The organism is Micromonospora sp. NPDC023814, assembly GCF_040639595.1.
Classification (GTDB): Bacteria; Actinomycetota; Actinomycetes; order Mycobacteriales; family Micromonosporaceae; genus Micromonospora.
On the sequence record NZ_JBFAAF010000014.1, the window covers coordinates 54956 to 112099 of the forward strand.

The 57144-nt window shown below is 70.6% G+C and carries 50 protein-coding genes and 1 pseudogene (2 of these 51 only partly in view); 19 read left to right on the plus strand and 32 right to left on the minus strand.

The annotated features are described in order from the left end of the window. A protein-coding gene (locus tag AB0G14_RS10460; protein WP_357695841.1) for an RNA-guided endonuclease TnpB family protein crosses the window boundary here: on the minus strand, positions 1-966 show its 5' portion. Its footprint begins 144 nt before the window's first position; the window shows 966 of its 1110 coding nt (coding positions 1-966); it begins with the start codon at positions 964-966; its stop codon lies beyond the left edge, outside the window. 101 nt (positions 967-1067) lie between these two features. Here AB0G14_RS10460 and AB0G14_RS10465 point away from each other — a divergent pair, with 101 nt between their 5' ends. Then, on the plus strand, positions 1068-1961 hold the full coding sequence (locus AB0G14_RS10465) for a cytochrome c-type biogenesis protein CcmH (protein ID WP_357695843.1): 894 nt from the start codon (positions 1068-1070) through the stop codon (positions 1959-1961). Between the two features lie 173 nt (positions 1962-2134). On the opposite strand, the gene AB0G14_RS10470 is transcribed toward AB0G14_RS10465, so the two are convergent. Both AB0G14_RS10470 and AB0G14_RS10475 read right to left on the minus strand, forming a co-directional pair. Beyond that, positions 2135-3358 carry a sigma-70 family RNA polymerase sigma factor gene (locus AB0G14_RS10470; protein WP_357695845.1) on the minus strand — a complete coding sequence of 408 codons (1224 nt, stop codon included), beginning with the start codon at positions 3356-3358 and terminating at the stop codon, positions 2135-2137. Beyond that, positions 3355-3714 carry a YciI family protein gene (locus AB0G14_RS10475; RefSeq protein WP_357695952.1) on the minus strand — a complete coding sequence of 120 codons (360 nt, stop codon included), beginning with the start codon at positions 3712-3714 and terminating at the stop codon, positions 3355-3357. Before AB0G14_RS10475 ends, AB0G14_RS10470 begins: the two co-directional genes overlap by 4 nt. A gap of 215 nt (positions 3715-3929) precedes the next feature. Between AB0G14_RS10475 and AB0G14_RS10480 the strand changes: the two genes are divergently transcribed. Both AB0G14_RS10480 and AB0G14_RS10485 read left to right on the plus strand, forming a co-directional pair. Further along, the gene (locus tag AB0G14_RS10480; protein WP_357695847.1) at positions 3930-4340 is read left to right on the plus strand and encodes a DoxX family protein; all 411 of its coding nucleotides are present in this window, start codon (positions 3930-3932) and stop codon (positions 4338-4340) included. A gap of 46 nt (positions 4341-4386) precedes the next feature. Continuing rightward, positions 4387-4836, plus strand: coding sequence for a hypothetical protein (locus tag AB0G14_RS10485; protein ID WP_357695849.1), 450 nt, complete (start codon positions 4387-4389; stop codon positions 4834-4836). Positions 4837-5087: 251 nt separating this feature from the next. Here the strand turns inward: AB0G14_RS10485 and AB0G14_RS10490 are convergent, their stop codons facing one another. From AB0G14_RS10490 to AB0G14_RS10505, 4 genes are all read right to left on the minus strand, one after another. Further along, positions 5088-6608, minus strand: a complete 1521-nt coding sequence (locus AB0G14_RS10490) for an ABC transporter substrate-binding protein (RefSeq protein WP_357695851.1) — start codon at positions 6606-6608, stop codon at positions 5088-5090. Between the two features lie 57 nt (positions 6609-6665). Next, positions 6666-7157, minus strand: coding sequence for a hypothetical protein (locus AB0G14_RS10495; protein WP_357695852.1), 492 nt, complete (start codon positions 7155-7157; stop codon positions 6666-6668). 10 nt (positions 7158-7167) lie between these two features. Beyond that, positions 7168-8961, minus strand: a complete 1794-nt coding sequence (locus AB0G14_RS10500; RefSeq protein ID WP_357695854.1) for a RyR domain-containing protein — start codon at positions 8959-8961, stop codon at positions 7168-7170. A 283-nt stretch (positions 8962-9244) separates the two neighbouring features. Then, entirely contained in the window at positions 9245-13459 is a 4215-nt protein-coding gene (locus AB0G14_RS10505) for a HEAT repeat domain-containing protein (RefSeq protein ID WP_357695856.1), read from the minus strand. A 301-nt stretch (positions 13460-13760) separates the two neighbouring features. Here AB0G14_RS10505 and AB0G14_RS10510 point away from each other — a divergent pair, with 301 nt between their 5' ends. After that, entirely contained in the window at positions 13761-14717 is a 957-nt protein-coding gene (locus AB0G14_RS10510) for an SCO2521 family protein (RefSeq protein WP_357695858.1), read from the plus strand. A 6-nt stretch (positions 14718-14723) separates the two neighbouring features. On the opposite strand, the gene AB0G14_RS10515 is transcribed toward AB0G14_RS10510, so the two are convergent. From AB0G14_RS10515 to AB0G14_RS10535, 5 genes and pseudogenes are all read right to left on the minus strand, one after another. Then, positions 14724-15701, minus strand: a complete 978-nt coding sequence (locus AB0G14_RS10515; RefSeq protein ID WP_357695860.1) for an SCO2522 family protein — start codon at positions 15699-15701, stop codon at positions 14724-14726. Then, a complete protein-coding gene (locus AB0G14_RS10520; RefSeq protein WP_357695862.1) occupies positions 15686-16615 on the minus strand; it encodes an SCO2523 family variant P-loop protein in 930 nt (309 codons plus the stop codon). The genes AB0G14_RS10515 and AB0G14_RS10520 overlap by 16 nt, the downstream gene beginning before the upstream one ends. After that, a complete protein-coding gene (locus AB0G14_RS10525; RefSeq protein ID WP_357695864.1) occupies positions 16616-18457 on the minus strand; it encodes an SCO2524 family protein in 1842 nt (613 codons plus the stop codon). It abuts the gene before it with no gap. A 228-nt stretch (positions 18458-18685) separates the two neighbouring features. Then, positions 18686-19489 (minus strand): SCO2525 family SAM-dependent methyltransferase, encoded by an 804-nt coding sequence (locus tag AB0G14_RS10530; RefSeq protein WP_357695866.1) that lies wholly within the window; start codon positions 19487-19489, stop codon positions 18686-18688. Positions 19490-20031: 542 nt separating this feature from the next. After that, positions 20032-20187 (minus strand): annotated as a pseudogene (locus tag AB0G14_RS10535) (IS701 family transposase); the annotation flags it as partial. A 242-nt stretch (positions 20188-20429) separates the two neighbouring features. On the opposite strand from AB0G14_RS10535, the gene AB0G14_RS10540 reads away from it, so the two are divergent. From AB0G14_RS10540 to AB0G14_RS10550, 3 genes are all read left to right on the plus strand, one after another. Next, positions 20430-21368 carry an aminoglycoside phosphotransferase family protein gene (locus AB0G14_RS10540; RefSeq protein WP_357695868.1) on the plus strand — a complete coding sequence of 313 codons (939 nt, stop codon included), beginning with the start codon at positions 20430-20432 and terminating at the stop codon, positions 21366-21368. Positions 21369-21543: 175 nt separating this feature from the next. Next, entirely contained in the window at positions 21544-22017 is a 474-nt protein-coding gene (locus AB0G14_RS10545) for a hypothetical protein (RefSeq protein WP_357695870.1), read from the plus strand. Between the two features lie 3 nt (positions 22018-22020). Further along, positions 22021-24924, plus strand: a complete 2904-nt coding sequence (locus tag AB0G14_RS10550) for a M48 family metalloprotease (protein WP_357695872.1) — start codon at positions 22021-22023, stop codon at positions 24922-24924. A 301-nt stretch (positions 24925-25225) separates the two neighbouring features. On the opposite strand, the gene AB0G14_RS10555 is transcribed toward AB0G14_RS10550, so the two are convergent. The 14 genes from AB0G14_RS10555 to AB0G14_RS10620 all read right to left on the minus strand — a co-directional run bounded on the left by AB0G14_RS10555 (position 25226) and on the right by AB0G14_RS10620 (position 39572). Next, positions 25226-26182 (minus strand): amidohydrolase family protein, encoded by a 957-nt coding sequence (locus AB0G14_RS10555; RefSeq protein WP_357695874.1) that lies wholly within the window; start codon positions 26180-26182, stop codon positions 25226-25228. A 177-nt stretch (positions 26183-26359) separates the two neighbouring features. Beyond that, positions 26360-27130 (minus strand): GntR family transcriptional regulator, encoded by a 771-nt coding sequence (locus tag AB0G14_RS10560; protein WP_357695876.1) that lies wholly within the window; start codon positions 27128-27130, stop codon positions 26360-26362. A gap of 188 nt (positions 27131-27318) precedes the next feature. Beyond that, a complete protein-coding gene (locus AB0G14_RS10565; RefSeq protein ID WP_357695878.1) occupies positions 27319-28200 on the minus strand; it encodes a fumarylacetoacetate hydrolase family protein in 882 nt (293 codons plus the stop codon). Next, positions 28200-28616: a RidA family protein gene (locus AB0G14_RS10570; RefSeq protein WP_357454537.1), complete on the minus strand. Its 417-nt coding sequence runs from the start codon at positions 28614-28616 to the stop codon at positions 28200-28202. The genes AB0G14_RS10565 and AB0G14_RS10570 overlap by 1 nt, the downstream gene beginning before the upstream one ends. Before the next feature lie 21 nt (positions 28617-28637). Beyond that, positions 28638-29171, minus strand: a complete 534-nt coding sequence (locus tag AB0G14_RS10575) for a hypothetical protein (protein WP_357695880.1) — start codon at positions 29169-29171, stop codon at positions 28638-28640. Beyond that, complete coding sequence (locus tag AB0G14_RS10580) at positions 29168-29539, minus strand: cupin (RefSeq protein WP_357695882.1); 372 nt, start codon at positions 29537-29539, stop codon at positions 29168-29170. Before AB0G14_RS10580 ends, AB0G14_RS10575 begins: the two co-directional genes overlap by 4 nt. Then, the gene (locus AB0G14_RS10585) at positions 29532-31172 is read right to left on the minus strand and encodes an FAD-dependent monooxygenase (protein ID WP_357695884.1); all 1641 of its coding nucleotides are present in this window, start codon (positions 31170-31172) and stop codon (positions 29532-29534) included. Before AB0G14_RS10585 ends, AB0G14_RS10580 begins: the two co-directional genes overlap by 8 nt. After that, entirely contained in the window at positions 31169-31903 is a 735-nt protein-coding gene (locus AB0G14_RS10590; RefSeq protein WP_357695886.1) for an SDR family oxidoreductase, read from the minus strand. Before AB0G14_RS10590 ends, AB0G14_RS10585 begins: the two co-directional genes overlap by 4 nt. A gap of 28 nt (positions 31904-31931) precedes the next feature. After that, the gene (locus AB0G14_RS10595) at positions 31932-33011 is read right to left on the minus strand and encodes an Ldh family oxidoreductase (RefSeq protein ID WP_357695888.1); all 1080 of its coding nucleotides are present in this window, start codon (positions 33009-33011) and stop codon (positions 31932-31934) included. Beyond that, the gene (locus AB0G14_RS10600; RefSeq protein ID WP_357695890.1) at positions 33008-33808 is read right to left on the minus strand and encodes an ABC transporter permease; all 801 of its coding nucleotides are present in this window, start codon (positions 33806-33808) and stop codon (positions 33008-33010) included. The genes AB0G14_RS10595 and AB0G14_RS10600 overlap by 4 nt, the downstream gene beginning before the upstream one ends. Next, a complete protein-coding gene (locus tag AB0G14_RS10605; protein ID WP_357695892.1) occupies positions 33805-34572 on the minus strand; it encodes an ABC transporter ATP-binding protein in 768 nt (255 codons plus the stop codon). Before AB0G14_RS10605 ends, AB0G14_RS10600 begins: the two co-directional genes overlap by 4 nt. Positions 34573-34631: 59 nt before the next feature. Then, positions 34632-35630 carry an ABC transporter substrate-binding protein gene (locus tag AB0G14_RS10610; RefSeq protein ID WP_357695894.1) on the minus strand — a complete coding sequence of 333 codons (999 nt, stop codon included), beginning with the start codon at positions 35628-35630 and terminating at the stop codon, positions 34632-34634. A gap of 611 nt (positions 35631-36241) precedes the next feature. Beyond that, complete coding sequence (locus tag AB0G14_RS10615; RefSeq protein WP_357695896.1) at positions 36242-37843, minus strand: FAD-dependent monooxygenase; 1602 nt, start codon at positions 37841-37843, stop codon at positions 36242-36244. 436 nt (positions 37844-38279) lie between these two features. Next, the gene (locus AB0G14_RS10620; protein WP_357695898.1) at positions 38280-39572 is read right to left on the minus strand and encodes a phosphodiester glycosidase family protein; all 1293 of its coding nucleotides are present in this window, start codon (positions 39570-39572) and stop codon (positions 38280-38282) included. A 317-nt stretch (positions 39573-39889) separates the two neighbouring features. Between AB0G14_RS10620 and AB0G14_RS10625 the strand changes: the two genes are divergently transcribed. Both AB0G14_RS10625 and AB0G14_RS10630 read left to right on the plus strand, forming a co-directional pair. After that, entirely contained in the window at positions 39890-40405 is a 516-nt protein-coding gene (locus AB0G14_RS10625; protein ID WP_357695900.1) for a M23 family metallopeptidase, read from the plus strand. Positions 40406-40559: 154 nt separating this feature from the next. Further along, complete coding sequence (locus AB0G14_RS10630) at positions 40560-41468, plus strand: aldose 1-epimerase family protein (protein ID WP_357695902.1); 909 nt, start codon at positions 40560-40562, stop codon at positions 41466-41468. A gap of 165 nt (positions 41469-41633) precedes the next feature. Here AB0G14_RS10630 and AB0G14_RS10635 read toward each other — a convergent pair whose 3' ends face one another. Both AB0G14_RS10635 and AB0G14_RS10640 read right to left on the minus strand, forming a co-directional pair. Continuing rightward, positions 41634-43022 (minus strand): alkaline phosphatase PhoX, encoded by a 1389-nt coding sequence (locus tag AB0G14_RS10635; RefSeq protein WP_357695904.1) that lies wholly within the window; start codon positions 43020-43022, stop codon positions 41634-41636. 198 nt (positions 43023-43220) lie between these two features. Next, positions 43221-43415, minus strand: a complete 195-nt coding sequence (locus AB0G14_RS10640; protein ID WP_357695906.1) for a hypothetical protein — start codon at positions 43413-43415, stop codon at positions 43221-43223. A 73-nt stretch (positions 43416-43488) separates the two neighbouring features. Here AB0G14_RS10640 and AB0G14_RS10645 point away from each other — a divergent pair, with 73 nt between their 5' ends. From AB0G14_RS10645 to AB0G14_RS10670, 6 genes are all read left to right on the plus strand, one after another. Next, positions 43489-43839, plus strand: coding sequence for a YciI family protein (locus tag AB0G14_RS10645; protein WP_357695908.1), 351 nt, complete (start codon positions 43489-43491; stop codon positions 43837-43839). Positions 43840-43910: 71 nt separating this feature from the next. Then, positions 43911-45158: a DUF6596 domain-containing protein gene (locus tag AB0G14_RS10650; RefSeq protein ID WP_357695910.1), complete on the plus strand. Its 1248-nt coding sequence runs from the start codon at positions 43911-43913 to the stop codon at positions 45156-45158. Positions 45159-45420: 262 nt separating this feature from the next. Further along, complete coding sequence (locus AB0G14_RS10655) at positions 45421-46245, plus strand: ATP-grasp domain-containing protein (protein WP_357695912.1); 825 nt, start codon at positions 45421-45423, stop codon at positions 46243-46245. Positions 46246-46476: 231 nt separating this feature from the next. After that, positions 46477-46719, plus strand: coding sequence for a hypothetical protein (locus tag AB0G14_RS10660; protein ID WP_357695914.1), 243 nt, complete (start codon positions 46477-46479; stop codon positions 46717-46719). Between the two features lie 424 nt (positions 46720-47143). Continuing rightward, the gene (rox, locus tag AB0G14_RS10665) at positions 47144-48568 is read left to right on the plus strand and encodes a rifampin monooxygenase (RefSeq protein ID WP_357695954.1); all 1425 of its coding nucleotides are present in this window, start codon (positions 47144-47146) and stop codon (positions 48566-48568) included. 1229 nt (positions 48569-49797) lie between these two features. After that, positions 49798-51258, plus strand: coding sequence for an SDR family NAD(P)-dependent oxidoreductase (locus tag AB0G14_RS10670; RefSeq protein WP_357695916.1), 1461 nt, complete (start codon positions 49798-49800; stop codon positions 51256-51258). A gap of 33 nt (positions 51259-51291) precedes the next feature. On the opposite strand, the gene AB0G14_RS10675 is transcribed toward AB0G14_RS10670, so the two are convergent. Beyond that, the gene (locus AB0G14_RS10675) at positions 51292-51498 is read right to left on the minus strand and encodes a hypothetical protein (RefSeq protein ID WP_357695918.1); all 207 of its coding nucleotides are present in this window, start codon (positions 51496-51498) and stop codon (positions 51292-51294) included. Positions 51499-52226: 728 nt separating this feature from the next. Continuing rightward, positions 52227-53147, minus strand: coding sequence for a cyclase family protein (locus AB0G14_RS10680; protein ID WP_357695920.1), 921 nt, complete (start codon positions 53145-53147; stop codon positions 52227-52229). Between the two features lie 1219 nt (positions 53148-54366). Between AB0G14_RS10680 and AB0G14_RS10685 the strand changes: the two genes are divergently transcribed. After that, positions 54367-55320, plus strand: a complete 954-nt coding sequence (locus tag AB0G14_RS10685; RefSeq protein ID WP_357695922.1) for a hypothetical protein — start codon at positions 54367-54369, stop codon at positions 55318-55320. A gap of 228 nt (positions 55321-55548) precedes the next feature. Here the strand turns inward: AB0G14_RS10685 and AB0G14_RS10690 are convergent, their stop codons facing one another. Next, positions 55549-55728 carry a hypothetical protein gene (locus tag AB0G14_RS10690; RefSeq protein WP_357695956.1) on the minus strand — a complete coding sequence of 60 codons (180 nt, stop codon included), beginning with the start codon at positions 55726-55728 and terminating at the stop codon, positions 55549-55551. On the opposite strand from AB0G14_RS10690, the gene AB0G14_RS10695 reads away from it, so the two are divergent. The 3 genes from AB0G14_RS10695 to AB0G14_RS10705 all read left to right on the plus strand — a co-directional run bounded on the left by AB0G14_RS10695 (position 55670) and on the right by AB0G14_RS10705 (position 56901). Then, on the plus strand, positions 55670-55999 hold the full coding sequence (locus AB0G14_RS10695; RefSeq protein WP_357695924.1) for an integrase core domain-containing protein: 330 nt from the start codon (positions 55670-55672) through the stop codon (positions 55997-55999). The genes AB0G14_RS10690 and AB0G14_RS10695 overlap by 59 nt on opposite strands. A 382-nt stretch (positions 56000-56381) precedes the next feature. Beyond that, complete coding sequence (locus AB0G14_RS10700) at positions 56382-56672, plus strand: DeoR family transcriptional regulator (RefSeq protein ID WP_357695926.1); 291 nt, start codon at positions 56382-56384, stop codon at positions 56670-56672. Then, a complete protein-coding gene (locus AB0G14_RS10705; RefSeq protein WP_357695958.1) occupies positions 56638-56901 on the plus strand; it encodes a hypothetical protein in 264 nt (87 codons plus the stop codon). Before AB0G14_RS10700 ends, AB0G14_RS10705 begins: the two co-directional genes overlap by 35 nt. A 224-nt stretch (positions 56902-57125) precedes the next feature. Here the strand turns inward: AB0G14_RS10705 and AB0G14_RS10710 are convergent, their stop codons facing one another. Then, positions 57126-57144, minus strand: partial view of a flavoprotein gene (locus AB0G14_RS10710; RefSeq protein ID WP_357695928.1) — the 3' portion only. Its footprint extends 572 nt past the window's final position; 19 of the gene's 591 nt are visible here — the last part of the coding sequence; the start codon falls outside the window, past its right edge; its stop codon occupies positions 57126-57128.

A 57144-nucleotide genomic window follows, 5' to 3' on the forward strand; every position in this document is an offset into this window, starting at 1 on the left:
CGACGGGAACCAGCGCTCCACCGTCACCAGGGTCCGCCCGTACCAGGCGGCCTTGTACTCCAACATTGCCCGCAGATCCCACCAGGCCGCGTCGGAGATCGCGCGGGCCAGTCGGTGGTTGCGCAGCATGTTGCGAACAGTCAGGTCTTCGATCACGACCGTTTGAGTCTCGCGGACGAGTCGAGTCGACAGTTTGTGCAGGTGGTCCCGTCGCCGGTCGGCGATCCGGGCGTGAATCCTGGCGACCTTGAGTCGGGCTTTGGCCCGGTTGGCCGAGCCTTTCTCCTTGCGGGCCAGGTCCCGCTGGGCCCTGGCGAGCCTTTGCCGGTCGGCCCGCTCGTGACGGGGGTTGGTGACCTTCTCCCCGGTGGACAAGGTCACCAGGCTGGTCAGCCCCGCGTCGACGCCAACCGCCGTATCCACCGGTGGAAGTGGCTGGACGGTCGGGTCCTCGACGAGCAGGGACACGAACCAGCGGCCGGCCGCGTCTCGGGACACGGTGACGGTGGACGGTACGGCACCGTCGGGCAGCGGACGCGACCACACAATGTCCAGCGGGGCGTCCATCTTCGCGAGAGTCAGTTTCCCGTCCCGCCAGCGGAACGCCGACCGGGTGTACTCGGCGCTGGCCCGGGACTTCCTCTTCGACTTGAAACGGGGATATCGGGCGCGTTTGGCGAAGAACGCCGCGTAGGCGGCGTGCAGATGCCGCAACGCTTGTTGCAGCGGAACGCTGGACACCTCGTTGAGGAATGCCAGTTCGGCGCCGCGTTTCCATTCGGTCAGGGCCGCCGACGATTGCGTGTAGCTGATCGAGCGGCGTTCCGTGGCGTATGCGCGGGCCCGCATCTCGAGGGCTTTGTTGTAGACCAGACGCACGCACCCGAAGGTGCGGTGGAGTTGTTCGGCCTGCTCCGGGGTGGGATAGAAGCGGTACTTGTATGCCCGCTTCACCACCCCGCCCACATTTCACAAGCTATCAGTCCATTGTGTTACACGATCATTGAGGGGAGGGAGCGGCGTTTCCTCCTGGCCCTGAACGGCCGGGTTTCCACGCTGCAACTCTGATGAGGCGGCGTCACGCCCTCGGCGGCGCCGTGCTGGCCGTCCTGCTGGCCGCGGCGGTCCTCGGAATGGTTCGTGCGGGCCAGCCCGCACCACGGCAGGATCCGGTCCGGTCGGTCGCCGTCGGGTTGCGCTGTCCGTCCTGCCAGGGCGAGTCGGTGGCCGACTCGCGTTCCCCGATCGCCGTCGGCATGCGGCAGGTGGTGGCCGACCAGCTCGCGCGGGGCCGCGACCCGGACGACATCCGGCGCTGGTTCGTGCAGCGCTACGGCGAGGAGGTGCTTGCCGATCCGCCGGTGCGCGGTGCCGGGCTGCTGCTGTGGGTCGTACCAGCGCTGGCGCTGGTCGGCGCCGGGTACGCCGCGGTTCGGACGCTGCGCCCCCGTGCCCGGGGGGCGCCGGCGGCGGCGCCGGCACCGACGGAACCGGCGCCGAGCGGCGCGGCGGCCCGCCGGGCCTGGCGGGCCGGCTCGCTCGGTCTGGTCGCCGTCGTCGTGGCGGTGGCGGCCGCCGGGGTCCGCCTCGACGGGTCGACCGAGGGCGGCGAGCCACCGGATCCGGCGGCGGTGGCCGTGCTGCTCGCCCGGGACATGGAGCAGCAGAGCCGCTTCGACGCGGCGGCGGAGCTGTACCGGCAGGCGTTGCGAACCCGTCCCGACGACGGGGTGCGGCTGCGGTTGGGCTTCGCGTTGGTCCGCGCCGGTGACACGACCGGTGCGGAACGGGAGGCCCGGCAGGTGTTGGCGCGCGTTCCCGATTCACCGGACGCGCTGCTGGTGCTCGGGCTGGCCCAGCGGCAGTCCGACCGGGCCCAGGCCGAGGTGACCCTGCGTCGCTTCCTGACCGCCGCCCCGGACCATCCCGCCGCCGCCGAGATCCGCCGGCTGCTCCCCTGACACTCACCCGTGCCGACCCACGCGGCGGCCCCGTTCGCCGGCGGCACCGGCGCCGCCTCGCTCCCCCACCGAACCTCCCGAAAATGGAGAAATGTCCGACTTGAGGTTGCGGAGCCGATGGCTTGTGAGCCGGACCGGGTGCCCCTTGGGCCGCCGCCGGTCCCCACCGTGGGTCACCGGGCAGCGAGTCGGGCCTGTCGGAGCAGGTACTCGCGTTCCGGGATGCTCGCCGTCTGCCGTGCTGCGGCGCGGTAATGGGCGACGGCAGCCTCGTGATCACCGGCTTGGTGGAGCAGGTGGGCCCGCACGGCGGCCAAGCGGTGGTTGCCCGTCATCCGGGGATCGGAGTCGAGCGCTTCCAGTAGCGTCAGGCCGGCCCGGGGCCCGTGGACCATGGCGACGGCGACGGCGCGGTTGAGCGTCACGACGGGGTTGTCGTCGAAACGCTGGAGCATGTCGTACAGGTCGAGGATGTGCGGCCAGTCGGTGTCTTCGGCACGGGCGGCCTGGCTGTGCGCCGCGGCGATCGCCGCCTGGATCTGGTAGGGGCCCGGTCGGCGGTGCGCCAGCGCCGCGGCGAGCAGCGTGACGCCTTCGTGGATGGTGCGGCGGTCCCAGCGGTCGCGGTCCTGCTCCGCCAGCGGCACCAGTTCACCGGCGGGGCCGGTGCGCGCCGCCCGGCGGGCGTCGGTGAGCAGCAGCAGCGCGAGCAGGCCGGCGACTTCGGCGTCGTCGGGGCGGGTCCGGTGGCACGTACGGGCCAGTCGGATCGCCTCGGTGGCCAGGTCCGTGCGCTGCAGGGCGACACCAGAGGTCGCCGTGTGCCCTTCGTTGAAGATGAGGTAGAGCACGTGCAGCACCGCCCGCAACCGACCGTCGTAGTCGTGCCGGGTGGGCGGTTCGAACCTGGCGCCGGCGTCCCTGATGCGCTGCTTGGCCCGGCTGATCCGCTGCGCCAGCGTCGCCTCCGGCACGAGCAGGGCATGGGCGATCTCCGCCGTGGTCAGCCCGCCCACCGCTCGGAGGGTCAGAACGATCTGCGAGGCCGCCGTGAGCGCGGGATGGCAGCACAGGAAAAGCAGCGTCAACGTGTCGTCGGATACGTCGCCGGTGTCGGCCGCCGGAGCCAGCCAGTCGGCGGGTGGCACCTGCGCCGCGAGTGCCGCCTCGCGCCGCAGACGGGACCGCTCGCTGCGCAGGTGGTCGATCAGGCGTCGGGAGGCGACCCGGATCAGCCAACCCCGCGGGTTGTCCGGTACGCCTTCGGCGGGCCATTGCGTCGTCGCGGCCAGCAGCGCCTCCTGGGTGGCGTCCTCGGCCTCGTCGAAGTGCCCGTAGCGGCGCGTCACCGCTGCCAGGACCTGTGGCGCCAGTTCGCGCAGCAGGTCATCGCTCATCCGTGCACGGGTCGTAGTTCGACGCGGGTGGACACGACGCCGGCGAACCGGGCTGCCAACTCGACCGCACGGTCGTGGGTCGCCACATCGATGATGCCGAACCCGGCGAGGAACTCCTTGGTTTCGGCGTAGGGCCCGTCGGAGACCACCGGCGTGCCACCGCGGAGGTCGACCGTCTGCGCACGTGCCGGCTCGGACAGCCCGAAGGCGCTGACCAGCTCGCCGGTGGCGGCCAGTTCCTTCTGCAACGCCTGCATCGCTTCGAAGTGGGCGGCGATCTCCTCGGGCGACATCGCGTCCGGGCCGGTGCCGGCCAGTGTCTCCCAGGCCGACGGACCGCCGTAGGTCATCACCATGTACTTCACCGTCACCCTCCGCGTTCGCTCGATCGGACATTGATACCAGATCACGACGGTCGAGTCCGGCCGGCGGCCCGCGCGCAACCATCCTCCCGACACCTCCGCCACGTGGCCGGCGAAAAGATCTTCGAAAGAATCTCGACCGGCGTGTAGAGAACGAGTGGCCGGCTCCGACGTCCCGGGTACAACGACGATCCGACGAGGAGAGCCCGATGACCGCCAACGTCGCCACCCGTTCCGCCAGCCGCCCGACCGGTCTGCGCCGTGCCGGATCCATCGCCCGGTGGGTGGTGCAGGTGTTCCTCGCCGTGCAGTTCGTCTCGGGCGGGGCGCTGAAGCTCATCGGCGACGCGCAAATGGTCGACCTGTTCACCGACATCGGTGCTGGGCAGTGGCTGCGTTACCTGGTCGGCGTGTGCGAGGTGGCCGGCGCCCTCGGTCTGCTGGTTCCGCGGCTGGCCGCGCTGGCCGCCCTCGGCCTGACCGGGCTCATGGCCGGGGCCGTGGTCACCAACGTGCTGATCGGCGCCAACCCTGCGGTGCCAGCCGCGTTCCTGCTGCTCGCGGCGGTCGTCGCCTACAGCCGCCGCGCTCAGATGCGCCGCCCTACCCCCACCCGTTGACACCCCAACCGTTCATACGCCCGACCCAGCGAGAGGAACCATCGCCATGACCGACGAGAGCCTCGGCGGCGCGCCGTCCGCCAGCACCCCCCACCCGACCCTGAAGACCCTCGACGTCCTGGTCGGCACCTGGCACGTGTCCGGGCCCGGGCACCATGGCACCGTCACCTACGAGTGGATGCCGGGCGGTCACTTCCTGGTCCAGCGCGTCCACCTTGTCCAGGGCGACCAGACCACCTCCGGTGTCGAGTACATCGGATACGACCCCGGGAGCGGCACCCTGAAGTCGCACTTCTTCGGCAGCACGGGAGAGATCCTGGAGTACGTGTACGAGGTGGCCGGCCGCGAGCTGACCATCTGGTTCGGCGAGCCAGGCTCGCCGGCGAGGTACCGCGGGACCTTCGACGCGGAGGGCACCAGCGCCACCGGCGCGTGGGCCTGGCCCGGTGGCGGCTACCAGTCCACGATGACCCGCGTCCATCCCGTCATCTGTTGACAGCCTGGTGGGGCGGTGTCTCTCAGCGGGAACGCCGCAGTGCTGAGTTGCTCGCGGACCGCGGCCAGCGCCTCGGGGGTGGCCTCCTGCTCGGCGGAACGCCCGCGCAGCACGGTGAGCGCGGGGGTCGCGCCCGGACAGCCAGGGCAGGACGCCGATCAGGGCGATCACCGCCCCGGCCGCGCCGATCCGGGACAGGGCGGTCACCCCGGGAAACGGCCGGGGCGCGGCGTTCCGGAGGGGTGCGCCGGTCACGCTGGCGCGGTTCGGGCCGTGATCAGCGTACGCTCGCGCGAGTCGCGCTCCACGCCGGTGAACGCGCCGGACTCCCCCTGGATGACCCGCTCGTGCAGCAGCGGGATCGCGGCGTCCGACTCCAGGATCAGCTTCTCCGCCTGCATGACGGCCGCCTGTCGCCGCGGTCCGGCCGTGGTGGTCGCGGCGGTGCTCAGGGCAGCGTCGATGGCCGGGTCGCAGAGCTGGGCGATGTTGAACGAGCCCTCGCAGGAGAAGTCGCTGTACATGTAGGCGACCGGATCGCCGGAGTCCAGGACGGTGGCGCGGGACAGGACGAAGGCGTCGAACCTGCCGGCCAGGGCGTCGGCCTCGATCTGGGCGTACTCGCGTACCTCTTGGCGCACCTTGAAGCCGGCGGCTTCGAGCTGCTGCTGGAGTTGCACGGCGACCTCGGGCAGCTCGGCCCGGTCGGTGAAGGTGGCCAGCACGATCGGGGTGCCGTTGACCTTCTTCGCGGCGGTGTTCTGTCGCTCGAGGCGTGCCTCGGCCGCCCAGGGCAGAGCGGGACCGAGCAGGCCCGCGGCGATGTCGGCGCGGCCCTCGTAGACGGTGTCGACGATCGGTTCGCGGTTGATCGCCTGGCGGGCGGCGGCCCGCACGGCGGGGTCGGCGAACGGGCCCTTCTTCGTGTTGAGGTACAGCGTGTTGGTGCGGGGCATCGGCACCTCGAACACCTTGTCGGCGTCGAGCAGACCGGCCTGCGACACCGGGACGGCCTCCGCCACGTCCGCCGTGCCGGTCCGCAGGGCCGCCGCCCGCGCGGTGGCGTCCGGGACGAAGCTGACGTCGATCCCGGCGGCCTTCGCAGGCCCGCCCCAGTAGCCGTCGTATCGGTCCAGCTTGGCGGTCGTGGTGTTACTGGAGACCAGCTTGAACGGGCCGGTGCCGTGCCCGACCGGGTTGACCGCGCCGTCGGCTCCGTAGGCCGCGGTGGACCGGATGGAGAGCTGCGGGCTGGACAGCCGCTGCGGCAGCAGCGGGTCGGTTTCACGGGTGGTGACCAGGACCGCCTTGTCGGCGGCCGCGGGATCCGGCCGCACGGTCAGCTCGACGCCGTCCAGGATGCGGGGCTTGGGGCTGGCCTTGGTCGCCGCGGTCAGGGCGGCCACCACCGACGCCACGGTGAGCGGGATGCCGTCGTGGAACGTGACCCCGCTCCGGATCTCGAACCGCCACGTCCTCGGGTCGTCGAGCAGGGTGAAGGCGGTGGCGAGGGCGGGCTGCGCGATGCCGTCGGCGTCGAGGGTCACCAGGGTCTCGGCCGTCGACCAGCGGGACAGCTTGAACGCGTCGTCGCTGAACGGGGTCAGCCCGCTGCGCGGCGGCAGCAGCATCGCCACCGAGATCCGGTCGTCGCCGGTGGCCTCGGCGGTGTCGCCGCCGGCGTTGAAGCAGCCGCTCAGCAGCAGCACGCCGGCGACGGCGGCGGCGGCGAGGCGTAGGCGCAAAATCGTCGCGTCATGTCCCACCGACACGCCGCGCTGAGGGTGCCGAGCTTTCGTCGCAGGCAGCCGCCCGCCGTTGCTGGCTGGTCAGTCCCCGAGGGCCATCCGGCGGGCGCCGACGGGCCAGAGGATCGTGGTCGGGATGCCGTGGTGCCGCGCCCAGTCGACGGTCCGGTCCGTCGACGCCGCGTGGCAGCCAGGTTCGCCGTCCCACACCGCCACAAGCCGCTGCACCCGTCGCACCATTTCCCGGTTGGCGGCCACGTAGGCGGCGGTGTTCGAGCGGTCGTAGCCGGTGTGGACGACCGCCGCAGCCCGGGCGAGCAGCTCATCGAAGGCCGTCCGGTTCTCCGGGCTGATCACGGCGGTCCGGTAGTCGCGGGCCGGGAGGATCACCTCGTGCGTGCCGCCCATCTCCAGAATCGTGCGCACGAAGACCTGATCCGCACCGGCCGCCAGGCAGGTGACGCCGTGCACCGGCCGGTCGCTGATCCGGCGCAACTCGACCCGAAGCGCGTCGGCGACCAGCAGCTCGGTGTCGCGGGTCAGGTTGATGTGCCCGGTCATGCCGACACGCACCGGTGCAGGATCAGCCGGCATCCCCCGGTCCTCTCCGCTGCGCGGGGACCGCGGGTGCCAGCCGGATCAGCTCGAACCCGCTGTCGGACAGCACGTCGGGCAGCGCCCGGATCTCCTCGCGGTTCTGCTCCTGGACGTCGGGGGGCAGTTCGTGCCACGGCCGCAAGGCGGGATGCCGCCGCCGGACGTCGTCGCGGGGCTCGCCGTACGTCCAGCCCTCCCCTCGCCGTTCCCGGCACCACCGTTCGTGCTCGAGGCGGGCGAGTTCCTCGATCCGGTCGTCGATGACCTGCCCGGAGGCGTCACTGGTGCCGCCGCGCCGGGGCGCCACGACGCACCCGAGATTCAACAGCTTCGCGGCGATGTCCTGGACGTGGGCCCGGTTGGCCCGCCGCAGCGACTCGGGCAGTCGCGACCAGTCCACCATCGCCGGCGCGTCGCCGGGGCGTACCCCGGCGCGCTGCTGGGCCTGGAGATACCGCTCGTGGATCAGCCGGGCCAGCCGCTCGGTGAGGTCCTCGGCGATCAACCGGGCATCGCAGGCGCGGGTCAGCACCGGATAGAGGCGGAGCTTACCGTGGACCTCGTCGAGCAGGTCGTGACGGGAGTCGCCGTGGAAGGCGGCGGCGAGCGCTGCCTGCTGGTAGACCGGCACGAAGACGGAACTCTCGGCGCTCTGCCAGAGGGCGGGCGTGTTCAGCACGAACTGCAGGCCGCTGGTCTCGTCCGGTGCGCAGACGTAGATGCGGTCGTAGCGGTCGCGGTCGAGCTCGTGGAGCCCGTCGAGGTCCAGGTTGTACGCGGTGAGCTGGCAGACGGTGGTCAGGAACGGGTAGCGGGACGCCGCGACGGCCAGTTCGGTGTCGGCGTCCGGGGCCACGAGGTCCACCCGCAGGGGTGGCACGACGTGGCCGGGAGGGGTGCCGGCCCGGCGTGCCCGCCAGTGCCGCGCGGTTTCCGCCAGGAGGGCTCGGCGGAAGGTGCCGGTGCCGGCGATGAGGACCTTGGTGGGTCGGCCGGCCGCGTGTGGCAGCGGGTGGTGCCGGTGCAGTGCGCGGGCGGCGACGTCGTCGACGTGGAAGTAGTCCAGCCGCAGCCGGCTGGATCCGGCGGCGCCGAGTCGTCGGGCCTGCAGTGACAGGCACATCTCGGAGTCGTGGACCAGTACGTAGACCCGAGGCGGTTGCCGTCGGTCCTGGACGAGCCGGCTGGCGGTGTTGGCGATCGCGTGGTTGCGGTCGTCGTCCTCGCTGCAGGCGTAGATGGTGTGGGCCCGGGGCAGGCCGGCGCCGCGCAACACCTGAGGGCTGGCCGGGTCGCCGATGACGCCAAGATACCGGCGTAAGCGGTACTCCAGCGGTCCGAACGGTTCGGAGCGCACCACGACCACGCGTTCGCCGTCGGCGAAGAGTCGGTCGGCGAGCATGTGGGCGAACTGGGAGTCGCCGCAGACCAGGACGTGACCACGGGCTCGCCGGGCCCGCAGGCGGCGGCTCTCGGCGGCCAGCAGCAGCCGGCTGGCCTCGGCCACGGCGAGGAGGGTGAACAGCGGGGCGGCGAACCGGGCGACCTGCAGCTGCCACGGGTAGGGTCCGGAGTTCTGGAAGGGTTCGGCGCCGAAGACGAAGAGTTGCAGGTCGTAGTAGAGCACGTCGTACGGGTCGTGCGCGGTGTCCGGCCGGGCCTGGAGCAGGCGCTCGAAGCCGACGTAGCCGAGTATGAAGGCGGCCAGTCCGATGACCCCGAACACGACTCGAAGCCACCATTCGGCCGGGCGGGGCGAGCCGGCGACCGGGTCTGTCATGAGCCTGATGGTATTTGACGAGGTCGATCAAGTCCGCGCTCGACGCGTACCCGCCTCCGCGCTGCCAGCTCGGGCGAACCGGCGGCGGGGAGCACATCGAACGGAGGCCGTCCCCGCAGCCGGGGCTGGTCGCCCTCGCGGGTGCGGGACCATGCGTGAGCTGCTGCCAGCGGTCGGTGCGAGCGTGTCGCTGACGGCGGACGGGGCTGCGGTTGGTGTCCCGCCCGGCTCGACCAGCTCACGGGCGATGGCACCGGACGCCCGGGCGTCCGGTCGGGCCCGGTCAAGGAAAGTCGTCGGGCTTGGTGTCGGGCAGCGCGGCCAGCAGTTGCCCGGCCAGCCGCCGTACGGTCGCGTCGTCCTCCTGGCGAGCAAGCCGCACGAGCACCACCCGGGTCCGGGTGTCCCTGCAGTAGTGACGGGTCAACCCGAGCAGCGCGGTCCGGCGGATCTCCCAGTCGTTGTCGTCAGCCAGCCGTAGCAGCAGCTCCTGTATCCCCACCCGGCCGGCCAGCGTGGCTCCCAACTGTTCCACGGCCCGGCGCCGGACCTCGAGGTCCGGGTCGTCGCGGACCAGCCCCACCAGCAGTACCCGGACCTCCGGGTCGGCTGCGAAGTGCGCGCCGAGCGCGGCGGCGATGCGGGCGCGGATCGCCGGGTCCTGGTCTGCCAGGCGGCGCAGGAGCCGCAGTGTCACCGCCATGGATGCCGAGCCCTGCTCGGTCAGGCAGCACACCGCCGCGTCGAACACGGTAGGGTCGCTGTCCGATTCGACGCACTCCAGCAGCACGTCGGTCACCACATCGGGGCTCCCGTACGCGCAGAGGGTCTGCACGGCGGCCAGCCGGATGCCGACGTAGCTGTCTCGGCGGGCCCGCCGGCACAGTGTCTCCATCAGGCCGTCGGCCTCGCCGTAGCGGGCGAGCGCCTGGGCGGCCGCACGCAGCACGTTCGGGTCGGGGTCCCGACTGACCTGCTCGGCCAGGCACTCCAGCACCTCGGGGTCGGGCGGGTCGGCGAGGCGGGTCAGGCGCAGAGTGACCCGCAACCGGACGATTGCGTCCCGCTCCTGCGAAGCGCGGCTGATGAGCAGATCACGAGTGGCGTGGCCGAGTAGCGGCCGGCCGGTGAGCAGGTCGACCGCGGCGAGCCGGACGCTCGCGGTCGGGTCGCGGTGAGCTTTCTCCAGCAGCAGTTCCCCGGTGCGGTGGTCCGGGTAAGCCTCGGCCAGCGCGCGCACCGCGGCGAGGCGCACCGTCGCGTCCTTGTCGGCACGAGCCGCGTGCGCCACCACGGTCCATCCGGTGTCGTCGGCGCGGTCCCGGTCGATCAGCGCGGTCACGGCGGCGGCACGCACGGAGGCGTCCTCGTCCTGCTCGATCTGATCGACCAGCCGGGCTCGGCAGCGCCCCTCCGGGTCGGATACGAGCGCCAGCCGCTGCACGGCGACCGCGCGGAGCCGCGCGGAGGTGTCCGAGCAGGCAAGCTTCAGCAGCAGTTCGGTGCTCTCCGGGTCGGACCGCCCGGGCAGCAGCTCGGTCACCACGCAGCGCCGCACCTCGTCCGGGGAGTCGCCGGTCACCCGCTGCAGCGCCCGGGTGCGGGCGGTCTCGGCGTGCTCCGGCAGGGCCAGCAGGCCCTCCAGCGCGCACTGCACCACGCCCGGGTCGGTGTCGGTGGCCAGCAGACGCTGCAGTGTCTCGGGGGCGTCCGGCAGGTCGGCGCAGCGCGTGGTGAGCACCCCGGCGGCGGCCCGCCGCACCGCGGTGGCGGGGTCTTCGGTGGCCCTGGCCAGCATCTGGCGGACGTCCTCGGACAGCTCGGTCCGGCCGCCGAGGGACTGCACGGCCAGCGCGCGCACCGCGAGATCGGGTGAGTCGGCAAGGTCGCGCAGCACGTCGACGTGGTCGGGGTCGGCGCCGAAGTGCGCGACCAGAGCCCGTACGGCGGCCTGCCGCACCGCGGTGGAGACCTCGGCGCGTGCCTGGGTGAGCAGGAGGTCTCGGCATCGGCGGCGGCTGCGGCTGGTGGTGTCCAGCCGGCCGGCGGTCTCGGCCAGCCCCGCGACCAGGGTGAGGTGGGCCTGCCGCTCGCGGCCCTGCCCGAGTTCCCGGACCAGCAGTTCCTCCAGCTGCTCCTCGGCCGTGGAGAGCACCGCGGCGATCCGGGTGGCGAATGCGGAGCCGGTGCGCCAGCTGGTCCGCACCCCGCGGCGGCGGTACCAGTGCAGGAAGGCTTCCCGGCCGGGCCAGCTCGGTCCGAGCGCCCGGATCGAGGACAGCAGCTCCTGCTCGGTGAGCTCCACCAGGTTGGGGTCGTCGGCGGAAATGCCGTGTTCGACCAGCCGCACGACCTGGCAGAGCACCGCGTCGCCCGCGCCGGCCAGCTCGGCGGGCTGCGGCGCCTCCGCCACGCACTGCGCGGCCAGCACCAGGTTCCACGGCGGGCCGGTCAGGTTCAGCGGCGGCCAGGGTTGGTTGGCCTCGGTGGCGAGCTGGATGACCAGGTCGTTGGCGGTCTGGGCGGGCAGGGCGCCGGCGACCAGCCGGAGCACCTCCCGCCAGGACGGGTCGGCCCAGTGCTCCCGGAACAGCGCGCGCAGTTGGTCGAGGCCCCAGGCGTCCGGATCGTGCTCGAACCTGTCCACGATCTCCTCGGCGCAGAAGAACTCCAGGAACGTGCGGTGCACGAACCCGAACAGTCGCAGTCCGTACCGTTCCAGGATGAAGCTTCGCTGGCGCAATTTTTCGATCATCGAGTAGGCCATGGCGAGCGCCCGCTCGTTCTCGAAACCGTAGAACGCGACGAGGTGGTCGCGGAAGACGCGCGCCAGTTCGTCGGATTCAATGTAGTTTCCTGCCGGGCCGGACTCCCGGAACTGCATCCAATACGCCAGGTGGCGCACCAACCGGCGCTTCGCCTGCAGGTCCAGCAGCGGCACGTCGCTGTGGCTCTCCCGCAACTGTTTGGTCACGTCCCACTCGGAGATCAGTACGTCCGTGACGTGCGCGTAGAGCCGGTGCCGGTTGCGGGGCAGCGGGTGGCCGCGGCCGACGATCGCCATGAGCATCAGCAGCAGGGGGTTGCCGGCGATCTCGTGCATCGCTCGGGACCCGCGCACCACGTCGAGAATCTGTCGCCGCTGCCGGTCCGCCTCCGCCGCCGGTGTGGGCATCACGTAGCGGTACCAGTTGCCGAGGAACCGGACGATTCGCTCGTCGTCGAAATCCTCGAGCGTGAAGTGGTCGAAGCCGGCGTTGGCGAAGGTGTGCCGCAGGTACCCGGCCGCCCGCGAGGTGACCATCGTCCGCACCCCCGGGTACTCGCTGGCGAACGTGGCGATCTGTGCGGCCACCTCCTCCCGCTGCGCGGGGTCGAACACCTCGTCCAGGCCGTCGAACAGGAACAGCGCCTGGCCGCCCTGGCGCAGGTACGCCTCCAGCACGCCCTGGTCGATTCCGGCCAGTCTCTGCTGGTGGCGGTGGCCCACGTAGTCCAGCAGGCCGTCGCACCGCCCGTCCCCGCAGTGCGCGGCGTAGGAGCGCAGCTCGATCAGGACGGGCAGGTACCGGTCCAGCGCCGCCAGCCGGGGCTCGGCGCAGACGCCGGCCAGCGCCAGCGCCAGGTACCGCGCGGCCGCCGACTTGCCGGAGCCGGGGTCGCCGAGCAGCACGATCGCTGGCCGGCCCGGATCGCACACCACGTCGAACAGGGCCAGCGCGTCCTTGGCCGCGTACTCTTCCCAGAGCCGCTCCACCTCCTCCGGGTTGACCACCCCGGGCAGCGCGCTGGCGTCACCGTCCACCGTGGAGCTGGCCCAACGCCACCAGGCCAGTGGCATCTCCGGCCGGGTGTCCTCGTGCACGCGGGGCTCCACGAACATCTTCGGTAGCCCGACCGTGAGGTATCCGATGGTGGGGCGTGGTGAGACCGCGTCCAGCGGAACGGCCTGGTACCGCAGCGCCAGCTGTTTGTAGTACTGGCTGCGCACGGCTTCCGGCAGGTGGGTGCCCGGGTCGGCGGGCTCGCGCGCCGGGGACCGGCCGCTGCGCACCTCGGCCAGTGCCATGGTCACCTTGGCGGCGAGGTCGTCCACGCCGGAGAAGAAGGCACAGAGGTGGCGCTCCTTGAGCTCCCGGCGCAGCGCGACGATCTGCTGCCAGTCGGCATCCCGGTCGATCATGTCGACCGGCCAGGGGGTGTCCTCGGCGAGCAGGAAGATCAGGCAGGGCTTTCCGGCCGCGAGTGCCTCACGGTACTCCAGTTCGGTGATGGAGGAGTCCTGGCCGGGCGGCCGAAATCCGTACCGCCAGGCGAACAGCCCCACGTAGAGATCGCATCGGCGCACGTCGGTCAGGCATCGTTCCAGCGGTGGCCGGACGTCGGCGCCGTACGCCTCCATGGCCACGTCCTCGATCTCGAGACGACGTGCCACGACGTGCACGGCAGCACGATATTCCAGCAGGTCCTTTTGGGTGGCTGAAATGTAGACCTTCATGAACGGCAAACTCCAGGGGGTAGCTGGCGACCGCACCAATGAAAATATCAGCCGCCTTCACATCCCTCTGACCCGCAAACACTCGCAACCCCCGCCGTACATGGGAATCCCGCCGACGGTGGGCCTATGATGGCCACAGGACGGATACGGATCCGGGCGGGCCGAATCCCGTGCTCACGAGGAGTTTCGGTAATCCCACACGGGCCCGTGTCGGTGCGGGTCACGGCGGCGTACGTCAATCACCATGGGACCGCATTCCGCGGGGCGACCGCGGACCGGTGCCGGCAATGCGGAGGAAGCCATGCTCACGGTGGGTGAGGTGCACACCAGCCTGCTGCAGCACAGCACGGCGCTGACCCAGGAGCAGAGCTCCGAGGTGCTCGGCCTGGTCGAGGGCGAGGTCGTGCTGACCTCCCGACGCCCTTCGCTCTACGCGGTGTCGCCAGACGTCCGCACCGGCGTGGACTGCTGGCTACCCAGCGCCAGGAAGCGCCAGCTGCGCGGGGTGGGTGCGGTGGTCACCCGGGCCATCGTCACCGGTGGCCGGATCGTGCAGGCTTCCTCGGTCATCCAGGTCGTCGCTGGAGATCGCCGCCAGCCATGGTCGCACTATCTGGCCAACCCCGGCGTCCTTGAGACGGTCGGCAGGCTGGACGCCGCGGACCTGACCGCAGGCTTCCTGCACGGCAACCACGCGGACGTGCTGAACCTGGAGGCGATCACCGGCCGGGTACTCGACGGCGTGCAGATGTCCGACCTGCTGGACCGGCACCCGCCACTGCGCGCGGCGCGCACCCGGCTGCGCTGGACCGCGCAGGTCGACCAGCAGCCGGGCCCGGCCGTCTCGGCGGTGGTCACCGTGGACTCCCCCACGCTGCGCACGGTCGAACTCGTGGTCGGGCCGCAGGACGTGCCGGCCGCCGTGGCCGGCCTCTGCGAGGATCTCGCGCTGCACGACTGGCTGCTGACCATGCTGTCCTCCCTGGTGGAGGCCGCGGTCACCCGACCGGCCTCCGGGCAGGAGCACATCGAGCGGCTGCGGCCGGTGCTGGAGCACCTGCTGCACCTGTGGCTGCCTGGCGCTCGGGTCCACCCGCGGCTGCGGCCGATCTGGGACCGCCTGGAGCAGGTGCCCGGGTTCAGCCGGCAGTGGAAGTCGTCGGTCAACTGGATCCGGGATCAGATCAGCGTGAACAACATGGCACTGCTGCGCGACCTGGCCGACCGGGTGGCGGTCAAGCAGCCGTGCGGCCGCTGATCACGCTCACTCGCCGATGAACACGTAGCTCAACCGGTCGACCAGCTCGCTCGGCAGTTGCAGGCCCTCGCCGCCGGCCCGCTTGGCGACCTGCTGCGCGACTGCCGGAGGTACCGCCACCTGGCCGAGGATGGTCCGTACGGCCAGCTCCACCGGCAGGTACTGGGTGTCCATGAGGGTCAACGTGCGGTACGCGCAGAACGGCGCGGCGACCGGGTTCAGCTGGACGATCGCCGGCAGTTCGTCCCAGTCGGTGGGCAGCTCCCCGGCAAGCCGGCACGGCTGCCTGATCGTCTCACCCCGGTGCCGTAGCACGCCCAGCCGGGTCAACTGCCAGACCGAGGCGAGCAGCGCGCAAGCCCACACCCGGGTGTTCGGCTCGTCGGACCACAGCTCGATGTCGACGAAGATGGAGTGCTGGGGGTCACCGGACTGCACCGGCGGGGACCACGGCCGTGGCAGGGTCATCGCCGGGGCGTCGACGTGCCCGGGCGACCGCTTACCGTTGGACAGCCAACCCGACTCGTTCAGCGGTGGGCGACTCCCGGTGGTGTGCCGGGGCGGTTCCACCACCAGTGTGTCGACTACCAGCTGGGCCAGCTCGACACCGTCGTGCCGCGCGAAGCTGGACTCCCGGGCCACGTAGTCCAGCATCAGGCCGTGCTCCGCCGCGGCGCTCTGCACCTGCGGGATCACCTCACGGGGAGTACCGAAGCGGTGGAAGTAGTCGTCCACCATGAAGCAGGTGCTGATCCGCGGTTGCCGGTGTGGGGGCAGGCCTCGTCGGGCCAGGGCCGGGATCGCGGCCGACCAGTCCGCGATCCGCTCGAACTTGCGCCGCAGCTCCTGACACCCGTCGCCGAAGTCCTCCGCGTAGAAGTGCCCCAACTCCACCGACAGATGCGAGTACGCCACGCTCTCTGTACGTCGCACCGCAGCTGCCTCCTGGAACCTGACATCCACGCCAATCACACGGTCTCCCATGCCGTCTCGTCGAAGAGCTTCTCGGTCAGATCCACGAAGGCGTCCACGGTCTTGACGTTCGCGATCTTGCTTTGCACGTCGTGGTCCGAGATGAGCTGCTCCCGCCACTGCAACAGAGGATCCAGCGGCACCGCGCCGAACAGCGTGGTGCGCCCGACGCCCCGCCGTCGGGCCAGCTCCGACAGCTCCGCGTCGCACTTGCGCAGGAAGGCCTGCTGCGCAAGGTCGAGGTAGCCGACCTCGGGGCCGCGTGAATCGATCACCGCCGTGCGGATGAACCGCAGCGACTCCCGCAGCCGGTCCGGCTCGTGACCGTACTCCTTGCCCATGGCCACGATCCCGCCTGCCTCGTAGGCCAGATCCGCAGCCGCGGTGACGTGCTGGGGAGTCCACCGGTGGAAGACCAACCAGCGAACGGTGACCTTGCGTAGGGTCGGGGTGGCGGTGGCTGCCAGCGCGATCTGGCTGGCGTACGACCGGCCGGCGCTGAGGTCCACCAGGGTCAGGTCGAACTCCTCCTCCAGGCGAAGGAAGAGTTCGGCGCAGCGCTTGGCGATGTCGTTGGTGAAACCGAACTCGCTGCCGTTGCGCTGCCCGGGCAGGAGCACCAGCGGACCGGACCCGATGGGCCGCTGGCGCAGGCTGGCCCGCTCCGACGTGCCCCACACGTCCAGCTGCTCCGGAGACGGGATCTCCCCGCGCAGATACCGGTGCAGGCCGCCACCGTTGGGCCCGGCGCCCTCCACCCCGTTGACGGCCTGCGGGATCTGGAACGTGATGCCGGCCGTCGGCGAGCCGAAATCGTAGTCCAGGTAGCAGGTGGGGCGGCCGGACAACGCGCTGCGGTAGGCGATGTTCGCCGCGGTCACCGAGCGCCCGGTACCGCCCTTGTGCGATGTGACGAAGACCAGCATTCAGATCCCCTCGCTGGCTTTCTGCTGCCCGGTGGCGACGTCGTTGAGCAGCAGCAGCAGGGTGTTCGCCAGGGCGGCCGCCGTGCCGGGGCGTTCGTCCACCAGCAGCTGTGCCCGGCGCAGGCTGGCCCGGATGCTGCGCATGCTGCGCTGCATCGCCTCACCGGCGAACGTGCCGCGCATCAGCTCCCGGTCGAACAGGTACTCGGCCTCGTCGATGAGATCCTGCGCGTACGCGGCGAGCCGGCCAGCCCGCGGGAACGGCCGCTCCCAGAGCAGCTGACCGGCGCTGACCAGCGCCTCCACCACCCGCTCGGTCAAATACCAGGAGGGTGCGTCCGGCTTCGGCGCCAGCCCGGGGAAAGCGCCGCCGGCGTGATCCCACAGCCCTCGGTGCTGGCCGTCAGGAATACGCCGCAGCAGCAGGTGATCCCACACCTCGTCCGCCAGCTCGAGCAGCTCGCTGCGCCGCCGGGCGTTGCTCAGCAGACCGGCGACGGTGGCCGCCCGCTGGAGCAGCACGGTGGAGTACTCGTTCACGTTCCACGTCATGATCGGCTTCGACGTGTCGTCGTTCAGGGTCACCCGCTTGCCTGGCGCGTGCAGGAGCAGCGCCGGCTCGTCGGGCGAGGCACGCCGGGTGATCCGTGCCCGCTGCGCCAGCTCCACCAGCACCGAGGCGATCCGGCCGAGCTCCTCGTCGGCGCCGCGCCCGCCGGCGATCAGGCCCTTCACCGCCAGCGATGTGGCCTGGAGGGTGTAGTAGTCGGTCCGGTCACCGTCGGTCGTCCGCCAGGGAATGTCCTCGATGGGCCAGCGCCGTCGGTTGCCGAAGGTCGCCACCGTCGCCCAGTAGGTCCGGGTCAGCTCCCAGCGCAGCTGCAGCGCCCGAGACAGCCGCTGCTGCTCCTCGTTGAGCAACCCGAGCAGGCGGGTGCGTTCGGAGTTCAGGTCTTCGATGGCGTCCATCGCGATGACCGTGAAGTAGAGGTAGGGGGCGTTCTCCGCCGAGCCCTCGCGCTGCAGGCCGATCGGCTCGGTGGTCGGGACCTCCTCGGCCCCGGCGATGATCCCCCACGACCAGCCGCACTCGAACAGCATCTCGCTGTTGTCCAGGTCCTCGGTCACCCGGCCCGAACCGATGACCACGCTGCGCAGGCTGGCCATGGTCTCCCGCAGCTGTTCGCGCAGCGCGGCCACGACTTCGCGGCGCGGCAGCTCGTCCTGGTTGATCATGTCGCACAGCCGGAGGCCGTACTCGTCGGTGGAGGTGAAGACGAAGGTACTGAAGCTGCGGAGCAGGCCGACCATGGCCGCGGTGAGCCGCGCGCTGGCCATCGCTTCCAGGGCGTCCAGTTGCGCCAGCAGGTCGCGTCGCTTGGTGGCGCCACGGTAGACCTTGACGAAGCCGATCGTCGCCAGGGTAAGCGTGACGGACACCGCGAACGAGTCGACGATGTCCAGGGAGCGTTGCTCGTCGGTGAGCTCCGAGCCGCCCTCCAGCGGGGCGAGGTAGCTTCCGCCGCTGAAGATCGGGGTGCCGGCGTCGTCGGTGTAGCGCGTGAAGTAGTCGATGATCACGCTGACCAGCCGGCGGGGAATCTCGATCGCGCCGCCGATCGGGCTGAGCGCCTCGATCACCTCTTCGTCGGCGCGATCCGGGTCGTCGAGCGACAGCACGGGGACCCTGGCCGCCGGGAGCAGCAGGGTCAGTAGTTGCTCCGCATCGCTGATCGAGTTGCTGCCACTGCGACCACCCCAGTGCCATTCACCGTTCTGCCAGCAACTACGCACCGTGGCCCGCCAGATGTCGAGGATTTCCTGGCGTGGCTGTATCCGCACGATTCACCGCCGTCTGCTGTAGTCGTCGACTCGAAACTGCTGGTGGTGCCGTTCACACGATGATCCACGGTGGTCCACAATGATGTGCAACAACATGGTAGCGGTCCAGTCGAGTGCCGCTTGAACAGCTTCGATGGCCGCGTGTCGGCAACCCGACCCGTCGGGCGCGGGTGTGAATGTCCGTACCGGTGGGCCGGGCCGATCTCACGGCGCCGGTGCTTCCGATGATCAGACACGGCACTGACCGCGGGTACGGCCGGTGGTCAGCAGCATGCTCAGGTACCCGTCACGCAGCGGCGGTGTGAGCCGCACCTCGTGGACGGCCAGGTCGTACGCACCGGCCGCGATGCTGGCCACCACCTCGGCGCGCTGCAGCGCCACGGCCGGGAACAAGCGCTGGCCGACGCGGTAGCCGCGGGAGCCGAGCATGACCGCCACGGCAAAGGGCGAGCCGGGCCGCAGCGCGTCGAGGAACCGGCCGATCGCGTGCTCGGCCTCCGCGCGGTCGGCCGATATGGAGCAGGCTACGAAGAACATCGTGCCGGCGTCCCAGGCGTGCCTCGGCGCGTCGAAGACACTGGTCCTGCGCACTCGGCCGACCCGCGCAAGACGGCCCCGCGGATCGGTGAGCGCCGAGTACGCCGGGTGCTCCGCGCACACCTGCCAGTACGGGTCCCAGAGCTCGTCGTAGCTGTCGATCTGCGTACGCAGCCAGCTCACATTCGACGTCGACCAGTCACACAGGTCGATCGTGCGCGCAAACGGCAGAAGTGACAGCGCCGGGTAGAGGTTCGCCCCCGACCCCACGTCGACACAGTGCGCGCCGGAGAGCTTCGCCTCGGCGAGAAAATCCCTGGTACGGCAGAGGATTTCACGATCGTCGGCACGCAGAACCGCGTAGTTGTGCCGGACGTACGCCTGGGGGTCGAAGCTGTCCCACTCGACGTCGGAATTAACCGGCCTCGGAGACTGGATCGGCGGGGGTGGCGCCGACTCGCCGCAACCGCCGCCAGCCGCCGGGGTCAACGTCATGGACGGGCCTCCATCGAAGTCGGCTGATCACCTTGGCCGTGGTTTCGGCACGCTCCTTCTCGCTGCCCATTGTGCATCGAAGGTGGTGTTGGTCCGCAAGCAGCGGCATTTCACCAACTCCAGGCAATGACGACCTGACGGTGTTCGCCCTGCCCTCCCCAGTTCACACGGCCGAGGTGTGGGCCTGACCCGCTTTGACGGACATCCGATATCGGGAGCCAGCGGCTCCGCGGTATCTGTCAGTCAAGTGAGACTTTCGTGATCGGGTGTCTGCATCTCGGTGGGTTGAGCTGCTGGTTCGTTGACCCACACGGTGTCGGGCAGGGCTGGGGGTCGGGGGCGACGGGTGAACCGGTCGGGGTGGGCCCGCCAGGCGGCGTCGACAGTGCGTTGCCGCTGGTCGTGTACGTCGTCGGTGCCACCGCTGCGGCCCTGCCTCCGCCTCGTCGATGCCAATCAACGACGGCACCACCAGTTGCACGACCTGTTGCGCGCGTAGGCGGTGGATCAGGTCAAGCAGCTGGGGATCGGCGACGACCGTTCAGCAGGTCCTGCATCCCGTCCGGGCCGGCATCCCCGGCATGCTCGGCAATGGTCCAGCAATTCTTCCTGGGCAGCGGCGCGAGTTACCCCCGAACGAAGTCACGCACCCGGCGGCGGGGCTCCGGCCTGCGAAAACGGCCGCCGACAGTCAACATCCGGTCGCCGAACAACACCTGCCGCCGCTGGGCGTCTACCCTGTATCCCGCAGCCACCGCCGCGTCATGGTCAGTCCACACAGCCGTCCACGATTGACGGTGGCCACCTTCGTTCTGCACCACGTCAACCCGCAGCTCAGCCAAGGTCACAATCCCGGCTGGAGCAACTACGGGGGTGCGCTCAAGCGGCGAGCTGTCGTTCAGGTCCCACACGTCAATTTGCCTTGGACAAGGATGTCTCAGTGAGCAACACACCGCATCTCGGTCCCGTGCCTCAGCGCATTGCCGTCGGCGCGGAGCAGGTGCGTCGGCTCGTCGCCGGCCAGTTCCCTCAGTGGGCCGACCTCCCGGTTCAGCCCGTGGCCAGCGGCGGCTGGGACAACTGGACCTTTCACCTCGGCGACGGAATGCTGGTGCGTTTGCCCAGCGCATCCGAGTACGCCTTGGCGGTCGACAAGGAACACCGGTGGCTTCCGACGCTCGCCCCCCGGCTCCCGCTGCCCATCCCCGTCACACTGGCGAAAGGGAAACCCGGCGCGGGCTACCCCTACTCGTGGTCGGTCTACTCATGGCTTCACGGCGAGCCCGCGAGCGCAGACCGTATCGCCGACCCCGTCCGTTTCGCCATCGACCTGGCTGAATTCCTGGCGGCCTTGCAGGGCGTCGATACCACTGACGGTCCTCGCCCCGGACAGCACAACTGGTTCCGGGGCGGCACGCTGCGCACCTACGGCCGGGAAGTCCAGCGTGCGCTCACGGCGCTTGACGGCCACGTCGACGTCGACTTGGCCCGCGAGATCTGGAAGAGCGCACTGGACGCTCCCTGGGACGGTGTGGAGAGCTGGTTCCACGGTGACGTCGCCCAGGGAAATCTTCTGCTCAACGACGGGGAGTTGGCAGCCGTCATCGACTTCGGGACATGCGGCGTCGGCGATCCGGCCTGTGACCTGGCAATCGCATGGACATTGCTGGCCGTCGACGGCCGGCAGGCGTTCCGGGAGCGACTGTCCGTCAGTGAGGCGACATGGGCGCGCGGGCGCGGCTGGGCCCTCTGGAAAACGCTCGTCACCTGTGCCCAGCCCTTGGGCACTGCCGACGAGCCGGCCCCGAACGCACTGCGCGTCCTCGGCGAGATCTTCTCTGAATACGTCGCCGACGCCGTCACCAAGCCCAAGCCATGAACAGTCACTAAGCCCGGCAAGCCCTCACCGACCCATGATCACAATCCCCGGCTGGAGTACCAGACCTGGCGCTGCGGTTGACTACCCTGGAGCGCGTTTAGTCACATCGATGACTGGCATGTGCCTGTTTCTGATGTGACAGTGGCTTCCTGCGTTTTGTCCCCGGGAGGCTGCGATGGATTCGGCGGTGCACGGCACGGTGGCGGGGGTGGTGCGCGACGTGGTCGCTGTCCACGCGCCGGAGGAACTGGTGGTGGTGGAGGGTCTGGCGGCGCTGGGCGGCCGGGCGGTCGCGCGCCGGTTGCGGGGTTCCGGAGCGCGTCGCGAGGCGCTGGGGTTCGGCCTGGCCGACGTCGCGGTGCTGGTGACCCCGGTGGTCTGGCTGGTGTTGAACGAGGTGGCGCAGCGTGCGGCCGGCGCGGCCGTCAACCGGGCAGAGCGGGGGTTCGGTGCGCTCTGGCGGCGAGTGTTCCAGCGGGGCACCGGCCAGGTCGTGGTGCCTCCGTTGTCCAAGGAGCAGCTGGGTGAGGTTCGGCGGCGGCTGTTGGAGGTCGCCGCCGAGCGGGGCCTGACCGAGGCGAAGGCGGTCGCGGTGGCCGACGCCGTGGTGACCCGGCTGGCCCTCGATCAGAGCGCTGCGGAGGGATAGGTCGTGCCTGGTGCCGGGCGGCAGCTCGCCGCCACGACGCTGCGTTTCGTGTTGTTGTTGACGCTGCTGCTGGTCGCCAGCGTGTGGATGACTCAGTTCACGCTGGCGAATCTCGGGTTGCTCCGGCGGGCCGCCGTCGCCTGCGCCGGCATGGTCCCGACAGATGACCGGCGGGTCACCTGGGACCCGACGGACTGCGTTGAGTTGCAGGCCGTCACACCGCCGTGGTGGGTGATCCCGGCGGCCTCCCTGCTGTTGCTCGGCGCCGCCGCGGTGTTGTTCGCGGTTCTGCCCCGCTGGAAGGCCCGGCGCGGGCGGGTGCTGCCGCTGGCCGCCGTCGACCGGGAAGGGCAGGTCAGCCGAATGATCGCGGAACTGGTGGTGCAGACCGGGCTGCGGCGTGTGCCGACGGTGCTGGTCGACCCCACCGCGTTGTCGGCCGGTGCGGTGGTGTTCGGCCGGACCGGACGCCCCCGACTCTGTCTGCACGGTGGGCTACTGGCCCGGATGCACGCCGACCCGCATGCCGTCCGCGCGGTGCTACTGCACGAGCTGGGGCACATCGACAACCGGGACGTGACGCTGACCTACGCGGCTGTCGCGCTGTGGCGGTCCTTCGTCGTGGTGGCGCTCGTGCCGTTCGTGGCCACGCACCTGCACTTGTTCGTCAAGTCTCCCTGTTCCCCCTGTGCGGTGCCTACGCATCGCAACCTGCTGGCGGCGGCCCTGCTGGTGGCGCTGGTCTACCTGTCGCGTTCGGACCTGCTCCGGACCAGGGAGTTCCACGCCGATCTGGCGGCGGCGCGGTGGGGCGCGGATCTGCGCGGCTGGTCGGCCGCGTCGCCGGTGCGGGCCGGCCGGGGTTGGCGGCTGCTGACTGGCTTCGGTGGGCTGTGGCGGATCCATCCCGACTGGGAGTCCCGCCGCCGAGTGCTGGCCGACCCTGGCTTGTTGTCCCGTATCCCGGCGCTGGCGATGTTCCTCACCGGCGCCGCTCTGATCCTGGCCGATGCGCAACTGTGGATGATTGACCCTGCGACAGCCGTTCTGGCGGCCAATCCGACGGTCGACATGGCGGCCGATCCGGCGGTCGCCTCGGCGGTCGCGGTGGCGCTGCTGGCCGCCGGCGTGACCTCCAGTCTGGTCTGGCAGGCGGTGGAGCCGGCCCGGCAGGCGGGTCGCGGCGTCCCCCGTGGCCTGCGGGCCGGGTTGTGGCTGGGACTGGGCATGCTGGTGGCCGAGTTCGTGTCCAGCCGGGTCGCGATCTGGCAGTGGTTGCCCCAGCAGCCCTTGCTTCTGGTCCTGCTGGTCCTCGCCGGCGTTGTGGTGACCTGGTGGATCACTCAGTGCTGCAACCTGTGGGCGTCGGCATGGCCGGGACGCTCCCTCCGCCCAGTGCGGTGGATCGCGTTCGTCACAGGCTTCGTCGCGATCGTGGGCTGGATGACGTGGTGGCGCGGCCCGGGTGTCTGGTTGGCGCACGGCATGCCCCAATCGCGGCGCGAGGTCGCGCTGCTCCTCGCACCGGGTGGTCTCGAACCCGAGCAGTTGCTGCCGTACGAGGCGGTGCTGCCGGCGCTCGTCACGATCGACTGGTTGACGTCCATAATGCTGCTGAAGGCCATGCCGCTCAGCCAGATCGCGGTCGCGGCTTCGTGGACCATTCCGCTCGCCGCCTGGCTGGTCCGGCCCCGACCGGCGCCGAGCCAGGATCTGGCTCCCGTGCCGGGGCCAGGTACGGAGGTCGTCGTCGCGTCGGCTCCCGTCATGCCGCCACAGCCGATGCCGCTGCCCCGACTCCGGCGGCTGGTGCTGCCCATCCTCGCCATGACTCTGCTTGGCTGGACTGCGGTCGCGACGACGATGGCGGTCATGCACCTCGCCCTGCCGGTGGTCGAGGCGCGGGCCCAGATGTTCTCGCACGCGTATCGGGGCTGGGTCACGTTCGCCCTGCTGGCCGCGGCGGCGCTGAGCGCCTTCGTCGCCAGCACGCTCGCTGACCGCTACCAACTCGTCGCGGCGGTCATCGCAGGTCAGTTGACCGTGCTCGGCGGTTCGATGGGCGTGCTCGCGCTCGTCGCCATCGACGGCTGCGTGGGACCGTTGACGCTGTTCCACACCTCCTGCGGCTGGCAGCCAGGGCAGGCGTGGACGGCGTGGCGTGGGTCGCTCGGCGCCATTTCGGTGTTGGCGCTGATCGCGGCCATCCCGGCCGCTGGGCTCGTCGTCGGCGCGCGGGCCGTCACCGCCCGGCGGCGGCGGAACCGGCCGGTGGCCGTCGACGTGCCGGGGCGGGCACGGATGGTGGTGCGGCGAGCGTTCGTCACGGTGGTCATCTCGATGGCAATGACGCTGACGATCGCGCGTGGGTCGGTCGTACCGGCCAGCGTAGGCACCGCTGCCCTACCCGAACCGAGCGGTAGTGCCGCCCCGCCGACCAGCCGTGTCCCGCCCATGGCCGGGCAGACCGGTTCCCCGGGTTCGCCGCGACTGAAGGCCCTCGAGGTGTCGGCCTGGGCCAGCCGGGGTGGCCGCAGCCTGACGACCCGGTTCCTCGACGTGTACGGCAAGTTCGCCATCGCCATCAGCGACCTGAAAGCGCGGAAGCCGGGCGCGAACGGCAAAGTCGAGGTGGACGAGACCCGGATCCGGCCGCTGTGCGCGAGCCTCGAGACGATCGCCGAGGAGGCCGCTCGCTACACGGCCGTCCCCGACGCGCAGGCGCAGACGAGCTGGCGGTCCTTCGTCGAGCACGCCGCCCGGGCGGGCCGAGGCTGCTCGCGCTCCTTCGAGACCGGGGACAGTCAGCCGTTCGTCGCTTCGCTCACCGACCTGCAGCTCGCGTACACGCACCTGGCAGCGGTCGGCCAGCGGTTCGCGGACATCCGCAAGGCCGGCGGGGGCTGACGGGCGTTGTGCCCTCGGCCGACACTCCTTCGCGTTCCGGCTGGGCGCCCGGACGCCCACATCGCCTGGGCCGCAACGCTCGACGAACCACCGACACCGCCGCGCCCACGCTGCGAGAAGCACTCTCCTGCTGGTTCGGCACCCCCGAAACGACATTGCCCATCACCGATCGACCCTGGCGCCCTGCTGACCCACATCGGCACCCTCACCGACCGTGCTGGGGCCACAACGGGCCGCTGTCAGGCCCGGCGCCGGGTGACGGCGGCAGCGGCAGCTCGACGGCGTCGCCCGCCCCGACCCGTCACCGACCGCCGGGTGCCCGCCCCAGAGCCCGCGCCGCGTTGTCGGTGGCCACCTGCCGGGCGTAGTCAGCGCCCCGGTGTGCCACCGTGGCGGACGGAGCGTCGGTGCCCATCGGGAACGGCCAGTCGCTGCCGAGCACCAGCCGGTCCGCGCCGAAGACCGACACCGCCAGGTCGACCACCTGCGGGTCGTGGGCCAGATTGTCGACGTAGAGGGCGCGCACCGCCTCGGCCGGGGTGGGCGACAGCACCGGTACGCCCGGTCGGGTGGTGGTGTGACCGCGCTCCCAGCGCCCGACCACCGCCGGCACGCAACCGCCACAGTGCACCAGCACGAACCGGATCCCCGGGTGCCCGCCGAGCACCCCACCGAAGACGAGCTGGGCCACTGCCACCGTCGTCTCGACCGGGTTGCCCAGCAGGTTGGCCAGGTAGTAGGGCTCCAGACGGGGGTCCGCCGAGTGCGCGGGGTGCAGTTGCACGGTGCGCCGGTCCGCGCCGAGACGCTGCCACAGGGGGTGCAGCGGCGGACCGTCGAGCGGCCCGGCGTCTCCACCGGCGGCGCCCACCACCCCGGCCCAGCGGTCGTCGGCGGCGATCCGGTCGTACTCGGCGAGGGCCACTTCGGGATGTTCGAACGGCAGGTACGCCAGCGGGGTGAGCCGGGGCCGGTCGGCGACCACGGCGAGCAGGCCGTCGTTGACCGCACGGACCCACGCCGCCGCCTCCGGTCCGGACAGCCGCTGGCGGTAGAAGGGCGGCGGCACGCTGACGATCGCCTCGTCCAGCCCTGCCTGGTCCAGGTGGTTCTCGAGCCGGTCCGGGTGGTACAGGTCGGGCGGGCCGACCCGTTTGCCGCCGAGAACGGCGGCGCCGTCACCGTCGACCGCGACCCCTGGCAGTTTGGCCGGGCGCAGGTCGGGGGCGAGGTGGGCGTGCATGTCGATGCCAGGCAACGGGGGCTTCCTAACGGTCGGCCCGACCGGCGGTCACGACGGGACGCGCCGACGGTACGGGATGGTGGCTGGCGTGGCCGCTCACCCGGCGGCGGCGGACAGTCCGTCGGGGCGGAGGTGCCCCGACGGTTGGATGGATGGCGGCGCCACTACCGGCTGACGCGGTGGCGCCGGCGGTCAGCTCCCGGTACGCGGGCGTCCCGGTGCCCGGGTGGCAGGCACTGCCGCGGCGTCGGTGTTCATCTTGCCGATCACCCGGTCTGCCGCATTCTGGATGTGGACCTGCACGGCGGCCACCGCCGCCGCCACGTCCCCCGCCACGCACGCGTCGAGGATGGCCCGGTGCTCGCGGACCCGCTCCTCGTTCTGCCCCGTCGGGGTGACCGTCGCGAACCGGTACCGCTCGCTGTTCTCCCAGACCGGTTCCAGGCCGCGCAGCAGCCAACGCGATCCGGCCGCCCGGTAGATGGTGAAGTGGAACTCGGTGTGTGCCCTGCGGGCAGCCGTGGCGTCGCCGCGCACGGACGCGGCGATGTGTTCGTCGAGTGCCGCCTCGGCCCGCCGGGCGTCCTGGGCGGTGAACCGGGTCGCCGCCCGCTCGATCAGTGCCGTCTCCATGGCGATCCGGGTCTCATGGGTGTCGACCGCGTCCTCGACGGTCAGCGGCATGACCCAGGCGCCCTTGTGCTGGACCACCTCGACCAGGCCGAGCGCGGCCAACCGCCGGATCGACTCGCGGACCGGGCTCATGCTCATGCCGAGCAGGTCGGCCATCTCGTTGAGGCGCAGCGGGGTGCCGGCCGGCAGCCGGCCGGTGAGGATCGCCTCGTGCAGGACCGCGGTCGCCGAGTCGGCGAGGGTGCGGTGCTGTCCGTCGGCTCCACCGGCACCGGCCCGGCCGTCGTCGTTGGCGTCGCTCAGGACGGATCGACGATGCGTTGTTACCACGGTTTGCCTCCGGATAGAGCCGCTGGTGGATGCCGTGCTCGTCCCATTCTCACGGGACATGATCCATGTTCATGGGGTGCTCGGGTGATCCCACAAACGCATCAGGGCCCTGGAAATGGTACCAATTTCGTCGCTGTGGAATGGTGCGGGTCGGCGCCGCACTGCGCCGCCCCGCACCCGTCGCGGGGTCAGTGCAGCTTCGTCAGTCGCACCCGATTGCGCAGCTCACCGAGCGCTTCCACCCGGGTCACCACCAGGTCCCCGTCGGTCAGGAACACCTGTGGGTCACGGGCGTTCCCGATGCCGCTCGGCGTACCGGTGAGCACCACGTCGCCGGCCCGCAGGGTCATCCCCCAACTCAGTTCCGCGATGATGCGGGCGAATGGGAAGGCCATCTGCCCGGTCGACGCGTCCTGGAGCAGCACGCCGTTCACCTCGCACTGGATGCGCAGGTTCGCCGGGTCCGGCACCTCGTCCACGGTGGTCAGCCACGGCCCGAGCGGCATGGTGGCGTCGATGCTCTTGCCCTTGAGCCACTGGCCGCCGTGCGCGCGTTGCAGGTCGCGCTGCGACACGTCGTTGGCCACGCAGAACGCCGCCACGTACGACAGCGCGTCCGCCTCGCTCACCGAACGGCAGTCCGCACCGATGACCAGCGCCACCTCCGCCTCGTAGTCCCACTTGGCGGAGAGTTGCGGGTCGTAGGCGATGTCGTCGTACGGGCCGACGACCGTGTCCGGGCCCTTGGTGAAGAAGGTCGGGTGCTTGGGCCGTTCCGCGGGGTCCTGCCCTTCCCGCTTGCCGCGCGACTCCTCGAAGTGGTCCCAGTAGTTCCAACCCGTGCAGAGGATGTCCCGGTTGAACCGGCGCAGCGGCGCGTCGAGCCGGACCTCGGCCAACGGCACCGCCGCGACCTGCCGCGCGGCGGCGCGGACGGCCTCCAACGCGTCCACGCCACCACGAATCGCCTCGTCGAGGTCGCCCAGCTCGGCGGGGAGCACGGCGACGGTGTCGCCGTCCACCACCCCGATCCGCCGGCCGGTCTCGGTACGAACGCTGGCGAGCTTCATCAGGCGTCCTGCTCGTCGTCGATCACGCCGATCGCGTTGATCTCGATCAGGTAGTCCTTGTTCACGAACTTGGAGACCTCCACCATCGTCGAGGCCGGCGGCTCACCGGTGAAGTACTGCCGGCGTACCTCGTGGATGGCGTGGAAGTCCTCCATGTTGCGGACGTAGACATCCACCCGCACGATGTCCTCCAGCGACCCGCCGGCAGCCGTCATCGCGGCGCGCAGGTTCTGGCAGACCTGGTGCGTCTGGGCGGCGATGTCGCCGACGCCGGTGACCCCGCCCTCGCGGTTGCGGGCCGTCATGCCGGACACGAACACCATCCGGCCCCGCGCCCTGATCTGGGTGGCCTGGGCGAAGTGACCGTTCGGGGCGGCCAGCTCGGGGGAAACAATCTGCTGCTTGGGCATCGTCATCTTCTCTTCTTCGAGGTGGAGCTAGCGGGCGTCCGCCGGGTCGGTGTACCAGTCCGGCTGGGTCGGGTAGTGCGGCCCGTCGTAGATCTCCAGCAGGACGCTCTCTTCTTCGGCCAGCGTGGGCCCGTGCAGGCTGCCCTTCGGGTTCCAGTAGAAGGAGCCCGGGGTGAGGGTGAGCCCGGTGGGCACGTAGGTGTACCGGCCGCTGAGGCAGAACATGAACTGGTTGGACGCGTGTGAGTGGCGCAGCGGGATGCCGGCGCCCTTGCGGAACCGGATCAGCGAGATGGACGCCTCGGTCTCCTCGTTGCGCCACAGCGCCTTGTGGGAGAGGCCGGCCAGCGTCTTGTCCGCCCAGTCCAGCTCGTCGGTCTGGAGCAGGATCTCGCGGAAGCGGGCCAGCACCAGGCCGTCCGGGCCGGGCACCAGTTCCTCCCGCGACCGGTCGGCCGCCTCGCCGCCGTAGTTCGACGGCTCGGAGAGGTTGTTGGCCCACTCCTGCTCGTCGACGCCGGCCGGCACCGGCGGGGTCGGTACGAGCGGCAGGTCGCTCACCGCTCGCCCTGACCGGACACGAGGTTCTCCCCCAGGCACTTCAGCTCGACGAGCCGGCTGCGGTACCGGGTGGTGCCGTTGTTGGTGAGCATGTGGATCTCCCCCGGCTCGCGGTAGACCACCCCGCCGATGGCCTCGTGCACCAGGCGGGGGTCGCCGCCGGCGAGCGCGTCGATCCGGTTGTCGGCGGCTTCCAGCGCGATCACCAGGTACGGGTTGAGGTGGTGGTGCCAGGGCTGCTGCTCGCCGGGCGCCAGGCTGATCTCCCAGACCCGCACCTGGTCGTTCTCGAAGACCACCTGCTGGCCGACGGCACCGAGCTCGACCTGGGTTCCGTCCGGGGCGGTCGCGTGACCGTAGTTACTCATTGTCATCCCTTTCGCAGACGAGGGTGTTGTCGGACCGGGTCACGGGCGGTGGGCAGCCGGTGACCCGGGCGTAGAGCTGGGCGGCCGTGTCGATGCCGGAGACGGGGTCGAACGGGACGATCGCCGCCACGTGCCCGTCCGGGCGAACCAGCACCAGTGTGTCGTTGTCGACCCCGAAGCGGCGCCGCACCCGGTCTCCCGGGTCGAACAGCGCCCGGTCCCGCAGTCCGGAGTCGTGCGGCGCGTCCCACCGGCTCACCACGTAGTGCCGCAGCGCGGGTGACTCCTGTGGCGGCAGTGCCGGGACCCGGCGCGGGTCGGTGAAGTAGAGCGCCACGAAGGCGTCGGCAGCCAGGTCGTGCAGGTGCACCGTGCCGGACTGACCGAACAGCGGCAGGTCGGGGCTGCGCGCCCCGGCCAGCACCGGCAGCGGCTCGTCACCGGCGGCGACCATCGACCAGTCGCCCGTGCCGCTCACGTCGAGGCGTACGCCGAGCATGGCGCGGGTGAACGCGTTGCCCCAGTTGCCGGCGGTCATCACCCCCGGGTCGTCCGCGCGCCGGGCCATGTAGGCCCGCGCCGCCGCGGCCATCGCCGCGGAGCCCTTGGTGGCGACGGGTTCCTGCTCGACCTGGTAGCCGTCGAGCAGGCTCGGCTCGGCCCAGCCGCGCAGCACCCAGGCCATCCGCCAGGGCAGGTTGGAGGCGTCCAGGACACCGGTGTTCAGGCCCAGCGCCCACATCGGGGTGATCAGGTGCGCGGCGTCGCCGAGCAGGAAGACCCGCCCGTCCTGCCACCGGTCGGCCACCCGCTGGTGCACGTTGTAGATGTTGGTGCCGACGATCTCCAGGGTCTTGGTGTCCCCGATGAACCGGCGTGCCTTGTCGACCAGTTCCTCCCGGTCCGGCTCGGCCTGCCCGGCCGGCAGCGGGTAGAGGAAGCGCCAGCAGTGCGGCTGGCGGACCAGGATCATCCACTCCTGGGGATCACCGAAGTAGGCCAGGTACGGGTAGTCGCGCGGGTTCTCCACGTCCAGGTCGACCTTCAAGTCGACCAGCATGTAACGCTCCTGGTACGTCTCGCCCTCGACCCGCGCGCCGATCTGGTCCCGGACCGCGGACCGACCGCCGTCGCAGCCCAGCAGATACCGCACCGGAACCGTCCGCTCCCCCTCGGCGGTGCGCAGCCGCAGGTCCACCCGGTCCGGGTGCTGCACGAAGTCGAGCAGCCGATGTCCCATGTGCAGCGCGCCGGGGGCGGTGATGTCGAGCCGCTGCCGCAGGATCGGCTCCAGCTCGTGCTGCGGGATGTTGATGACGAACGGGAAGCGGGTGTCCTCGGTGAGGTCTCCGGTCCGGACGCTGAGGGTCTGGGTGTTCGTGGCCCGGTCCAGCTCGCCGATCTCGTCGATGCGCAGCGACCCGGCCAGCACGTCGTTCAGGGCGCCGCACCGGTGCAGCACCTCCAGGGTGCGGGTGAGGACGGTGCCGGCCTTGGTGTCCAGCGACAGCCGCTCGTCCTCCTCGAAGATGACCACCGGCACGCCGTAGTGGGCCAGGCCCAGCGCGGTGACCAGGCCGACCGGCCCGGCGCCCACGATGCCCACCGGCAACTGCTCGGTCGTGCTGCTCATTGTGCTTCGCTCCTCGGGTACGCCCGGTCACGGGTCAGGGTGGATCCGGTCATGGTCGCGGCGGGCGAGAGCAGGAACATCAGCGGGCCGACCACGTCGGCCGGCGTGCCGATGCCGGTGGCCCGCGCCCAGTGCTCCCGTTCGCCGCCGCTCGGGTTGGCCTGCTGGAACTGCGGGGTGTCCACCACGCCGGGGAAGACGGTGTTCACCCGGATCCGGTGCTCGGCGACCTCGGCGGCGAGCGACTTGGCGAATGCGATCAACGCCCCCTTGCTCGCCGCGTAGGCCGACGCCTGCGCCCGGCCGGCGGTGGCCAGGCCCGAGGCGAAGACCAGGATCGCGCCCGAGCGGCGGGCGATCATGTCCGGCAGGACCGCCTGCGCGCACCAGACCACCCCGTCGAGGTTCACCGCCAGCGTGCGGCGCCACTGCTCGGGGTCCATGTCGACCACGTCGCACCGCGGCTGCACCGCCGCTCCGGCCACCAGGGCGTCGATCCGGCCGTGCTCGGCGAGCACCCGGGCGACCGCGGCGTGCACCGCGTCGCGGTCGGACACGTCCACCCGGTGCTCCTGCACCCGCCCGCTGGGGTGCGGCTGACCCGATGTCACGTCGAACACCACGGCCGTGCCCCCCGCGTCCGCGTACGCGTGGGCGAGGGCGGCGCCGATGCCGTTGGCGCCCCCGGTGACCACGAGCACCTCGCCGGTGGCGTCGAAACTGGCCTGCATGACTTCCTTCCTCCTTCGTCGACCGGGGTCAGCCGGCGCTGGGCGGTGGCGGGAGCGGCACGCCCAGCCCGGCGGCGACCTCCACCAGCCCGGCGAAGACCGACGGCTGGAGCGCGACACCGTCGCGCGACGCCCGGTCGTGCCGGTCGGCTTCGATGTCACCGGGCAGGTGGACCCGCTCCGTGCCGGGCGCCAGCGCGGAGCCGAGCACCTGGTCGGCCAGGTCGTCGACCCGGCGGGCGAGCTCCTCCGCGTCGTCGGCGAACGCCTCGGCGTCGAGGGCGAGGAAGAAGTGCGCGCAGTCGTTGGGCACCGACACGTCGGCGTAGAGGCCCTGGACGCCCCGGCCGTACGCCCCGCCGGACAGCACCCCGGTCAGTACGTCGATCATGAGCGCGAGACCGTATCCCTTGTGGGCGCCGGACGGCAGCAGCAGTCCCTTGAGCGCGGCGGCCGGATCGGTGGTGGGCCGCCCCTGCGCGTCGGTCGCCCAGCTCGCGGGGATCTCGCGGCCCTCACCGGCGGCCAGCCGGATCTTGCCGAGCGCGGCCTCGGAGAGCGCCACGTCGAGGATCACCGGCTTGCCGCCCGCGCGGGGTACGCCCACCGCGAGCGGGTTGTTGCCGACAACCGCCGAGGCGCCACCGGGGGCGGGCATCAGCGGGCGGGTGTTGGCCGCCGCGATGCCGATGCAGCCGTTGTTCGCGGCGAGGTCCACGTACCGGAACGCCCCGCCGAAGTGGAACGCCCGGCGGACGGTGACCACGCCGACGCCGTACGTCTGCGCCTTCGCCACCGCCAGCCGCATCGCCTGGTCACCGGTGAGCTGCCCCAGCGCGTGGCCGGCGTCGAGCACCGCGATGGCGCCCTTGTCGCGGACCACCTCGGCCCGCTCGGCCCGGCTGACCGAGCCGGCCCTGATCCGGTCGACGTACATCGGCAGCAGCATCACCCCGTGCGAGGGGATTCCCCGCATGTCGGCGTCCACGAGGGAGCCGGCGACCAGGCCGGCCGCCTGCTCGGAGTAGCCCAGTGCGCCGAAGACCGAGGCGACGGCGTCGGTGAGCCACCGGACCGGGACCGTCGGCGGGAAGTCCGGCGCGCTCATGCCCGGTCCGCCCACGGTACGAAGAACCGCTCGACTGCGGCGAGCAGGTAGAACAGCACGACACTCAGCACCCCGAGCAGGATCATCGCGGCGAAGGCCAACGCGGTGTCGGCGCTGGCGCCGGAGGCGACGATCGCGTAGCCCAGCCCCTCGGTGGCGCCGACGAACTCGGCGATCACCGCGCCGATGACGGCGAGGGTGATGGCGAGCTTGAGACCGACGAAGAGCTGCGGGATGGCGGCCGGCATCCGGATCATGCGGAACGTCTGCCACCAGTTGGTCTTCAGCGACCGGCCCAGCTCCACCAGGTCGGCCGGGGTGGAGCTGAGGCCGGCGGCGGTGGAGATGACGATCGGGAAGAAGCAGACCAGGAAGACCAGAAAGACCTTGGGGAACTGGCCGAAGCCCATCCACACCACCAGCAGCGGCGCGACGGCCACCTTCGGTACGGCGTTGAGCATCAGCAGCAGCGGGTAGACGGTCCGTTCCAGCATCCGCGAGGCGGTGACGATCAGCGCCAGCGGCACCCCGATCGCGATGGCCATCAGGAAGCCCAGCAGCGTTTCCCAGAGGGTGACCAGGGTGTTGTCCCACAGGTAGGCGGATTCCTCGACCATGGTCTGCGCCACCTGCCCCGGGGACGGCAGGATGAAGCTCTCCACCTTGAAGACGACCGTGATCGCCCACCACAGGGCGGTGGCGGCCACGACGCCGAGCACGGGCGGGAGTTGCTGGGCCCAGCGGCCTGCGGCGCGTGGCTTGTCGCGGCCGGTACGGCGGGATTCGGTGACCGTCACCGTGCCACCTCCTCGGGGGTCATGAGCAGGTCGTGCAGTTGGGCGCGCAGCACGCCGAGTTCGGCCGAGTGGCCGTCGCGTCCCAGCGAACGCGGACGGGCGATGTCGATTCCCACGATCTGCCGCAGCCGGCCCGGTCGCGGGCTGAGTACGACGACCCGGTCGGCGAGCAGCACGGCCTCGTCGACCGAGTGCGTCACGAAGAGCACCGTCGAGGCGTGCTTCATCTGGAGGCGCTGGAGTTCGACCGTGAGGTCGGCGCGGGTAAGCGCGTCGAGTGCGGAGAACGGCTCGTCCATCAGCAGCACGCGCGGCTGCTGGATGAGGGCCCGGCACAGCGAGACCCGCTGCTGCATCCCGCCGGAGAGTTCGTGCGGCAGGCGCTTCTCGAAGCCGTTCAGCCCGACCAGGTCGAGCAGTTCGTGTGCGCGGGTCCGGGCGTCCCGTCGGTCCTGCTTGAACACCTCAGTCGGCAGCAGCACGTTGTCGATGACCGACCGCCACGGCAGCAGCGCCGGGCGCTGGAACATGAAGCCGATGTCCCGCCGTGGCCCCCGGATCGGGGTGCCGGCGACGGTTATCTCGCCCGAGGTGGCCGCCTGGAGGCCCGCCACCAGCCGCAGCAGGCTGGACTTACCGCACCCGGACCGCCCGACGATCGCCACGAACTCGCCGTCGGCGACTTCCAGCGACACATCACGCAGGGCCTCCACGTCACCGGCCCGGGTGCGGTAGATCTGCGAAACGTTACGAATTCCGATCATGGTTCGCCCCTCGCGGTGCGCGCGGCATCCGGCCACGCGCACCGCCGTCGAAGAGGAAGTTATGGCTTTGCGATGTCGTAGACGCCGATGTCTTCGGCGTTCGGCGTCGACTTGAGGGTGCCGGTGCCGGCGAGGAGCTTGATCATCGCCTCCACCCGCGCCCGGTCCAGCTTTCCGGCCGATCCGCCGTCGCCCAGGACGTACGGGCGCATCTCGGTGAGTTCGGCGGCGGCGACCTTCTCGTCGGCCGTCCGGTCGTGCTTCTTGAGCAGCTGGGCTGCTTCCTCGGGGTGCTCCACCGCGTAGAGCAGGCCCTTGACCAGCGCTGCCGTGAACTTCTCGACCTCGGCGCGGTTGCTTTCCAGCTTCGCGGCGGAGACCAGCAGGCCGTTGCCGTACAGGTCGGGGAGCTTGTCCGCGTACGGCAGCATGGTGACGGTCTTGCCACCGGCCGCCTTCTCCAGCAGCGGCTTGCCGGCGGCGAACTGGCCGATCGCGTCCACCGAGCCGGCGGCGAGCAACTGCGGGAGCGACTGCGGCGAGGACGGGACGAACTTCACCGACTTCGGGTCGATGCCGGCCGCCTTGGCGTACGCCGGAAAAATGATCATGTTGGTGGAGCCGGAGCTGTCCGCGATGCTGGCGCCGGGCAGCTTCTCCGGCGAGTCGATCGCCTTGTCCAGCGAGGCGATGCCGGCCATCGACCGCTGGTGGATGGCGGCCACCACGCGCACCGGCATCTTCTCGTTGGCCAGTGTGGTGATGACCCCGGAGAGGTCGCCGGGGCCGTAGTCGGCCTGCCCCGACCCGATCAGCTTCATGACATCGACGGTGCCGGTGCCGGGCTTGATGGTGACGTTGAGCCCGGCCTCCTTGAAGTAGCCCTTCTCCAGGGCGACGTATGCGTACGCGTCCCGACCGAACGTCCCGAAGGAGGTCAGGTAGGTGACGGAGGGGGCATCGGGGGAATCGGCCTTCTCCGAGTCACCACAGCCGGCGACGGTGAGTGTGAGAGCCGCTGCGGCGACGGCCGCGACGAGACGGGTGCGAGCTGACATGAGACCTCCTGCATCGGCGGGATTTATCAAATGTCAAACTTCCCGACTCGTCAAGACCTCGTTTCGGCAACACCGCCCCGCTCCGGCGGTGCTGGCCCGGCGACCGCACCCCCGCCAGGCCCACTGACCTGGCAGTACGCCCCGCCGACCGCCAGTGGCGACAACAGTCGACACCGCAGGACCGCGTTACGCGCCGACAGCGAGCACGCCGCCGCTCGGCTCAGGTGGCGCGTACCACTGGGCGCCGGTCACCCGGATCCGCCTCGACTGCTTGCTCCGCACCTCACCCACTCACGCTGCTGCTCCCGCCGAGCGACCAAAGCCTCTTCGTACGCCGCCCCGAGTTCCTCGTCGCTGGCGCCGTGGCGCTGCTCGTCCTCGTCAAAGAAATCCACGGGCGGCAGGCATGTCACGACTACTCGCCTGGTCAGAGCCTTCGACTCGATCATGTACCTGAAGGACGACTCCGGCCCGAGTTCGGCCCCAACCACATGATCAGAATCCGACTTGCAGTTTGTTGACTTTGAATGGACATGGCCCTGGCGCCAATGTCGCGGGTCGCGTATTCGACCACCCGTCACCCGCCGCAATGTGGGCCTGTCACAGGGCGGCTATGCGCCGAGCCAGCGGACCAGGTAGGCACGCAGGCCGGTCAGGTCGGTGCCGCCCGCGCGGTAGCCGATGTGCCCGTCGGGTCGGACCAGGTAGCTGGCGTGGGCACCCGGACCGACCCCGAGCCGGCGCAGCACCTCCGCACCGGCTCCCGGCGCCACACCGTCCAGGCCGGCCAGCTGGTGTGCGGTGAGCTGGCCACGGCGGCGTCGGGTCAGGTCGGCGATCTCGCGGGCGGGCCATCCCTGCGGTGGGCCGCAGAGCAGCAGGTGCCAGCCGGGCGCGGCGGTGAGCCGGTGCAGTGAGCCGCCGTCGGCCAATGGGACGTCCGGCAGCCGGTCGCCGGCCCGTGGACCGGTCCGCGGCGCGTGTGAACCTTCCGTGGACAGTGGGCTGCGTCGGTAGCGGATGGCGAGCTGGGCGACGGTGCGGAACGCGGCGGCCCGCACGAACCGGGGCGCGAGAACCGCCGGCAGCAGGGCGGGAGCGATCCGGGTGCGCGCGAAGCGGACCAGCGGGTTGGTGGCGGTGGCAACGGTGAAGGCCCGGTCGCTGAACCGCAACACCATCCGGCCGACCGGGGCCCGTTCCGCCTGGTAGCTGTCCAGCAGAGCCGGGTCGGCGTCGGCGTGCAGGGCCCGGGCGAGTTTCCAGCCGAGGTTCACCGCGTCCTGGATGCCGGTGTTCATGCCCTGCGCACCGGCCGGGCTGTGGATGTGCGCGGCGTCGCCCGCCAGGAACGCCGGCCCGGCCCGGTAGGCGGTGGCGGCCCGGTGGTGCAGCCGGAAGTTCGTCGCCCACACCGGGTCGTGCAACCGCAGCGCCCCGCCCGCGTACGTGTCGGCCAGCGCCTGCACCCCGGCGAGGTGGACCGGCGCGCCGGGCGGGGTGGGGTCGTCGGCCGGGCGCATGGCCAACAGCCGCCAGGTGGCCGGGCGGCCGAGCGGGAAGAGGAACAGCATCCCCCGCCCGGAGAGGAAGGCGTGCGCCGCACCCGGTTGCACGCCGTCGACCTCCAGATCGGCCAGCACGAAGGTCTGCGGGTAGGCGCCGCCCTCGAACCCGATCCCGGCGAACTGCCGCACCGCGCTGTGCGCGCCGTCGCAGCCCACCACGTACCGGGCAGACACCCGCCGCACCCGGCCATCACGGTCGCGCAGCGTCGCGACCGCCGCCCGGTCGGTGCGCTCCAGGCCGACCAGCTCGACGCCGCGTTCGACGGTCACCCCGACCGCCGCGAGGTGCTCGCCGAGCAGCCGCTCGGTCTCCGCCTGCGACAGAAACAACAGGTACGGGTACGCCGTGTCGGACAGGCCCAGGTCGAACAACGGCACCGAGCGCTGCCGCCGCCCCGCGTGCAGGGTCAACCGGACCGCCCGGTTGCCGGCCGCCACCATCTCGTCGGTCACCCCGAGACCGGCGAGGACCTCCAGCGTACGGGGCTGGATGGCCAGCGCCCGCGACTCGTGCACCCGGTCGAGGGCGCGGTCCACCAGGCGCACTCGCACGCCGTACCGGGCGAGCTGCCCGGCCATGGTGAGACCGGTCGGCCCCGCGCCGACCACCAGCACCTCCACCTCGGAGCCCACAGCGCCCGTCATCGGCAGCCCCCTGGTTCACGGCGCGGATCGCGCCTGCCCTCAGGGTCACGGTAGCCCCAGACATGCAGCTGTAGTCCCCATAAAGCCTCGACTGCCAGGATGCCTGGCTCGACAACGACCTCCACTCAGACGCCCGCTGCAGTCCGCACACCCCGCTCAGCCTCCTCGCCGCAGCCGCGATCTGGGCCGGACTACCACTGGACGCCGACGAATTACGCAGCGACGCCCTCGTCATCAAATACCGGACGCCTCTGGCCATTCCCGACCGGCGCTATTCCGCCGGCGACCGTCCTGGGTGGGGCGTGCGCTCGGCCTACCTGCGCGACCCGAAGGCAACCTGGTCGAGGTGCAGACCTGGACGGCACCCTGAGGGTGCGGCCGGCACCGTCGCACGGATCCGGCCGCACCTCCGCGGTTACTCCCGTCCGTGGCGGCGTCAGCTTCCGCTGCGGTACGGGCCGTCCACGTAGACGAGCGCGTCACCGACCGCCCGCTCGGTCGAACCGCTCGGCTGGTTGACCAGGGCACCCTCGACGGCCATCGCGGTGGATCCGCCGCCGTCGAGGTTGACCGCGTCGGACATGCCGAGCGCCTGGGCGACGGCGGCCGTCTCGTCCATGGTGGTGCCGACGCTGGTGGTCTGGCGGCCGTCGATCGTCGCGAGCACGATCTTCCCGTCCCGCGTGGTGCCGGCGATGGTACGCGGGTTGCGGGCGAAGAAGCTGCCGGAGCCTGCCGGTACGACGATCTGGCCGTCCGCGGTCAGCGGGTACCGCCCGTTCACCCCGAACAGCCCGGGCCGCACGGGAAGTTCCTCACCGTCCTGGTCGGTCAGGGTCGAGGTGGTGCTCACGCACCCCTGCTCAACCACGTCCAGCAGGGCCACGGTGTCCCGCCCGGTGGCCTGCAGCGAGGTCTGCCCGGCGGTCAACGTGGTGCCCCGGGTGGTCGAGGTACGCACCACGCAGCCGAGCCGGTCGAGCACGACCTCCACGCCGGCACCCGACGGGGTGGCCGTGGCGAACTCGGGGGTGAACTCGGCGACGTCGCCGGGGAGGGTGCACTGCGTCTGGTCGGTGAGGGTGGCGCAGCCGGCCGGCACGACCGGCGGGTGGTTGATGAACTCCAGCGGCAGGCTGGCCTCGGTCTGCCGGTTTCGTACGCTGCCCGACCAGGTCAGCTTCCCGGTCAGGGCCCGGTTGCTGTTGGCGTCGACGACGAAGTTGACCTCGGCCGCGTCGCGGGTGGGTTCGCTGAGCAGCTGCCCGCCGAACAGTCCCAGCCCGACCGGGTCGCCGGGGTAGAGCCGGCTGGCGGTGAAGGTGAAGAAGGAGGCGTTGACCCCGGCCAGGGCGCCGGAGGCGCGGACCAGGTCGCTGGTCTTCTCGACCTGGCTCAGGTCCGGGCCGTACGTCGCCTGCAGGTGCCCCCGGGCCTGGCTCGGGTCGATGGTGAGCACGTTGACCACCCACGGACCGCGCGTGGTGGTGTTGATCTGGTCGGCCGGTGCCGGCTCGCTGCCCCGCTCGATCCGGGTGAGGGTGACGCCCTCGGCCAGGGTACGGCTGGTGCGTACCTCTGTCAGGTCGGCGTCGCCGAGCGGGAGGGTGCCGGTGGCGGCCTCGGCGCGGGCCCCCGGAACGACACCGAGCGCCGCCGCGGCCAGCGCGGCCGCCGCGATCGCCCCGGCCCGGCGGAAGCGGGACAGGTCAGGAGTGGAAACAGTCATGCCGGTGACCTTGGTGCCCCCACAGAACCAGGCGACCGACTCCACCTGACACCGAGTCGAATTGTTGGCAAAAGCACCACCTGCTGGGCAGCCAGCGGGACCTGCGTCTGGTGCTCAACAATTACGCCCCCACAACCGGCTGTGCAACGCCGGCCGGCCACACATCCCCGCGCATCCATCTGCACTTCACCCCGACGTCGACGTCGTGGCTCAACCTCGGTGAGCATCCGCAGTGGGCCGGTGACGGTCTTCCGGTCATCGGAACTTTCTGACATCATCCGGCACAGAAATCGAAGATTATGACTGTGGAGGTTCGGATGCGCGCCCGCCTGACGAGTTCCCTCGGTGTCGCCCTGCTGGCGACCGCCGCGTTCCTGGTTCCGGCGTCGCCCGCCGCCGCCGCGCCGTCGTTCCGGACGCCGTTCCCGTGCAACCAGACGTGGTCCGGTCAGACCCGCACCACGCACAGCCCGCAGTACGCGATCGACTTCAACCGGGCCAACGACCACGGCGATCCGGTCAAGGCCAGCGCCCCGGGCACGGTGGACGTGGTCGCCAACCTCGGTGACACCAGCTACGGCCGGTACGTGCGGATCAACCACGGCAACGGGTACACCACCTACTACGCCCACCTCAGTGGGTTCAACGTCTCGGTCGGCCAGTCCGTCGGCTACAGCACCACCATCGGCTACGTGGGCAACAGCGGCGGCTCCGAAGGCTCGCACCTGCACTACGAGCAGCGCCTGAACGGCAACGACATCAAGGTGCGCTTCAGCGGCAACCTGGCTCTCTACTTCGGGACGCGGAACTACACGCGTACCGCCGGCTGCTGACCCACCGATCGTCGGGTTCGCCAGGTCGTGGTGGTGGATCATGCTGCTCGAGTTGGCCATTCCCTGAACACGTAAGCGCGCCCGAAGGGAGTCGAACCCCAGGGCAACCGCCGTGACGGTACCCGAGGCGCGGCCGGCCAGTTAGGGTTCGCGCATGCCAAAAGCGCCATCGGGATCGCAATGGACGATCGGCTTCGCCGACCAGACCGCCGTCATCGTGGAGGTCGGCGGAGGCCTGCGGACCTACCAGGCCGGAGACCGCGAGGTCGTCGACGGGTACGCCGAGGACGAGATCTGCCCGGCCGGCGCTGGTCAAGTCCTCGCGCCTTGGCCCAACCGGCTGCGCGACGGGCAGTACGCCTTCGGCGGTCACACCTACCAGCTGCCGCTGTCCGAACCGGGGACCCACAGCGCCGTCCACGGCCTGGTCCGCTGGGCCCCCTGGCGGCTGCTGGAGCAGACCCCGTCCGCCGTCACGCTCGGCTTCGATCTTCCGGCGCAACCGGCGTACCCGTGGAGCCTGAGCCTGACCACCCGGTGGGAGCTGGCGGGCGACGGCCTGACGGTGACCCACACCGCGACCAACGCCGCCGCGGAGCCGGCGCCGTTCGGCTTGGGCGCCCACCCCTACCTGCTGCCGCCGGTCTCGGTCGAGGAGACCTGGCTACGCATCCCGGCCCGGTCGCGGCTGCTCGTCGACGCGCGCCACTTGCCGATCGGGGAGGCGAAGGTCGCCGGCTCGGAGTTCGACTACACCGTCCCGAAGCAGATCGGGACCGGCCGCCTGGGCACCGCCTTCGGCGACGTCATCCTGGCCAGCCAGGATCGGCATACCGTCACGCTCGGCACCCCAGACGCGGCGGTGACCAGCGTGTGGGCCGACTCTGCGTTCGCCTGGTGGCAGGTGTACACGGCCGACAGCGTGCCGTCGCCCCGCCACCGGCGGTCGATCGCGGTGGAGCCGATGACCTGCCCGCCGGATGCCCTGCGTTCAGGTCGCGATTTGATCGTGCTCAAGCCGGACGAGCCGTGGAGCGCTTCCTGGGGCATCATCCCCCACTGAGCCGATCGTGGCATGGTCTCCTGCGGCTCAACCAGATCACGTGGTTACTCGCACAGCCAGGAGGCCGAGCGTTGAATACGGCCAACGGGCCGAACCGGTCCGACAGCAGGCCAAGGGCTCCCCGATCACATGTGGACCGGGGAGCACCGCAGGGCGGCTGCGGGATCAGCCCTGGCGGCGGTTCCAGGGGCCGGTGACGGCGTACGTGATGCCCGGGTTGTAGACGTTGAAGAACATGGTCCGACCGTCGGCGGAGAACGTCGCGCCGGCCAGCTCGCCGTACTCCGGGTCCCCGGCGGTGCCGACGTTGACCCGGTTACGGGCGAAGACGAACACCTCGCCGTCGGCGGTCGTGCCAAGGATGTGCTGGTCCCCGATCCCGTCCTCGCACATCATCAGGCCCCCGTACGGGGACATGCAGATGTTGTCCGGGGAGTCGAACTCCGGGTCCTCGGGTGCCGGGGTGGGACGGGTGAAGATGGTCTCCAGGCGCAACGTGTTGCCTCGGGGGTCGTACCGCCAGACCTGGCCGTCGTGGTCGCGGGCCGAGCCCAGCTCACGCCGGGCGAACGACGAGACGAAGTAGGCGCAGGCGTCCTTCTCCCCCCACCAGGCGCCCTCGATCTTGTACCCACCGGTGATCGGCTTGACGTAGTCCTGGGCACGGACCGACTCCGTCGTCGCCAGCGGGTCCGGCACGTCAAGCCACTCGACGCCGGAGAAGGAGGTGCCCGCCTCGGTCACCACCGACAGGTCCGGCAGGTCCGGGACGTGCAGCGCCTGCAGCACGCCGCCTGCCCGCAGGCTCCCGTGGCCGCCGAGCGGCCGGTTCGGTAGGAAGCGATAGAAGCTGCCCAGCGGTGCCACGAACGCGTCCTCGGTCTCGTAGACGATGCCGGTGTGCGGGTCGACCGCGACCGCCTCGTGCTGGAACCGGCCCATCGCGGTCAGCGGTGTCGGATCGGTGTTGCGAGCATCGTCGTACGGGTCAACCTCGAAGATGAACCCGTGGTCCTTCGTGTACCCGCGGGCACCCGCCTTGTCTTCGGTCTCCTCGCAGGTCAGCCAGGTGTGCCACGGCGTCCGACCGCCGGAGCAGTTGATGGCCGTGCCGCCCAGGCTGACGTGCTCGGAGACGGCACGGTTCGACGCGTCGACGGCGAGCGTGCTGGTCCCGCCCCCGGCGGCCGGGTCGTACGTACGTTCCGGCGGAGCCACGAGCGTGATCTTCGCGGTCGGGGAGCACTCATGGTTGCGGACCAGGCGGGTGCCGCGCGCCTTGTCGGCGAAGGAACCCATACCGTCGAACCGGCTCGGCACGATGCCACCGTCCGGCCGGACGGTGCCTTCGCGTGACAGCACCGTGTAGCGGAAGCCCACCGGCAGGTCGAGCATGCCGGCCGGGTCAGGCACGAGCGGACCGTACCCGACCTCCGGGCCGGACACCCCCAGCGCGGGTGCGGCGGTGAACAGGGCGTCGACCGAACCGGCCACGGCGACGGCGAGACCGGCTCCGGCCGAGCGGGACAGGAACTGGCGGCGAGACAAAGACACGGACAAGCCTCCTAGACGTCACAGACCGTAGCGGGCCGGCCGATATCGATTCGAACCGCTCGATCAACTACGTCACATCCGGCCCCACCCGTCAAGATGCCGATCGATTTGATCCCACGAACTGTGACAGCCGGCTTGGCCAAACCGGTCAAAACCGCAGAAACCAAGCGAACGCGTTGGTGCCGTGTCCCCTAACGTTCACCGGGTTCCGGTGGTGGTGTGGCCGAGGAACAGCCGGCCGCCCTCGCACAGCAGGGTGATCGAGCGGACCTGCTCGACCGGATGCGGGATCTCCCGGGCCAGGCGTACCCACAACGCCGGGGCGCCCTTCGCTGCGGGGATGCGAATTCGGCGGAGGGTCCGTCGTGGATTATTTCTAGCGAGGATGTCCATCTGGCGGGGTCCCGTCCGTAGAGATTCCGTGCGGCCCCGCCGCACGAGGGCAACGACGGACAGGAGACAGACCATGAAGTACATGCTGCTGATCAACGCTGGTGCGGTGGACGAGAACGGCGTGAACACCGACTGCACGGTCGAGGACTGGATCGCGTACGACAAGGAGGTCAAGGACGCCGGCATCTTCGTCTCCGGGGAGTCGCTGGCCGACCTGGTGACCGCCACGGCGGTGCGGGTCGAGTCGGACGGCCAGCGGGTCGTGACCGACGGGCCGTTCGCCGAGACGCGCGAGGTGCTCGGCGGCTTCTACGTGATCGACGTGCCGGATCTCGATGCCGCGTTGGACTGGGCCGCCCGCTGCCCCGGCGCCCGCGGCGACGGCTCGGTCGTGATCCGGCCGGTGGCCGAGTTCGGGATCTGACCACGATGGACGGACGGGCGGCCGGCGCCGGAGCGCCGGACAATGCACCGGCGGCGTCACACGAGACGCCGGTGGCGTTGGTGGCGGCGGTGTTCCGCGAGGAACGCGGCCGGCTGCTGGCCGCCCTGGTCCGCCGCTTCGGAGACCTGGACCTGGCGGAGGAGGTCACCTCCGAGGCGGTCGAGGCAGCGCTGGCGTCCTGGCCGGTCGACGGGGTTCCGCCCCGGCCGGGAGCGTGGCTGATGACCACGGCCCGGCGCCGGGCGATCGACCGGTTGCGCCGCGACCAGGCGTACGCGGCGCGGCTGGCCATCCTCCAGGTGGAGGCGGATCGGGCCGGCCCCGTCCCGGCCCCGGACGCGGGCGGTGACCTGCCGGACGAGCGACTGCTTCTGTTCTTCACCTGCGCGCACCCGGCGCTGGCAGCCGAGGACCGCGGCGCGCTGACGCTGCGCTTCCTTGCCGGGTTGACCACCGCCGAGGTGGCGCGGGCGTTCCTGGTGCCGGCGGAGACGACGGCCAAGCGGATCACGCGGGCGAAGAAGAAGATCAGACAAGCGCGGATCCCGTTCCGGGTGCCGTCCGCGGACGAGTTGCCGCAGCGATTGCCGGGGGTCCTGCAAGCGGTGTACTCGATCTTCACCGAGGGGTACGCGGCGAGCGCGGGCCCGCAGCTGCAACGGATCGCTCTCGCCGAGGAGGCCATCCGGCTGGCCCGGATACTGCGCCAGCTGCTACCCGCCGAGCGTGAGGTGGCCGGGCTGCTCGCCCTGATGCTGCTCATCCATGCCCGACGCGACGCGCGCACCGGGCCGGACGGCGAACTGGTCCTGCTCGACGATCAGGACCGCGGCCGCTGGGACCGCGCCATGATCGAGGAAGGGATCGGGCTGGTCCGGGTCGCGTTGACCGGCGGGCCGCCCGGCCGGTACGGGGTGCAGGCGGCGATCGCCGCGCTGCACAACGAGGCGGCCGACGTGGCTACCACCGACTGGCCACAGATCGTGGCGCTCTACGACGTGCTGCTGGCACTGACCGAGTCCCCGATCGTCGCGGTGAATCGGGCAGTGGCCGTGGCGATGCGCGACGGCCCGCAGGCGGGCCTGGTGCTGCTGGACGAGCTGGCCGGCGAGGCGCTGCTGCGCGGCTACCATCCCTACACGGTCGCCCGGGCCGACCTGTTGCACCGGGCTGGCCGCCACGCCGAGGCGGCCGTTGCCTACCGGAAGGCGCTCGACCTGGCCGGCACCGCACCCGAACGGGATCTCCTACGGCGAAGACTGAACACGATCGAGCAGCCGGGCACATCTGGAGGATGACAGCGGCGTGATCGCGAGCGAGTGTCCGCTCAAACAAGGCGACGTGACGCGGTCGGTGCACTCGATTCGACAGATCCGGTCGTCTCCGACGCTGTCGGCGGCCAGATGAGGATGGAACTGGTGTCCAGGAGCCATCGTGTGCCGCGACGCCTCAAGACGCTCGCTCGGTGGGCGGTGCGAGGGTGGCACCGCGCCCCTCCCATCGGGCGCGGCGAGGATAATCAGGCGACGGCAACGTGGCGGATCCTCAGAATCGTCGGTCATGACCATCGCCGTCCCCGTCGCTGACTTTCTGGTGCTGCCGCCGCGCCTCGACAGGACCGCCGAGCTGCTTGCTGAATCGGCCCGGCGGCGGGGCCTGGCAGTGGAGCAGCTGCCCAACCCGTCAGTACCAGCTCAGCTGCGGCGGGCCCGGGGTGGGCACCTCTACGGTGGACCGACCTTTGCTGCTGCCGTCGCCCCGGACCTCGACCTGGCAATGCTCGAACCAGCCGACGACTGGCTGGTGCAGCTGCCGTACGAGTACACCCACCGCGACATCACCCTCACCACTCTCGGCGACGCACGCTGGTCCCGTACGCCGATGTTCGTCAAGCCGCCCCGAGACAAAACCCTGACGGCCGGCGTCTACGCCGACGGCTCCCGGCTACCCCGTGCCGATCGCTACCCCGCCGACACTCCAGTGCTGGTCAGCGAGATCGTGACGTTCCTGGTGGAGTACCGGCTGTTCGTCCTCGACGGCACAGTGCACGCCGCCAGCCGTTACGCCATCAACGGCCGGCTCGACCCGGCCCGGCTCGACGCCTGCCCGCACCGCGCCGCCGTGCTCGACTTCGCCGCCAGCCTGCTCGACGCCTGCGCTGACAGCCTGCCCAGCGCCGTCGTCGTCGACGTCGGTTTGGCCAGCAACGCCGACCGCGGCGACGAACACTGGGCCGTGGTGGAGGCGAACATGGCCTGGTTCAGCACAAGCTACGCCGCCAACCCCGACCAGGTCCTCGACGTGGTGCTCCGGGCGGCCGGACCACGCTACCGCCTGGCGCCCCGCGACCATGCGTTCACAAGACCGCCCACCCTCTTCGGATAGCAGCCCCCGATGACCAACGTCGCCAACAACGTCCGCTCACGCCAGCCAAGACGTCACCGCCAGGGAGGCACCCGGACAGGGCCGGGGCAGTGACGAACGCCCGGCAGGGCGCACCCGCTCGGCGGCAGATACGGACGCCCGGTACGACATGGCCCGGGAGGTCGATCGCCGGAGGACGGCTGCCGATTGCGCCGGACCCCGGTACTTCGGCACGCTTGCCGGGGGGCGATCTTGACTCACCTGCAGGCAATCACCGACCAGGCCGATGCGGACTACCGGCGGTACTGGCTTGCCGCCCGCTACCTCGACCACCCCGAACCTGGGCAGCTCCTGCGCTGGCACCATCCGCTCTTCGGAAGGGCCGGAACAGACGACCTGCCCAGCCGGCGCTTGGCAAACAGCAGTGAGCCCGACCGGAGCATCTATGCCGCGCTCCGCGCCGGAGACATCCCCGCCACCGGCCCGCTCATCTGAAGAGCTGACCCCGGAAGAAGCCAACCGCACGAAGGGGAAAGATCAGCCATGGCCTGGCGGTCGCAACCCTGATCAGCATCGCGCCGCACGGGCCCTTGGAGTCGTGATCACGTGGCTGGGAAAGGACTCGACGGGATGATGCTCGGGCTTGTAGCTTGCAGCTGACCGTGACACCGCCCGAGGAGGTGAGACCCATGAACGCTGTATCGATGTGGGTTCTCCCCCTTCCCGTCACGGTCGGGCGATTGACGTAGGTGTCGCCGGGAGCGCCTCGCCAACAAGGCACTCCCGAAAGGCAACACCTATGCACTCTCCGCAGTTCACCGCCGAGCCGTCGTCGACCGATGCGGTCGAGCGCGACTCCACCGTGGTCGACGTTCCCGGACTCCGGTCTCCGGCCTCCGGCACCGATCGCGCGCCCCTCATGTTCGACGTGATCATTGTCGGGTGCGGGCCGACTGGGGCGACGCTGGCCGCTGAACTGCGGCTGCACGATGTGCGGGTACTCGTCCTGGAGAAGGAAACCGAGCCCGTGTCGCTCGTCCGCATAGTCGGTCTGCATATTCGCAGCATCGAGCTGATGGCAATGCGCGGGCTGCTGGAGCGCATTCTCGAACGCGGAAGACAGCGTCCGGCCGGCGGCTTCTTCGCCGCCATCAACAAACCCGCGCCCGAGGGCCTGGATTCCGCGCACGCCTATCTGCTGGGCATCCCGCAGCCGGTCATCGTTCACCTGCTCGAAGAACATGCGATCGAACTGGGTGCGCAGGTCCGGCGCGGTTGTGCGGTGGCCGATTTCGAGCAGGACGACGACGGTGTGACCGTCGAGCTGGCCGACGGGGAACAGCTGCGTTCGCGCTATCTCGTCGGCTGTGACGGCGGGCGCAGTACGGTGCGCAAACTGCTCGGCGTCGGCTTCCCCGGCGAGCCCTCGCGGACCGAGACGCTGATGGGCGAGATGGAAGTGGGTGTGCCGCAGGAGGAGATCGCCGCCAAGGTGATCGGAATCCACGAGACCCATCAGCGATTCTGGCTCCGGCCCTTCGGTGAAGGAGTCTACAGCGTCGTCGTCCCCGCCGCGGGAGTCGGTGATCGCGCGGAACCGCCTACCCTCGAGGATTTCAAACAACAGTTGCGCACCATCGCCGGAACCGATTTCGGCGTACACTCCCCGCGCTGGTTGTCCCGCTTCGGGGATGCCACCCGGCTGGCCGAACGCTATCGGGTCGGGCGGGTGCTGCTGGCCGGCGATGCGGCACACATCCATCCACCCATCGGCGGACAGGGCCTCAACCTGGGCGTTCAGGACGCATTCAACCTCGGCTGGAAACTGGCCGCACAGATCCGCGGCTGGGCGCCGGAAACACTGCTGGACACCTACCAGGCCGAACGTCATCCGGTCGCCGAGGACGTGCTGGACGACACGCGCGCCCAGATGGAACTGCTGTCCACCGAACCGGGCCCGCAGGCCGTGCGCAGGCTGCTCACCGAACTGATGGACTTCGACGAGGTGAACCGCTATCTGATCGAGAAGATCACCGCGATCGGCATCCGCTACGACTTCGGCGCAGGCCCCGACCTGCTCGGCCGCCGCCTGCGCGACATCGACGTGAAACAGGGCCACCTCTACGGTCTGCTGCATCGCGGCCGCGGCCTGCTGCTGGACCGCACCGAACGCCTGACCGTCGGCGGCTGGTCGGACCGGGTCGATTACCTCGGGGATCCCACTGCGGTACTGGATGTTCCGTGCCTCCTGCTGCGCCCCGACGGCCACGTCGCCTGGATCGGCGACGATCAGCCGGACCTGGACGACCACCTCTCCCGCTGGTTCGGCAAACCCGCCAACTGATTTCGCCTGAGCAACCGAAAATGAATGCGAACTCGCCTGTCTGGGGTCGAGGCCATGACGGGAACGGGTTCGTGTGGTCATCCCGCATATACGTGGCCTGATAGCGAGCGAATCGCGGGGCTGTCGGCCAGGAGCTGGGGAGTGGTCGGCGTTTCTTGTCGGACATCCACCGCCCGCTGGCATGGCGGTAAATGGCCATGCCAGCGTCGGTAGCCGGTCGTACTGTCCAGGTCTCGACACGGTCGTCGGTGAGAGGTTGACGCTTGAGTCCCGCGGGGTCAACTCGGGTGACGCGCCGACCGAGCGACTGGTGTCCCACAACGTCGCCAGCCTGGACGGCATCTACGTCGACCTCGAGGACTGGTCAGCGGACGTAGCCCGGAGAGTTCCGCCGGTGGCGCGGACAGCAGCATGTCGCTGTCCTGGCAGTTCCAGCCGTCAACACCGGCAGTTTCGACGTCCACGTGGTACCCATGCCCGGCGGCGACTTCACAGCGGGTACCGGTCCGCTGGTGGTGAGCCAGCCGCCATACGTGATGGTGGCCGGAAAGCGGACCCTGACCGCAGAGGGCTCGCTGGCGGTTGCCATCGTCGTTCCGCTCGCGCTCGGTCTGGTGGCCGCAGCTGCCAGACACCGCTCTCGGCGTACGAGTTGGCAGGAGGAGCTCGCCCTCGGACTCAGGCTCGCCGAGCCGCAGTCATCCCCGGCGCCAAGTCGACGCCGGGGGCGTCCAGCCGCATCCAGGACCGGTTTCAGCACCCTCTGGTAGGCAGGCGCGGTCTTCGTTCGTCGGCACCGTGCTGCGCCTTGATCTTCGCAAATGGCGTTCTTGATCTTCTGGTCAAGCCCGGCGGAGGGGGCCGAGAGACAGGCGCCCAGGGAACTTCCGGGATGATCTCGCCGGCGAAGAACCTTCAGAGTGTGCGTCGCGTACATGGCGAGCAGCTTGACCAGGCTGCCGTAGTGGCCGGCACAGGAGCAGGCCGTCGTGCGCTACGGGATTCGACTCCGGTGGCGGCGCGACTGGCGTGCCCAAGGCCGCCCCGGACTCTCCGTGGCTGGAGATGCGTTGTTCGGTAGACCCGGGGCAAGGTTGGCCTCGACGGGTCTTGGGCTGATGAGCAGACGCGGGATGCGTCGGAGGTCGTGCGGTGCGTACAGTTCCGGGTCGGACTTGGGGTGGGGCCGGGTAGACCCGGCGCAGGAAACGGGATGAGACGGCGACGGCATGACGGCGGACAACATTACGGAAACCGGCCAATACGGCATTGACCGCGACCGGCTGGAGACCTGCCTCAGCGTCTTCGAGGCGTTGGAGGACCTGCCTCCCGACCACCCCGACGTGGTGCGGGTGCAACGGGCTACCGCGAGACTCTACAAGGTGATCAAGCAGCGGCGACGCGAGGAACGGCGGGATGCCATCGCGGCGGCCGACCGCGCGGTGACGGCGGCCACCGCCACCGGTGCCCCGGGCCGGATCGACGACGAGACCCAGGGCATCCCGCTCACCTCCCCCACCGTAGGTGCCACGGCCGGCATCCTGCACAATCCGCGCGGCTGCTACGTCTGCAAGCAGCGCTACCGCGAGGTGGACGCCTTCTACCATCAGCTCTGCCCGCCCTGCGCCGCGCTCAACCGGGAGCGCCGGAACGCCCGCACCGACCTGACCGGCCGGCGCGCGCTGCTCACCGGCGGCCGGGCGAAGATCGGCATGTACATCGCGCTGCGGCTGCTGCGCGACGGCGCGCACACCACGGTGACCACGCGGTTTCCCCACGACGCGGTCCGCCGATTCGCCGCGATGCCCGACAGCGGGGACTGGCTGCACCGCCTGCGGATCGTCGGGATCGACCTGCGCGACCCCGCCCAGGTGATCGCCCTCGCTGATTCGGTCAGCGGCCAGGGACCCCTCGACATCCTGATCAACAACGCGGCGCAGACCGTCCGCCGCACGCCCGGGGCGTACGCGCAACTCGTCGCCGCGGAGGCGGCGGCCCTGCCGGACGGCCCGCTGCCGGAGATGATCACGTTCGCCAAACCGGCCGGCCCGGGCGACCCGGCGGGCAGCCTGGCCGCCCCGCCGCAGTCGGCCCCGATCCCCCCGCACGCGCTGACCGCGCTGGCGCTGACCAGCGGCTCCGCCTCGCCGGAACGGATCGCAGCCGCCACCGCCATCGACGCCGGCGGTCTGGTGCCGGACCTCGACCCGGTCAACAGCTGGGTGCAGCGGGTGCACGAGGTGGACCCGGTCGAGCTGCTCGAAGTGCAGCTGTGCAACGTGACCGCGCCGTTCGTTCTGGTCAGCCGGCTGCGACCGGCGATGGCCGCAGCGACCGCCCGCCGCAAGTACGTAGTGAACGTGTCGGCGATGGAGGGCCAGTTCTCCCGCGGCTACAAGGGGCCGGGGCACCCGCACACCAACATGGCCAAGGCCGCGTTGAACATGCTGACCCGGACCAGCGCCCAGGAGATGCTGGCCGACGGCATCCTCATGACCAGCGTCGACACCGGCTGGATCACCGACGAGCGGCCCCACCCGACGAAGATGCGGCTGGCGGACGCCGGCTTCCACGCCCCGCTGGACCTGGTCGACGGCGCGGCCCGGGTCTACGACCCGATCGTCCGCGGCGAACAGGGCGAAGACCTGTACGGCTGCTTCCTGAAGGACTACGCGCCCTGCGCCTGGTGATCAGGCGCCCGCCCCGCCGTCAGCCGCCCATGCTCAGGCCGACACGGTCAGCACCGTCGCCCCCGTCCACCACAGGTCCAAGCTGTGGTGGCTGGCGCGATGGAGTCGCATGGCCAACACGAGGCGCTTGACCGTCTCCACGTCCCGGTAGGCCCCGATGCCGGCCATGGCGGCCGACACCAACAGAGCCTCGCCATCGGAGCCGGCGACCGCGTACGGGTTGATGATCCCCAGGTCCACCCCGGCCACCCGGCCCGGATCCAGCTGCTCGCCGGGAGGGTAGACGGTGACAGGAACCTCGGAGGTGACGTCGAGAAATGGCGGCCACCGTCACACAGCAGGGTGACCGAGCGGACCTGCTCGATCGGATACGGCAGATCCCGCGCCGACCGCGCCCACAACCGCGGGCTGCCCATCGCAGTCGGGACCCGCACTCGACGCCCATCAACGGCGAAGGTGCCGTGATACAGCGCACCGGCACCAACCCCCGCCGCCGCGGGAACCTGGCCGATCAAGGCGTGCCCCATCCCCCGGCGCCCGATCCTCTACGCCATTCGCCCGGCGAAGGGCGCTGCGCGTCGGCACGCCGTCCGCTTGTGAAATCCCGTAGACGGTACCTTGCACCACATCATCCGCTGCATCACGAGATCGAGTGCCTCGCCGCCGTGGACGAACACCCTGGTAATGGGATTCGCCTCGGGCATTCTCGCGCTGCAACTCTCCTGAGCTCCCAGCAGACTAGAACGCCGCCAGACGCCCCCACCGCGGGTTGAAGCCGGCCCCGGCACGGGCGGGCGGTGTGTGTCTGCCGGCTCTGCGGGGGTGTATGCCAAGGCGTGCGCCCCGCACGCCTTGATGAGTTCGTGCCGCGTGGTTCCCGACCAGCACGGCGTGTCCTCACCGACCACGACCGCGTTCCAGGTGCGGGCCGGGTCCTTCATGGCATCGCACCCCCTCGTGAACCGCGGTCAGAATGTGGCGATCGGGTTGACCGGGCTGCCGGACGTGCCGGCGAAGCGGACCGGCGCGACTGCGAGGTGGAAGTCCCACTGGCCGAGCTCGGCAGCCGTCGTCGCGCACACCTCCAGGTCGCAGTTGTCGAGCATCCACAGACCCATCGCGACGAGGCTCACGGCGTGAACCGGCATCAACACGTCTTCGTACCCCGACGGCTGAACGTCCTGGGGGGTGTCAGCGCCGATCAGCGCGACCTCCCGTTCATGCAGCCACGGCAGGCAGGACGCGTGCCAGCCGGCCTGCGTGAACCCGCTAGCCTCACCGGCCTCGTGCCGGACGCGGCCATAGCCGGTCCGCAGAAGTACCGCATCGCCGGATCGCACCCGCACACCCTGGCGACGCTCGGCCTCCTCGAGATCGTCGGGAAACACACCCTGCCCCGGTTCCAACCACGGCACATCACGGACCCTCGCAACGTCCAGCAGGACACCACGCGTGACGATCCCGTTCGCCGCCGCCGTGACGGCCGCCCACCCCGATCCCGTCGCGGCATCGACCAACGAGTGCGACCGCCCGTTGTACGTCATGCCGTCCCAGAAGATGTGGCACGGCGAGTCGACGTGGGTGACGGTATTGCCGTGAAACGTGATGCCGAGCCGCTCGGACGAAAAGCCCCAGCGCCGGTCGTCGCGGAATCCGGGCACCGGCATCTCCTCGGCACCCGGCATGTCGGCGGCGCACGGGCAAGTCGTCGTCGACCGCTCCATGTCATCCGGTACGGCAACCTCCCATGCACACGACACGCTCCTGCCGTGGCGCACGGCCCGCGCCGCCGCCAGCCGGACGTCGTCGGTGATGTGGTTCAGAGTGCCGAGCTCGTCGTCGTCGCCCCACCGTCCCCAGTTCGACAGCGTGTTGAAGTACCCGAGCACGTCGTCCTGTGTGGGCATCGGTCGCCCTGCCGTCATCCCAGCATCGACTCCTCCGGTCACGCCGTTCGAGGCACCGCAGGCAGGCTATCCCACCCTCTCCTTTGACATGCCACGCCCGCTGAACTGGCATGACACTAGATCAGCGGGCCAGCAGTCGGCCGGTCAGGAGGTAGGTATACGGCACACCTGCTCCGCATCGCCGTTGCCGCGATCACCCAAGAGCAGGGTGAGAGCTTCGACAAGTCGATGCGACGGCGCCGTGCTGCGATGCGCTCGTCCCTGCCTTGGCGCAGGAAGAAGAACCGGTCGCCCGGCTCGATTCCGCCTGTCCGCCCGCCGGTGGCCCACTGCCCGCGTAACAGCCCGCCGTCGGCGACGGCCCGGACCTCCTGCGGTACGTCTGGTCTGCCCAGGTACCGCCCGGGTTCCACTTCTCCGGGTTCCAGGTGACCATCATCGTGACGGGCTTCCGCCGCACGAATCCGGCCCGCTCCGCCGCGGCCAGCCCGTCCAGGTCGGAGGTGTCGAAGTAACCGACCCGGTTGCGGTGCCGCAGGACCGGCCTGCCCTTCAGCGCGTCGTGCACTGGGTCGCCCGGGCGCAGCACAATGCCGGATACCTCCGCTTTACCCTGCCGTCATCGTCGCAGCGATGCCGCCCACTGATCTCCGCGACCACCTGAACACGGCCGTCGAACGACAGGGTGGCGAACCGCTCGCTGTCTACGGTCGGCGAGGGCCCACGGTCCCCGATTGAGTTCCCAGAACTCATCGTCCGTCGAGGTCTCCCGCCAGCCCACCCAGGCGCGCCCGAGCGGATCGCCGGCCGGCAGTTCGCGGGCGCGGGAGAGCTGAAGGTTCACGGCCATCCGCGCATCCTGCCGCCCGATCCCGCCATCGCCAGAAGTCGGCGGTGTCCGCGCCGCGTCAGTTCGGAGGCCCTCCGACGGGTCGAGCAGGTCATCGGCAGTGAGATACGGGTCTGGCGCGTCGAACAGCAGCTCGTCGAGCGCGGCAGGAAATCCTCCACACCACCGTCGCGAGCGAAGCTGCGCCAGCGCTCCGCAGCCAGCGACCCCAGTCCTCCCTGGAACGTCGGCCCGACCCGCTCGGCCCCTGACCCGGCACGGCTTCCCTGGGCGTCCCGCGCCGCGGGACCATCCGGTCAGTATCGATCAGATACGATATGTCGACAGGTCGGTCATAAGGGGGAGTGACGTATGGGTCGTCGACGGAGGATCACCTGGCGGTATCTCGCCGCCGCGCTGCTGGCGCTGACCATGGGAGCGGTCGTCCTGCCGGCGCCCGCGCAGGCGGTGGACTACCCCGGCGGGCGGCGCATCTACAGCGTCGCGCTCGGGGCCATCCCCGCCGCCGGCGCGCCCGCCACCGGTCCGGTCTGGGTCCGGCTGGCGACCTACTACTTCTTCGGCGACGGCACGGTGACCGAGAGCTTCTGGTACTGGAACCGGGCCACCGTCGTCGGGGCCGCCGGCACGGGCGTCCGGACGACCGGCTGCACCGGCCACGACTGCGAGGTGCGGACGGCCGCCGGGTTCCAGCCCGGTGGCGTCGTGAAGTCCCTGAGCGGCACGTACACCAACTCCGGTGACAGCATCACCATCACCTGGAGCGGGGGCGTCCAGGAAACCTGGGCGGTCAGCCAGCCCGCCAGCGACCTGGCCCGGCTCGACTTTGTCAGCTCCAACTACGGGGTCACCGTCGGCTGGGGCTTCGGCAGTTCCGCCTCGAACGACGCGTACACGCCGGTCAGCAACATCCCGCTGGCCCAGTACACCGGCCGGTACGCCGGCTACAGCGGAAGCACCGGCGCCGCCGGCCCCAGCGGGATGGACCTCCGGTCGTTCGCCCGATGCAACGGGAACTGCCTGAGCTGGCTCAGCCCCCCGACCGCCACCTGCTCGTCCTGCCCGAACGGCGCTACCTCCTCCCCGATCCGCTACTACCTCGCGGGATCGGGCCGGCGGAACTTCTACGAGCACTGGTGCACCTGCCTGACGTCGAGCACCTGCTACACCGGTGGTTCACACCGTAAGCCGCAGCTCCAGGTGATCGGCGACACTGGGACGTTCCACGGGTGGGTCGGCGTGGAGGCGTCCAACTCCACGGCGAACACCGGCTACTTCGCGGTGCACTTCCACGTGAACGTCTGACCGGGCGGGGGCACCGCCCGGCTCAGGTCAGGGTGCGCAGGTCAGGGTCTGCCAGGCGTCACCGTACGCCCGCTGGTGGACCACCAGAGCACGTCGCCCCGGCAGAACACCAGCCCACCCCGTCGGCCACCGCCACGGTGCGCCCCAAGTCGTCAGGCGGCCAGCACCCTACTACCAGTAGCCCACTCGCCGGGGCAGCCCGAACCCAACCGACCGGACGTGGTGGCGTCACGCACCACGCGGCGGCAACGTCGACGGGCGGATCTTCCACAGCGACAGAGGCAGCGAGGGTGAGTACACCTCGGCCGACTTCGCCCGAGCCTGCGCCCGATGGAAGGTACGCCAGTCGATGGGGCGGGTCGGGTCGTGCTTCGACAACGCCGTCGCCGAGGCCGCCTTCTCCACCATCAAGGTCGAGTACGTACACCGCCGTCACTTCCGCACCCGCACCGAAGCCCGTCTGAAGATCGCCACCTGGATCACCGACTTCTACAACCGGCGTCGCCGGCACTCCGTTTGCGACTGGCGACCCCCATCGACTACGAACGATCAGAGGCCCGCGCCCTGGAGGCCCAGGCCGCATAACGACGCCCTCCACGATTACAGGGGATTGACAGGACCGGCACTGTCATCGAGACCGAGTTCCCTGTCGGTGATCACAAAATATGACCGAGGGTGACGGTGTGCGGTGCCAGGGGCGTCTGGGTATTGACCCGACCTTGGGTGGTTGATGCGGGGTTTGGATTTGCCGACTCTCGCGCGTTGCGGCTTGCGGAGATCAACAGGAGGTTGACCGCTATGCGCGTTATCGACGGTCTTGTGATCGCCCATTCGGCTGATTTGCTGAACAGTGATCTCCAAAAATCGCCTTGAAACTCCGATTAGAGGGTGGGGGTTGCCCGGTGGGGCATGCCAGCGCTTCGCTCCGCAGGTCTCGATGCCACCCGCGCGCCTGTGCAGGTCATCTTGGCGGCCGCGTACTTCGGCGGGGCCCGCGTCACGTTCCGTAGTGGGCGTCGGAACGGCTACCCGCCGTCGATGTCCGGAGGGATCATCGGTTGATGGCTGATCAGGTGGCCGTGCGGCGGTTGTCTCCGCGGCGGTGGCGGGTCCTGTCGTTCCTGGCGCAGCACGGTTCGGCGGCGACGCTGGATGTGGCGCTGGTCTGTGACGTGTCGAGGCTAACGGCCCATCGGGACCTGGTCTGGCTGCATGAGGCGGGGCTGGTGCGCCGCGAGCGCTCGGAGGAGGACCGTACGCGACCTGACGGCGTTGGGGCGGCCGGTGCCTCTGCAGCTGGGCCGGCGGGTTGCGGGCGTGGCGGATGCCCTGCTGTTCCTGCCGTTGGTTGAGGTGTCGCGGCGCTATCCGGGGCGGTGCGAGCTGTTCCAGTGGCTGGCGACCATGGAGACCTCGGCGTGGCTGCGCCAGCACGACTTGGCGCACCTGCGGGCCGATGGCTACGGCGTCTGGCTGGAGGACGGGCGGTGCCTACGGTTCCTGGTGCACGTCGATCCTGGACCGGTTGGCGACGCTGCCGTGAACGTGAGAGGCGGTCGTCGGGGCTTGGTAGGGTGCTGACCGGCTATCGGCGTACCGACCGGGCGGTTCCGGTGGGAGCGGTCTTGGTCATCGCTCAGGACGCCGAGCGTGAAGAGCAATTGCTGGCGGACCTGGGGCGTGAGCCGCTGCCGACCTGGCACCTGAGCGCGTGCTGGTCGGGAACCTGTGGAGGCTGCCCGGGGACGGCGATGCCAGGCGGCTGATCGGCCTCGGGTTCTAATGTCGGCTCATCCTGAATACCGTTACGCACGTTTGGAGTCA

Excerpts from the sequence above, each read along its gene's own strand:
- AB0G14_RS10505 (WP_357695856.1), bottom strand. The coding sequence starts at position 13,459 with ATGAAGGTCTACATTTCAGCCACCCAAAAGGACCTGCTGGAATATCGT.
- AB0G14_RS10670 (WP_357695916.1), top strand. The coding sequence starts at position 49,798 with ATGACGGCGGACAACATTACGGAAACCGGCCAATACGGCATTGACCGC.
- AB0G14_RS10700 (WP_357695926.1), top strand. The coding sequence starts at position 56,382 with ATGGCTGATCAGGTGGCCGTGCGGCGGTTGTCTCCGCGGCGGTGGCGG.
- AB0G14_RS10630 (WP_357695902.1), top strand. The coding sequence starts at position 40,560 with ATGCCAAAAGCGCCATCGGGATCGCAATGGACGATCGGCTTCGCCGAC.
- AB0G14_RS10610 (WP_357695894.1), bottom strand. The coding sequence starts at position 35,630 with ATGTCAGCTCGCACCCGTCTCGTCGCGGCCGTCGCCGCAGCGGCTCTC.
- AB0G14_RS10585 (WP_357695884.1), bottom strand. The coding sequence starts at position 31,172 with ATGAGCAGCACGACCGAGCAGTTGCCGGTGGGCATCGTGGGCGCCGGG.
- AB0G14_RS10515 (WP_357695860.1), bottom strand. The coding sequence starts at position 15,701 with ATGGGAGACCGTGTGATTGGCGTGGATGTCAGGTTCCAGGAGGCAGCT.
- AB0G14_RS10595 (WP_357695888.1), bottom strand. The coding sequence starts at position 33,011 with ATGAGCGCGCCGGACTTCCCGCCGACGGTCCCGGTCCGGTGGCTCACC.
- AB0G14_RS10690 (WP_357695956.1), bottom strand. The coding sequence starts at position 55,728 with ATGGTGGAGAAGGCGGCCTCGGCGACGGCGTTGTCGAAGCACGACCCG.
- AB0G14_RS10695 (WP_357695924.1), top strand. The coding sequence starts at position 55,670 with ATGGGGCGGGTCGGGTCGTGCTTCGACAACGCCGTCGCCGAGGCCGCC.
- AB0G14_RS10545 (WP_357695870.1), top strand. The coding sequence starts at position 21,544 with ATGGATTCGGCGGTGCACGGCACGGTGGCGGGGGTGGTGCGCGACGTG.
- AB0G14_RS10480 (WP_357695847.1), top strand. The coding sequence starts at position 3,930 with ATGACCGCCAACGTCGCCACCCGTTCCGCCAGCCGCCCGACCGGTCTG.
- AB0G14_RS10640 (WP_357695906.1), bottom strand. The coding sequence starts at position 43,415 with ATGGACATCCTCGCTAGAAATAATCCACGACGGACCCTCCGCCGAATT.
- AB0G14_RS10590 (WP_357695886.1), bottom strand. The coding sequence starts at position 31,903 with ATGCAGGCCAGTTTCGACGCCACCGGCGAGGTGCTCGTGGTCACCGGG.
- AB0G14_RS10510 (WP_357695858.1), top strand. The coding sequence starts at position 13,761 with ATGCTCACGGTGGGTGAGGTGCACACCAGCCTGCTGCAGCACAGCACG.
- AB0G14_RS10530 (WP_357695866.1), bottom strand. The coding sequence starts at position 19,489 with ATGACGTTGACCCCGGCGGCTGGCGGCGGTTGCGGCGAGTCGGCGCCA.
- AB0G14_RS10470 (WP_357695845.1), bottom strand. The coding sequence starts at position 3,358 with ATGAGCGATGACCTGCTGCGCGAACTGGCGCCACAGGTCCTGGCAGCG.
- AB0G14_RS10485 (WP_357695849.1), top strand. The coding sequence starts at position 4,387 with ATGACCGACGAGAGCCTCGGCGGCGCGCCGTCCGCCAGCACCCCCCAC.
- AB0G14_RS10605 (WP_357695892.1), bottom strand. The coding sequence starts at position 34,572 with ATGATCGGAATTCGTAACGTTTCGCAGATCTACCGCACCCGGGCCGGT.
- AB0G14_RS10685 (WP_357695922.1), top strand. The coding sequence starts at position 54,367 with ATGGGTCGTCGACGGAGGATCACCTGGCGGTATCTCGCCGCCGCGCTG.
- AB0G14_RS10625 (WP_357695900.1), top strand. The coding sequence starts at position 39,890 with ATGCGCGCCCGCCTGACGAGTTCCCTCGGTGTCGCCCTGCTGGCGACC.
- AB0G14_RS10565 (WP_357695878.1), bottom strand. The coding sequence starts at position 28,200 with ATGAAGCTCGCCAGCGTTCGTACCGAGACCGGCCGGCGGATCGGGGTG.
- AB0G14_RS10465 (WP_357695843.1), top strand. The coding sequence starts at position 1,068 with ATGAGGCGGCGTCACGCCCTCGGCGGCGCCGTGCTGGCCGTCCTGCTG.
- AB0G14_RS10620 (WP_357695898.1), bottom strand. The coding sequence starts at position 39,572 with ATGACTGTTTCCACTCCTGACCTGTCCCGCTTCCGCCGGGCCGGGGCG.
- AB0G14_RS10570 (WP_357454537.1), bottom strand. The coding sequence starts at position 28,616 with ATGACGATGCCCAAGCAGCAGATTGTTTCCCCCGAGCTGGCCGCCCCG.
- AB0G14_RS10475 (WP_357695952.1), bottom strand. The coding sequence starts at position 3,714 with ATGGTGATGACCTACGGCGGTCCGTCGGCCTGGGAGACACTGGCCGGC.
- AB0G14_RS10520 (WP_357695862.1), bottom strand. The coding sequence starts at position 16,615 with ATGCTGGTCTTCGTCACATCGCACAAGGGCGGTACCGGGCGCTCGGTG.
- AB0G14_RS10500 (WP_357695854.1), bottom strand. The coding sequence starts at position 8,961 with ATGACAGACCCGGTCGCCGGCTCGCCCCGCCCGGCCGAATGGTGGCTT.
- AB0G14_RS10615 (WP_357695896.1), bottom strand. The coding sequence starts at position 37,843 with ATGACGGGCGCTGTGGGCTCCGAGGTGGAGGTGCTGGTGGTCGGCGCG.
- rox (WP_357695954.1), top strand. The coding sequence starts at position 47,144 with ATGTTCGACGTGATCATTGTCGGGTGCGGGCCGACTGGGGCGACGCTG.
- AB0G14_RS10580 (WP_357695882.1), bottom strand. The coding sequence starts at position 29,539 with ATGAGTAACTACGGTCACGCGACCGCCCCGGACGGAACCCAGGTCGAG.
- AB0G14_RS10645 (WP_357695908.1), top strand. The coding sequence starts at position 43,489 with ATGAAGTACATGCTGCTGATCAACGCTGGTGCGGTGGACGAGAACGGC.
- AB0G14_RS10655 (WP_357695912.1), top strand. The coding sequence starts at position 45,421 with ATGACCATCGCCGTCCCCGTCGCTGACTTTCTGGTGCTGCCGCCGCGC.